Annotated in this window: 58 protein-coding genes, 2 tRNA genes and 1 pseudogene (1 of these 61 only partly in view); 32 read left to right on the top strand and 29 right to left on the bottom strand. The window is 70.2% G+C overall.

The genetic code is table 11. The features are described from left to right. Positions 1–598: the 3' portion of a glycosyltransferase gene (locus AMY39116_RS0324315; RefSeq protein WP_020420231.1), read on the top strand. The gene continues 548 nt to the left of window position 1, outside the view; only the last 598 of its 1,146 coding nucleotides appear in the window; its start codon lies beyond the left edge, outside the window; the stop codon is at positions 596–598. An 826-nt stretch (positions 599–1,424) separates the two neighbouring features. Then, on the top strand, positions 1,425–2,384 hold the full coding sequence (locus tag AMY39116_RS46270; protein WP_157358676.1) for a hypothetical protein: 960 nt from the start codon (positions 1,425–1,427) through the stop codon (positions 2,382–2,384). Between the two features lie 79 nt (positions 2,385–2,463). Here the strand turns inward: AMY39116_RS46270 and AMY39116_RS46265 are convergent, their stop codons facing one another. Beyond that, positions 2,464–2,832 carry a hypothetical protein gene (locus tag AMY39116_RS46265; protein ID WP_157358675.1) on the bottom strand — a complete coding sequence of 123 codons (369 nt, stop codon included), beginning with the start codon at positions 2,830–2,832 and terminating at the stop codon, positions 2,464–2,466. A gap of 373 nt (positions 2,833–3,205) precedes the next feature. After that, positions 3,206–3,463, bottom strand: coding sequence for a helix-turn-helix domain-containing protein (locus AMY39116_RS0324310; protein WP_020420230.1), 258 nt, complete (start codon positions 3,461–3,463; stop codon positions 3,206–3,208). Between the two features lie 244 nt (positions 3,464–3,707). On the opposite strand from AMY39116_RS0324310, the gene AMY39116_RS43525 reads away from it, so the two are divergent. From AMY39116_RS43525 to AMY39116_RS0324295, 3 genes are all read left to right on the top strand, one after another. Further along, positions 3,708–4,013, top strand: a complete 306-nt coding sequence (locus AMY39116_RS43525) for a winged helix-turn-helix domain-containing protein (protein ID WP_020420229.1) — start codon at positions 3,708–3,710, stop codon at positions 4,011–4,013. 76 nt (positions 4,014–4,089) lie between these two features. Beyond that, positions 4,090–4,719 carry a hypothetical protein gene (locus AMY39116_RS0324300; RefSeq protein WP_020420228.1) on the top strand — a complete coding sequence of 210 codons (630 nt, stop codon included), beginning with the start codon at positions 4,090–4,092 and terminating at the stop codon, positions 4,717–4,719. Positions 4,720–4,771: 52 nt separating this feature from the next. Then, positions 4,772–5,350 (top strand): HD domain-containing protein, encoded by a 579-nt coding sequence (locus AMY39116_RS0324295; RefSeq protein WP_020420227.1) that lies wholly within the window; start codon positions 4,772–4,774, stop codon positions 5,348–5,350. Here the strand turns inward: AMY39116_RS0324295 and AMY39116_RS0324290 are convergent. Both AMY39116_RS0324290 and AMY39116_RS0324285 read right to left on the bottom strand, forming a co-directional pair. Continuing rightward, positions 5,319–5,789 (bottom strand): NUDIX domain-containing protein, encoded by a 471-nt coding sequence (locus tag AMY39116_RS0324290; RefSeq protein WP_020420226.1) that lies wholly within the window; start codon positions 5,787–5,789, stop codon positions 5,319–5,321. The genes AMY39116_RS0324295 and AMY39116_RS0324290 overlap by 32 nt on opposite strands. Positions 5,790–5,794: 5 nt before the next feature. Further along, on the bottom strand, positions 5,795–6,544 hold the full coding sequence (locus AMY39116_RS0324285; protein WP_020420225.1) for a helix-turn-helix domain-containing protein: 750 nt from the start codon (positions 6,542–6,544) through the stop codon (positions 5,795–5,797). Between the two features lie 164 nt (positions 6,545–6,708). Here AMY39116_RS0324285 and AMY39116_RS0324280 point away from each other — a divergent pair, with 164 nt between their 5' ends. The 4 genes from AMY39116_RS0324280 (at position 6,709) to AMY39116_RS0324265 (ending at position 9,049) form a co-directional block, all read left to right on the top strand. Beyond that, the gene (locus AMY39116_RS0324280) at positions 6,709–7,044 is read left to right on the top strand and encodes a hypothetical protein (protein WP_020420224.1); all 336 of its coding nucleotides are present in this window, start codon (positions 6,709–6,711) and stop codon (positions 7,042–7,044) included. Positions 7,045–7,259: 215 nt separating this feature from the next. Beyond that, positions 7,260–7,940 carry a hypothetical protein gene (locus AMY39116_RS0324275; protein ID WP_020420223.1) on the top strand — a complete coding sequence of 227 codons (681 nt, stop codon included), beginning with the start codon at positions 7,260–7,262 and terminating at the stop codon, positions 7,938–7,940. Positions 7,941–7,950: 10 nt separating this feature from the next. Further along, a complete protein-coding gene (locus AMY39116_RS0324270) occupies positions 7,951–8,757 on the top strand; it encodes an FtsK/SpoIIIE domain-containing protein (RefSeq protein WP_027936193.1) in 807 nt (268 codons plus the stop codon). 40 nt (positions 8,758–8,797) lie between these two features. After that, on the top strand, positions 8,798–9,049 hold the full coding sequence (locus AMY39116_RS0324265) for a hypothetical protein (RefSeq protein ID WP_235716211.1): 252 nt from the start codon (positions 8,798–8,800) through the stop codon (positions 9,047–9,049). Positions 9,050–9,135: 86 nt separating this feature from the next. Here the strand turns inward: AMY39116_RS0324265 and AMY39116_RS0324260 are convergent, their stop codons facing one another. Next, positions 9,136–9,753 (bottom strand): DUF6000 family protein, encoded by a 618-nt coding sequence (locus tag AMY39116_RS0324260; RefSeq protein WP_020420220.1) that lies wholly within the window; start codon positions 9,751–9,753, stop codon positions 9,136–9,138. 56 nt (positions 9,754–9,809) lie between these two features. On the opposite strand from AMY39116_RS0324260, the gene AMY39116_RS0324255 reads away from it, so the two are divergent. From AMY39116_RS0324255 to xerC, 3 genes are read left to right on the top strand one after another with little or no spacing between them, the layout of a single operon-like run. After that, on the top strand, positions 9,810–11,258 hold the full coding sequence (locus tag AMY39116_RS0324255) for a replication initiator (protein WP_020420219.1): 1,449 nt from the start codon (positions 9,810–9,812) through the stop codon (positions 11,256–11,258). A 17-nt stretch (positions 11,259–11,275) separates the two neighbouring features. Continuing rightward, entirely contained in the window at positions 11,276–11,452 is a 177-nt protein-coding gene (locus AMY39116_RS0324250; RefSeq protein ID WP_020420218.1) for an AlpA family transcriptional regulator, read from the top strand. A 15-nt stretch (positions 11,453–11,467) separates the two neighbouring features. After that, positions 11,468–12,688, top strand: a complete 1,221-nt coding sequence (gene xerC, locus AMY39116_RS43520; protein ID WP_084506150.1) for a tyrosine recombinase XerC — start codon at positions 11,468–11,470, stop codon at positions 12,686–12,688. Positions 12,689–12,703: 15 nt separating this feature from the next. On the opposite strand, the gene AMY39116_RS0324240 is transcribed toward xerC, so the two are convergent. After that, positions 12,704–12,776, bottom strand: a tRNA-Lys gene (locus AMY39116_RS0324240). A gap of 173 nt (positions 12,777–12,949) precedes the next feature. On the opposite strand from AMY39116_RS0324240, the gene AMY39116_RS0324235 reads away from it, so the two are divergent. Continuing rightward, positions 12,950–14,140 carry an Ig-like domain-containing protein gene (locus AMY39116_RS0324235; RefSeq protein ID WP_020420216.1) on the top strand — a complete coding sequence of 397 codons (1,191 nt, stop codon included), beginning with the start codon at positions 12,950–12,952 and terminating at the stop codon, positions 14,138–14,140. A gap of 257 nt (positions 14,141–14,397) precedes the next feature. On the opposite strand, the gene AMY39116_RS0324230 is transcribed toward AMY39116_RS0324235, so the two are convergent. The 4 genes from AMY39116_RS0324230 to AMY39116_RS0324215 form a co-directional block, all read right to left on the bottom strand. After that, positions 14,398–14,473: transfer RNA gene (locus tag AMY39116_RS0324230), tRNA-His, on the bottom strand. A 72-nt stretch (positions 14,474–14,545) separates the two neighbouring features. Continuing rightward, positions 14,546–15,154 (bottom strand): oligoribonuclease, encoded by a 609-nt coding sequence (gene orn, locus AMY39116_RS0324225; RefSeq protein ID WP_084506149.1) that lies wholly within the window; start codon positions 15,152–15,154, stop codon positions 14,546–14,548. Positions 15,155–15,237: 83 nt separating this feature from the next. Further along, positions 15,238–16,158, bottom strand: coding sequence for a S1C family serine protease (locus AMY39116_RS0324220; RefSeq protein WP_369794336.1), 921 nt, complete (start codon positions 16,156–16,158; stop codon positions 15,238–15,240). 81 nt (positions 16,159–16,239) lie between these two features. Further along, positions 16,240–17,019, bottom strand: a complete 780-nt coding sequence (locus tag AMY39116_RS0324215; RefSeq protein ID WP_235716210.1) for an rRNA adenine dimethyltransferase family protein — start codon at positions 17,017–17,019, stop codon at positions 16,240–16,242. A gap of 247 nt (positions 17,020–17,266) precedes the next feature. Here AMY39116_RS0324215 and AMY39116_RS0324210 point away from each other — a divergent pair, with 247 nt between their 5' ends. The 4 genes from AMY39116_RS0324210 (at position 17,267) to AMY39116_RS0324195 (ending at position 21,043) form a co-directional block, all read left to right on the top strand. Next, entirely contained in the window at positions 17,267–18,211 is a 945-nt protein-coding gene (locus AMY39116_RS0324210; protein WP_020420212.1) for a DNA-3-methyladenine glycosylase, read from the top strand. 94 nt (positions 18,212–18,305) lie between these two features. Then, complete coding sequence (locus tag AMY39116_RS46260) at positions 18,306–18,719, top strand: hypothetical protein (RefSeq protein ID WP_063710181.1); 414 nt, start codon at positions 18,306–18,308, stop codon at positions 18,717–18,719. Between the two features lie 305 nt (positions 18,720–19,024). Continuing rightward, positions 19,025–19,753: a M50 family metallopeptidase gene (locus tag AMY39116_RS0324200; protein WP_020420210.1), complete on the top strand. Its 729-nt coding sequence runs from the start codon at positions 19,025–19,027 to the stop codon at positions 19,751–19,753. Between the two features lie 51 nt (positions 19,754–19,804). Further along, positions 19,805–21,043, top strand: coding sequence for an aldehyde dehydrogenase family protein (locus AMY39116_RS0324195; protein WP_020420209.1), 1,239 nt, complete (start codon positions 19,805–19,807; stop codon positions 21,041–21,043). Positions 21,044–21,103: 60 nt separating this feature from the next. Here the strand turns inward: AMY39116_RS0324195 and AMY39116_RS0324190 are convergent, their stop codons facing one another. The 4 genes from AMY39116_RS0324190 to ccrA form a co-directional block, all read right to left on the bottom strand. Beyond that, positions 21,104–22,060 (bottom strand): adenylate/guanylate cyclase domain-containing protein, encoded by a 957-nt coding sequence (locus tag AMY39116_RS0324190; protein WP_020420208.1) that lies wholly within the window; start codon positions 22,058–22,060, stop codon positions 21,104–21,106. Positions 22,061–22,063: 3 nt separating this feature from the next. Then, on the bottom strand, positions 22,064–22,513 hold the full coding sequence (locus tag AMY39116_RS0324185) for a universal stress protein (RefSeq protein WP_027936192.1): 450 nt from the start codon (positions 22,511–22,513) through the stop codon (positions 22,064–22,066). A 559-nt stretch (positions 22,514–23,072) separates the two neighbouring features. Continuing rightward, positions 23,073–24,134: a chromosome segregation protein gene (locus AMY39116_RS0324180; protein WP_020420206.1), complete on the bottom strand. Its 1,062-nt coding sequence runs from the start codon at positions 24,132–24,134 to the stop codon at positions 23,073–23,075. A gap of 14 nt (positions 24,135–24,148) precedes the next feature. Beyond that, complete coding sequence (gene ccrA, locus AMY39116_RS0324175) at positions 24,149–25,486, bottom strand: crotonyl-CoA carboxylase/reductase (RefSeq protein WP_020420205.1); 1,338 nt, start codon at positions 25,484–25,486, stop codon at positions 24,149–24,151. Between the two features lie 211 nt (positions 25,487–25,697). On the opposite strand from ccrA, the gene AMY39116_RS0324170 reads away from it, so the two are divergent. Both AMY39116_RS0324170 and AMY39116_RS0324165 read left to right on the top strand, forming a co-directional pair. After that, positions 25,698–26,072: an SPW repeat protein gene (locus tag AMY39116_RS0324170; protein WP_020420204.1), complete on the top strand. Its 375-nt coding sequence runs from the start codon at positions 25,698–25,700 to the stop codon at positions 26,070–26,072. An 81-nt stretch (positions 26,073–26,153) separates the two neighbouring features. Continuing rightward, positions 26,154–26,744 (top strand): TetR/AcrR family transcriptional regulator, encoded by a 591-nt coding sequence (locus AMY39116_RS0324165; RefSeq protein WP_020420203.1) that lies wholly within the window; start codon positions 26,154–26,156, stop codon positions 26,742–26,744. Here the strand turns inward: AMY39116_RS0324165 and mce are convergent. Next, the gene (gene mce / locus AMY39116_RS0324160) at positions 26,741–27,184 is read right to left on the bottom strand and encodes a methylmalonyl-CoA epimerase (RefSeq protein ID WP_020420202.1); all 444 of its coding nucleotides are present in this window, start codon (positions 27,182–27,184) and stop codon (positions 26,741–26,743) included. The genes AMY39116_RS0324165 and mce overlap by 4 nt on opposite strands. Positions 27,185–27,302: 118 nt before the next feature. Here mce and AMY39116_RS0324155 point away from each other — a divergent pair, with 118 nt between their 5' ends. Both AMY39116_RS0324155 and meaB read left to right on the top strand, forming a co-directional pair. Further along, positions 27,303–28,490: an acetyl-CoA C-acetyltransferase gene (locus AMY39116_RS0324155; protein WP_017984478.1), complete on the top strand. Its 1,188-nt coding sequence runs from the start codon at positions 27,303–27,305 to the stop codon at positions 28,488–28,490. Further along, positions 28,490–29,458 (top strand): methylmalonyl Co-A mutase-associated GTPase MeaB, encoded by a 969-nt coding sequence (meaB, locus tag AMY39116_RS0324150; RefSeq protein WP_020420201.1) that lies wholly within the window; start codon positions 28,490–28,492, stop codon positions 29,456–29,458. The genes AMY39116_RS0324155 and meaB overlap by 1 nt, the downstream gene beginning before the upstream one ends. 1 nt (position 29,459) lies before the next feature. Here meaB and AMY39116_RS0324145 read toward each other — a convergent pair whose 3' ends face one another. Further along, positions 29,460–30,809 (bottom strand): PLP-dependent aminotransferase family protein, encoded by a 1,350-nt coding sequence (locus AMY39116_RS0324145; protein ID WP_020420200.1) that lies wholly within the window; start codon positions 30,807–30,809, stop codon positions 29,460–29,462. 46 nt (positions 30,810–30,855) lie between these two features. Here AMY39116_RS0324145 and AMY39116_RS0324140 point away from each other — a divergent pair, with 46 nt between their 5' ends. Next, entirely contained in the window at positions 30,856–31,320 is a 465-nt protein-coding gene (locus tag AMY39116_RS0324140; RefSeq protein WP_027936191.1) for a carboxymuconolactone decarboxylase family protein, read from the top strand. Next, complete coding sequence (locus AMY39116_RS0324135) at positions 31,317–32,027, top strand: isocitrate lyase/phosphoenolpyruvate mutase family protein (RefSeq protein WP_020420198.1); 711 nt, start codon at positions 31,317–31,319, stop codon at positions 32,025–32,027. The genes AMY39116_RS0324140 and AMY39116_RS0324135 overlap by 4 nt, the downstream gene beginning before the upstream one ends. A gap of 45 nt (positions 32,028–32,072) precedes the next feature. On the opposite strand, the gene AMY39116_RS0324130 is transcribed toward AMY39116_RS0324135, so the two are convergent. The 6 genes from AMY39116_RS0324130 to AMY39116_RS0324105 form a co-directional block, all read right to left on the bottom strand. Next, entirely contained in the window at positions 32,073–33,047 is a 975-nt protein-coding gene (locus AMY39116_RS0324130) for an ABC transporter substrate-binding protein (RefSeq protein ID WP_020420197.1), read from the bottom strand. Positions 33,048–33,079: 32 nt separating this feature from the next. After that, complete coding sequence (locus AMY39116_RS0324125; RefSeq protein ID WP_020420196.1) at positions 33,080–34,114, bottom strand: ABC transporter permease; 1,035 nt, start codon at positions 34,112–34,114, stop codon at positions 33,080–33,082. Beyond that, complete coding sequence (locus tag AMY39116_RS0324120) at positions 34,111–34,878, bottom strand: ATP-binding cassette domain-containing protein (RefSeq protein ID WP_020420195.1); 768 nt, start codon at positions 34,876–34,878, stop codon at positions 34,111–34,113. The genes AMY39116_RS0324125 and AMY39116_RS0324120 overlap by 4 nt, the downstream gene beginning before the upstream one ends. Further along, complete coding sequence (locus tag AMY39116_RS0324115; RefSeq protein WP_020420194.1) at positions 34,878–35,903, bottom strand: class I mannose-6-phosphate isomerase; 1,026 nt, start codon at positions 35,901–35,903, stop codon at positions 34,878–34,880. The genes AMY39116_RS0324120 and AMY39116_RS0324115 overlap by 1 nt, the downstream gene beginning before the upstream one ends. After that, entirely contained in the window at positions 35,900–36,883 is a 984-nt protein-coding gene (locus tag AMY39116_RS0324110; RefSeq protein ID WP_020420193.1) for a LacI family DNA-binding transcriptional regulator, read from the bottom strand. The genes AMY39116_RS0324115 and AMY39116_RS0324110 overlap by 4 nt, the downstream gene beginning before the upstream one ends. Positions 36,884–36,985: 102 nt before the next feature. Further along, entirely contained in the window at positions 36,986–38,230 is a 1,245-nt protein-coding gene (locus tag AMY39116_RS0324105; protein WP_020420192.1) for an aspartyl protease family protein, read from the bottom strand. Between the two features lie 247 nt (positions 38,231–38,477). Here AMY39116_RS0324105 and AMY39116_RS0324100 point away from each other — a divergent pair, with 247 nt between their 5' ends. Continuing rightward, positions 38,478–38,840: a DUF3817 domain-containing protein gene (locus AMY39116_RS0324100; RefSeq protein WP_020420191.1), complete on the top strand. Its 363-nt coding sequence runs from the start codon at positions 38,478–38,480 to the stop codon at positions 38,838–38,840. Positions 38,841–38,893: 53 nt separating this feature from the next. Here the strand turns inward: AMY39116_RS0324100 and AMY39116_RS0324095 are convergent, their stop codons facing one another. Further along, a complete protein-coding gene (locus AMY39116_RS0324095; RefSeq protein WP_020420190.1) occupies positions 38,894–39,754 on the bottom strand; it encodes a LysR family transcriptional regulator in 861 nt (286 codons plus the stop codon). A gap of 85 nt (positions 39,755–39,839) precedes the next feature. Between AMY39116_RS0324095 and AMY39116_RS0324090 the strand changes: the two genes are divergently transcribed. Beyond that, entirely contained in the window at positions 39,840–40,565 is a 726-nt protein-coding gene (locus AMY39116_RS0324090) for an SDR family NAD(P)-dependent oxidoreductase (protein WP_020420189.1), read from the top strand. Between the two features lie 44 nt (positions 40,566–40,609). Here the strand turns inward: AMY39116_RS0324090 and AMY39116_RS0324085 are convergent, their stop codons facing one another. Both AMY39116_RS0324085 and AMY39116_RS0324080 read right to left on the bottom strand, forming a co-directional pair. Then, positions 40,610–41,566, bottom strand: a complete 957-nt coding sequence (locus AMY39116_RS0324085) for a tetratricopeptide repeat protein (RefSeq protein ID WP_039791728.1) — start codon at positions 41,564–41,566, stop codon at positions 40,610–40,612. Between the two features lie 31 nt (positions 41,567–41,597). After that, positions 41,598–41,897, bottom strand: a complete 300-nt coding sequence (locus tag AMY39116_RS0324080) for a thiamine-binding protein (protein ID WP_020420187.1) — start codon at positions 41,895–41,897, stop codon at positions 41,598–41,600. A gap of 77 nt (positions 41,898–41,974) precedes the next feature. On the opposite strand from AMY39116_RS0324080, the gene AMY39116_RS0324075 reads away from it, so the two are divergent. Beyond that, positions 41,975–42,475: a MarR family winged helix-turn-helix transcriptional regulator gene (locus AMY39116_RS0324075; protein WP_020420186.1), complete on the top strand. Its 501-nt coding sequence runs from the start codon at positions 41,975–41,977 to the stop codon at positions 42,473–42,475. A 1-nt stretch (position 42,476) separates the two neighbouring features. Here AMY39116_RS0324075 and AMY39116_RS0324070 read toward each other — a convergent pair whose 3' ends face one another. Further along, complete coding sequence (locus AMY39116_RS0324070) at positions 42,477–43,913, bottom strand: neutral zinc metallopeptidase (RefSeq protein ID WP_020420185.1); 1,437 nt, start codon at positions 43,911–43,913, stop codon at positions 42,477–42,479. Between the two features lie 38 nt (positions 43,914–43,951). Between AMY39116_RS0324070 and glgP the strand changes: the two genes are divergently transcribed. Together glgP and AMY39116_RS45655 are read left to right on the top strand one after the other, a co-directional pair. Further along, positions 43,952–46,492, top strand: coding sequence for an alpha-glucan family phosphorylase (gene glgP / locus AMY39116_RS0324065; RefSeq protein WP_020420184.1), 2,541 nt, complete (start codon positions 43,952–43,954; stop codon positions 46,490–46,492). A 202-nt stretch (positions 46,493–46,694) separates the two neighbouring features. After that, a pseudogene (locus AMY39116_RS45655) lies at positions 46,695–47,146 on the top strand (IS481 family transposase); the annotation flags it as partial. A 19-nt stretch (positions 47,147–47,165) separates the two neighbouring features. On the opposite strand, the gene AMY39116_RS0324055 reads toward AMY39116_RS45655, so the two are convergent. From AMY39116_RS0324055 to AMY39116_RS0324045, 3 genes are read right to left on the bottom strand one after another with little or no spacing between them, the layout of a single operon-like run. Next, positions 47,166–47,870, bottom strand: a complete 705-nt coding sequence (locus tag AMY39116_RS0324055; protein WP_202961458.1) for an SDR family NAD(P)-dependent oxidoreductase — start codon at positions 47,868–47,870, stop codon at positions 47,166–47,168. Continuing rightward, positions 47,867–48,754: a dihydrodipicolinate synthase family protein gene (locus tag AMY39116_RS0324050; RefSeq protein WP_020420181.1), complete on the bottom strand. Its 888-nt coding sequence runs from the start codon at positions 48,752–48,754 to the stop codon at positions 47,867–47,869. The genes AMY39116_RS0324055 and AMY39116_RS0324050 overlap by 4 nt, the downstream gene beginning before the upstream one ends. A 3-nt stretch (positions 48,755–48,757) precedes the next feature. Then, the gene (locus tag AMY39116_RS0324045) at positions 48,758–49,924 is read right to left on the bottom strand and encodes a mandelate racemase/muconate lactonizing enzyme family protein (RefSeq protein ID WP_020420180.1); all 1,167 of its coding nucleotides are present in this window, start codon (positions 49,922–49,924) and stop codon (positions 48,758–48,760) included. Positions 49,925–49,983: 59 nt separating this feature from the next. Here AMY39116_RS0324045 and AMY39116_RS0324040 point away from each other — a divergent pair, with 59 nt between their 5' ends. From AMY39116_RS0324040 to AMY39116_RS0324025, 4 genes are read left to right on the top strand one after another with little or no spacing between them, the layout of a single operon-like run. Then, positions 49,984–50,787: an IclR family transcriptional regulator gene (locus tag AMY39116_RS0324040; RefSeq protein ID WP_020420179.1), complete on the top strand. Its 804-nt coding sequence runs from the start codon at positions 49,984–49,986 to the stop codon at positions 50,785–50,787. Continuing rightward, positions 50,784–51,716, top strand: coding sequence for an NAD(P)-dependent oxidoreductase (locus AMY39116_RS0324035; protein ID WP_020420178.1), 933 nt, complete (start codon positions 50,784–50,786; stop codon positions 51,714–51,716). The genes AMY39116_RS0324040 and AMY39116_RS0324035 overlap by 4 nt, the downstream gene beginning before the upstream one ends. 31 nt (positions 51,717–51,747) lie before the next feature. Then, on the top strand, positions 51,748–53,064 hold the full coding sequence (locus tag AMY39116_RS0324030) for an MFS transporter (RefSeq protein ID WP_020420177.1): 1,317 nt from the start codon (positions 51,748–51,750) through the stop codon (positions 53,062–53,064). A 28-nt stretch (positions 53,065–53,092) separates the two neighbouring features. Next, positions 53,093–54,241 (top strand): glycoside hydrolase family 16 protein, encoded by a 1,149-nt coding sequence (locus AMY39116_RS0324025; protein WP_020420176.1) that lies wholly within the window; start codon positions 53,093–53,095, stop codon positions 54,239–54,241. Positions 54,242–54,510 lie beyond the last annotated feature (269 nt).

Here is a 54,510-nt window from a genome sequence, read left to right as displayed (position 1 = left end):
GGAGGAGCTGCGGGTGTCCTCGGCGCGCTACTACCGGCCGGATCCGCCCGCGGGCCCGCTCGACGCGTCGTTGTTGGATCTGCCCGACGACCGGCCACTGGTCGTCGCGGGGCTGGGCAGTGTGGCGCGGACCTTCGTGCGGGAGACGCCCGCGGTGCTGGAGACGATGGTCGCCGCGTTGGGTGATTTGCCGTGCACCGCGGTGGTCGCGCTGGGCGCCGAGCCCGGCGAGTGGACCGGTCCGAGGCCCGGCAACGTGCGGCTGATGTCGTTCGTGCCGCAACCGCTGCTGCTGGAGTCCGCGGATCTGATCGTTACGCACGGCGGTTTCGGCAGTGTCGCCGAGGCGATCCGCACCGGGACCCCGATGGTGCTCCTACCGATGTTCTCGGACCAGTCCCACAACGCGGAGCGCTCGGCGGCACTGGGCCTTGGCATCCGGCTCGACGTCGGTTCCCTCACCCCGGAGTCCTTGACCGAGAGTTGCGCGCAGGTTTTGAGAGCCCCGTACCCCCACCGCGCCGCGGCGATGTCCAGGCAGTCCCGCGCCTGCGCCGGCTTCGACCAACTAGCCGAGGACGTGGCGGCACTGGGGTGACTGTGCGCCATCGGCGGCACGGGGAGTGCACCGGTGCGGGCCTCGCCGTGCTCGTCGACACGCACGCGCTCCCGACGCGGGAAGCCGGCGATCTCCTCGGGCACTTGTGCGTGTCCCAACCACAGACGAGGTGAGGCCAAAAGGAACAGTAGAAACACAGGAAGATCAACAAAGAAAACCCCAGGCCCTAGGACCTGGGGTGACTGTGCGCCATCAGGGACTCGAACCCCGAACCCGCTGATCTTGGATCGACTGATCCCGGTGGTCCTGGTTACCCCTGGTTGATGCCGCTGACCTGGCACTTCTCTGAATGCGGCCTCTGGTCCGAGTCGACCAGGTCCGGTCGTCCACGAGCCATTAGCGGCAGTTAACGGGCACCTGAGCGGGCCACGCCCGCCAACCTGACGCCCGGGGCACCGACCACACGGCACCTTTCCCGCGATCCACAGCCGCCCACAGCCGGAACGGGTGCTGTCAACCCTGTAACCGATCACGCCCGACCAGCGACGTACGTCCCGTGACTGTGCGTGCACAAGCCGACCACCGCGGGCGTGATCGGCGCGAAGCGGGGTTGACAGCGCCCGGCCCGGCTTTGACCATGCGGCGATCGCGGGGAAGGTGCATCTTCCGCCAGCCGCCGACGCTGGGTACTTCCGACGTCCTCTGCGCCCCCGAGGCGTGCGCGCGCCGGCCGACGGCGTTCAGCGCGGCCGTGCAGAGCGGAGCGGCCCAGCTCGGCCGCGCGCCAGTTCGGCCCGCGCGCCCGCCCGGTAGGGCGGCTTGAAGACGTATAGAAAGTTCTCACCCGGAAAGGACCGACCCGAAGTTGAGCCGTCAAGACGAAGCGCTGCGCTTGGCAGAGGAGCTTCTCGCCGATGTTGAATTGTCGCGTGTGCCTGTCTCGAAGAGTGTTCTCAAGGCGATGCGACTGGCCCGATTGGTACGAGACTACGAGGCCCAGGAGTGGCTCAACTTCGAGATAAGCGGCGTGCCTTCCACTGATAAAGGGACAGAGTGGATGACGCGGGCCGGTCGTTGGTCCGACAGGTCTGAGGGAAAAGGGTATTGGCTGAGCCTTCTCGCCCTTGAGTCGCATAAGGAAAGCACCGAACTTGCGATTTCTGCCATGAGTAATGGAAACTTGTCGGGCGACATGGTCGTGATTGCAAGCCGGGAAAGAATGAAAAATATCACCCAGAGTGCCAACACTGCTGCAATGATTGGTCGAGTTCTAGCGCAAGTTGAATCGCACGTATATGATTTTGCTAGTCGAACCTACTATGAGTTGATGTTCAGTGAACTACAGGCATCGCTCTTCGAGGACGCGAGGACGGCGATTGACGGTCGGTTGAGTCCTTTGGCTGGGGAGGCCTTGAAAAAAATTGACAGTATCGCTGAGCGTCTACGTGACGGCGAAAGTGAAGCTGTCAGTCAGGCGATGTTGACGTGTCGGCGGCTGATCGACGGCGTAGCTGATGCGGTGCTTCCTCCCAGTGATCAACCGTTCAAGATCGGCGATCAGGAACTTGCCGTGAAGCAGGGTAATGTTCTGAATCGAATCAATGCGTATGTGTACGCGCGAGGTGTAGTTGGCGGTAGGGCTGCGAGGATTCGGCGAGCTATTGGCGATATTTACGCCCGCGTGTCGACTGGCGTTCATAAAGACGTCGACGAACACGAGGCTCGATATTTGTTCCTTTCGGTGTATGTTCTACTTGGTGAAATTTTGACCCTTCCGCAGCAGCTTGTCGAAAGTGAGGCGGGAACTACTCTTGGGCAGGATTGATTTGAGGATTTCGCTTGTAAGGTCACAGAATCAGAACGAGTAACGAGTGAACCGACGAGCGGTGGGTAGTGACGGGACGCTAGCCCCCTTGGGGGTCGATGAGTTTCATGCCGGGCCGAACAGTGAACGCGTAGCGGGCACGTAGCTCGGCTGCACCGCCGCTCAACGCGATCAACAGCCTTCCTTTCGTATGAAGGAAACACAGTTGCGAGTAGACCCGTTCCACCAGGTCGCCGAACCGTCGCAGGTTCACCCATGTTGCGGTGTGTACGCTACGCCGACTCAAGTCGCCCGACCAGCGGTCGGAAGGTATTCGAACGAGATCGTCGGTGCTGTCGTCGTCATCTAGGAAGAAATGGTGTATCAAATCGATATTTTTCTTGTTGCGCGGAATGTTGACGAGTGAATAGTCGTGGGCGAAGCTACAACGCAAGGCGTACAGTGCCATCCTGTTCTCGCTGCTGATTCCCGGAGCGAAGTAGGCGAGCGCAGTGACGAAGTCTGGGCCCGATGTGAGTTGGGCAACGCCAGCTGGTCGGTAACAGCTACCGACCTGGTCGAGGACCACCATGTAGCCTAGGGCGCCTAGCCAGGAACCTGCTTTTTTCGTCTGTCTGGCAAGCACCTTTCCGGAAGATAATGAACGCCCTGACGCCTGCCGGGCATCGCGTAATGCTGCCATCAAGGAGGAGACCCAATGTGGCCCGCTACGCCTGCGGCGGTATCTAAGGACGGCATCGATCGTCGTTAGGTCTGTCCATCCGGGATCTGTCATGCCTTTTATTCGCGGCAAGCATCGGGGCGTTACAAGGCGAGTTGAGTCAGCTCCGCGGGAAATTGCTCCAAGTCGGACCTAAGCGCCTGAGGAACTCTGCTAGCGACAAGCCGAGCACGTCCGCGACATGGTGCAACTCGACGATGTCGAGGCGCCTCTGGCCAGATTCGTAGCGACTGACGAAGGACTGTGGCACCCCGAGTGCCGCGGCTACCTGGACCTGAGTCAACCCTGCCTCGCGCCGGAGCTGGCGTAACAGGTCGCAGACCTGCTGGTACTCGGCCGAGTAGATCGACTTCTCCACGCAACCAGGTCACCCCAGCGCTTGCGAATATCTAAAATTCGCATATTCTGGCGGTGCGCCCTGGTGCGGCGGACCTCCGCTCCGCGAGTCGCACCGCGCCTCAACGTCCCGTGGGGGATGCGGCCGCACCGTGGCTCGCGTTCGGCTCCTGACTTGCTCGGCGACTGTTCGTGCCGACGTGATCGAGCTGGACCGACGGTTGGCGGCAGTTGATGTCCGACTGCAACCAAGCGGAGGTTCTTCAATGGCGTTCTCGTTCGCTCCCGACCCGGCCGGCTACCTGTACGACCAGGTGGCCGACCACATTGAGGCGCGGATTCGCGACGGTGAGCTACAGCCCGATCGGCCCCTACCGGCAGAGCGCCGGCTCGCGGAGGAGTACGGCGTCGCGGTCGGGACTACTCGTCACGCAATCCGGCTCTTGCAGCTCCGGGGCCTCGTCCGTGTGATCCCCAGTAAGGGCACCTTCGTTAATCCTCCGGAGGCTCGCCCCGTGCCAGGCACGGAGCCGCGGAAGCACCGCAAGCCGGCCTGGCCGACCGCCGAGTGAACAACACCCCGACACGCCAAAACCCCGGCCGCTTGAATCAGAGGCGAGCCGGGGTCTTCGTACATCATGGTACACGATGACCGACCTGAGTCACCTCGAAGCCTGGTTCTCCCATGATCGTCTCACGCCCTACCGGGCTTCGGTCAGCGACGACCGCAGCGCGGTAGCCCTTTACGAGTGGAACGCGGAGGTCTCGTCCGCTTTCTGGCGCACCCTCGCGCACGTCGAAGTTCTGGTCCGCAACGCGTTGCACCGGGAACTCACCGCCTGGTCGCGGCAGCGGCACCGGACCGACCGATGGTATGCGGTGATCGACCCGATCATCAGCGAGCAGACCCGCCGCGACATCCGCGAAGCCATCCGGCGCGGCACACGCAACGGCCGTCCTGAAACACCAGGTCGGGTCGTCGCCGAGCTGAACCTCGGGTTCTGGCGCTTCCTGCTCGCCCGACGCTATGACGGCACGCTCTGGCGCTACTGCATGTACCGCGCCTTCCCCGGCAAACGTCGCGCGGATGTGGAGCGGGCAGTGGCGGAGCTTCACGTACTGCGCAACCGCATCGGTCACCACGAGCCCATCCACAACCGGCCCCTGGAAGACCTGCTTGCGCTGGCGCTTGAGGTGGCAGGGTGGATCGACCCGGATGCCCGGTCCTGGATCGCGTCCGGTGACTCGACACCTGGCCTCCTTGGCCAGCGTCCCTGAACGGGATCATTGGCCTCGTGCGTCTGCTGAATCTTGACGTTACGGTGGGCGGATGTCGCTGATCTCGTGGGCATACGACCTCTCCGAGGCGAAGCTGCGTGACGCGCTGCCTCGACGATGGGCCCACGTCCAGGGCGTAGCCCGGCAGGCGCGCACCCTTGCGCCGATCGCCGGATCGGACGCTGAACTGCTGGAAGCCGCGGCCATCCTGCACGACATCGGGTATGCCCCCGACCTGGTCGACACCGGCTTTCACCCCATCGACGGCGCTACCTACCTCGCCAAGGTCGATGCCCCCGAACGGCTCGTGCACCTGGTCGCGCACCACTCCTACGCCGTCTATGAAGCCGAACTGCGGGGGCTGACCGACGAGCTGGCCGACTTCCACGACGAACGCGGCTCGATCCGCGACGCGCTCTGGTACTGCGACCTGACCACCTCGCCGGACGGCGAGACCATCGACGCCGAAGATCGCATTGCGGAGATCAAGCGGCGCTACGGCCCTGACCATCTCGTGACTCGGTTCATCACCGGTGCCACTCCTGAGCTGCTGGCAGCCGTCGAGCGCACGAAGGGCCGTCTGTCCGCCGTCTCGGCGGTTAACCCAAATGGACGTCCTGCGGGTTCTTGATCGCGTGATCGATGCGCAGCCGCATCGAGGGGTGGATGTCCAGCTCCTCCAGGCGCTCCGGCGCGACCCAGTGCACCTGTCGTGACTCCGAGCTGGGCCGCAACGTGCCTGCCAGTGGGCGGGCGTGGAAGCAGATCGAGAACTCCTGACGGACCTCGCCGTCGTCGTAGGCGATCACGTGCTTCGGGTCGGAGTAGATGCCGCTGATCCCGGTCACCTCGACCGTCAGCCCGGTCTCTTCCTCGACCTCGCGCCGTACGGCGTCCACCACCGACTCGCCGAGGTCCTGGGCCCCGCCGGGGAGTGCCCACAGGCCGTTGTCGGTGCGCTCGATCATCAGGATTTCGCCGGCCTCGTTGCGCACCACAGCGGCGACCGCGGGCACGATGCTGTTGGCGGCCGGGGCGTCGGGGTCGTCGTAGTAGTCCTTCTTCGGCACGAGCCTCAGTCCTCCCACTTGTGCGGTTGAGCGTGCTCCCACACGGCGGTGAAGCTGTCCGCGTAGGTGGTGAACAGGTCACCCGCCGACAACCGCCGCAGGTGCAGCGCGGGAGCGTGGGCGGCCATCTTGCCGTAGACGTGCGGGTTGACGATCATCTCGTCGTCGAACCGGAAGATGCTGTTGTACAGCACCGTTCCGTGGGTTCGGATCTCGATTCCGGGTACGCCGTCGAGCTTGCGGAAGTAGGCCAGGGCGTGGTCGATCTTGGCCGAGATCGTGTGCGGTCCGATGCCCTCGTCGGCGCTGCGCTGGATCACCGCCGGGGCGTCCCGGTCGCCGAACAGCAGCCGGATCCGCGCGCCCGCCTCGGCCTTGCCGCGCAGCAGTTCCAGCAGGCCCGGCTTCTCGGTCATGAACATGCCGACGTAGACCAGCATGTCCACGTACGTCGTGGCCTGTGCCAGGAGCTTGTCCCAGAGGTCGGCCGGCACCGAGTTGCGGTGGGCGTAGACCTTCACGATCTCGGAGTTACTGACCTCACTCGCCTTGGCCTCGGACAGCGCGCCCGGCCATAGGTAGCTCTCCCTCTCCTGCAAGATTGCGGCGATCTTGTGCCGCGACTTCGCGTAGGGCGTACGGCCCTTGGTGATCCAGCGCTCGACCGTCTTCGGGTCCACTGCGATACGCTCGGCGAGCTCGTCCGGTGTGAGGCCCCGTGTCAGCAGGGCGTCACGCAGACGCTCGTTGGTCATCGACCCTCCCCCAAGTACGCCTAGGGACGTCTTCACGCTACCAGAGACGTCCCTAGATGTCCCTCTGTGTGGTGAAGCCGTCCCCGTCCTCGGCGGCATCGTCAGGGACGCACCGAAGAGCGCTATGGAGCGGTGCGGAACTGATCACCCTTGGAGGACAGGTTATGCGTCTGCTCATCGACACTTCGCAGGTGACGTTCACGGTGGGCCGGGAGGCTCAGCCGAAGACGGATCAGAACGGGATTCAGCGGGTCGAGCGCAGCACGAACGTTCCGATGTGGACTGTGCAGCTGGTTGCCATGGACGGCTCGGGCGCGGAGGTGATCAGTGTGACCGTCGCGGCCCCGCAGGCCCCCAAGGTCACCACTGGCACCGTCGTGACGCCCGTTGAGCTGCAGGCGATTCCGTGGGCACAGAACGGCCGCAACGGCGTGGCTTTCCGTGCGATCGACATCAAGGCTGTCTCCGGTTCGAAGACGTCGGCGAGCTCCGCTTCCTGACCGTGACGAACGTCTGAAGTGCTCATCCGGCACAACAGCCGGGATCTGGCTGAGCGGAATGCCGCCGGCCGTTAGTCATTTCCCTCGAAGAGAAGCACGGGACCGGTCTGGTTCTTGGCGGTTCCTGTCCGGACCCGTGCCTCTTTCGTCTCCACCTTGGAGGAGTCGTGGCGAAGTCTATCCGCCGGGCGCGTGGAGCGCGCCGTGTCGATGTCATGGAGTTCTGGCACGCGCCGAAGCAGCACTGGTTCGTCGTGGGCCTGGGCGTGCTGCTGCGCTGGCGCGCAGAGATCTTTCTGACCGCCGTGTTCCTCGTGGGCATGGCGTGGCTGAATCACCAGGTCGGCGAGGGTTACGCCTGGCTGATCTTCAGCGGGACCGTGGTTGTCGTGGTGCTGGTGCCGCAGACCCGCTGGTTCGTGTTCTCCAGGTTCTGGTGCCTGGTCGACCGGCACCGGCTGCGGACCTGCCTGCGGCAGGCGCGTGCCCGCACGATGAACCTGGACGGCGCGCTGCCGTTCATGCTGTGGGCACGGCCTACGAAGACCGGGGAGCGGATCTGGTTGTGGAGCCGTGCGGGCTCCTCGGCCGGGGATCTGGAAGCGGTTCTCGAGTACATCGCGCCCGCCTGCTACGCCCGTGACGCGCGGGTGCACCGGGTGCGCAAGCTGTCCACCCTGTTCGCGGTCGAGGTCATCCGTCGTGACCCGCTGGACCGCTCGACGCCGATCGACTCGCCCCTGGCGAAGCTGGCGTCCCTCGTTCGCAAGTCCCGTAGTGAGGGGACGGAGCCCATCGCGGCTGCCACGGTCACGCCGCTGCCCGTGCAGGACAAGCCCGCGGCGAAGCCGGCCGCGGTGGTCCACGGCGAAGACCTCTCCGACTACATCGACTGAGAGGGCTGTCATGCGGAAGAACACAGTTCCGGTGGCTGGGCTGTCCATCTATGACCCCGTCCACCTTGGCATCTACGAAGACGGCTACGGCGTTGATATCGAGCTGATCTGGCGCAACATCCTGCTCGCCGGGGAACCCGGCGCGGGGAAGTCCGTGGGGCTCAACAACATCGTCGCGCACGGCGCGCTGTGCCCGGACCTGTCCTTGTGGCTCTTCGACGGCAAACAAGTCGAGCTGGGCCTGTGGCGCGAGGTGGCCGACCTGTTCGTCGGCCCCGACATCGAACGCGCTCTGACCGCGTTGGAGCGGCTGCAGGCGGAGATGGACCGCCGGTATGTCGAGCTGGACCGGGTGCGGCGGCGCAAGATCGACCGTCACGACCCGATCGACGTGATCATGGTCGTCATCGACGAACTGGCCCTGTTCTCGGCCACGATGGGCACCAAGGACCAGCAAGAGCAGTTCGTCCGTCTGCTGCGGGACCTCGTGGCACGGGGCCGGGCTGCCGGGATCATCGTCGTAGCCGCGACTCAGCGGCCTTCTGCCGACATCATCCCTACTTCGCTGCGGGACCTGTTCGGGTACCGCATGGCCTACCGCTGCACCACCGATTCCAGCTCCGACATCATCCTCGGTCGGGGCTGGGCCGCGCAGGGATTCGATGCCTCCAACATCGCGCCGGAGGAACGCGGCGTCGCCCTGCTGCTCGCCGAAGGCGGCATCCCACGCCGGATGAAGACCGCTTATTTGACCGACGCGCACATTCACTCGCTCGTCGAATACGCGCGCCAAATCCGCACCCGCAAGACCGCTTAATCCCCATTCGCAATTCGACTCGCAGGAGAGGACTGCCCTCATGCTGACCGCAACCAAACCCATGGCCCTCACCCCTGAGCAGCTGTGGGTCTTCGTCACCGGCGAGAACAACGCCGTCGACGTCGCCCGCCTCGCGCACGCGCCCGAGATCGGCGGCTTCATCGCTCTGCCGATTTCCGCATTCGACCCCTACGCGCTGCTGCCCGCCTACGCGCCGACTGGCGAACTCTTGGAGGGCTGGCGGTGGGCCACCACCCGCGACGTCGAGACCTACGCGCACCTGTTCGCCTAACCGGAGCATCCTTGACCGTCTCGACCATGACCCTCAGCCCCACCACCGAGACCGTGGTGGGGCTGGGAGCCGTTGCCGAGCCGGAGTCAGGAAGCCATCCATTCGTCGGCGAGGGCGCACAGTTCGCTGATGTCCCGGAGGAGGAGTGGCGGGGCTGCCAGTCTCGACTCCGGACGTGCCCAACGATGCCACAGCCCGCCCTCCTGGAGGAAACGGGCAGCGTAGTGGGTCCCGAGCTTCACATCTATGAATTGCAAGGCGCCCAGCGCCTCGGCCTGGTCATACGAGAGATCGGTCCGCGGAAGGTAGCGGTCGAGGTAGGCGACCAGCAGTTGGACATCCTTCTCAGTGCCGAAGCGCGCAAGTGCGAAGCAGTAGCCCTTGCCAGCAAGGCCCAGCTCACTGGCAAGCAACAGGTCGCCGAGTTGCTCGCGGAATCTGCTGCGGCGATCGAGCCCGATAAGCCAGGCGGCTGTCCTACGTGCGCGCCACTCGTAGTCGAGCAGGTTACGCAGCTCGTCATCGGTCACCAGTCGGGCGTCTTCAGCGAACGCCCGTCCGAAGCGGGAGCGATCTTCTGGTGCCATCCGCATGAGGTTTTGGTAGGACAGCTTTTTGTACCGACGGCCCGGCGTCACGTAGCGGTTGACCACCCTGCCCAGCTCGGGATCCTCAAGGTGGTTCCGCATGTAGCCCTCCCGCATGTGGTCATTGTGTCGTGGGCGAGCTTCCGGGGCGAAGTGTTTCGGGCGGTGTCCGTATGAGCGCTCGCGACCTGGCCCTTGATCTGCTTCGCCGCGCGACCAGGCCGGACTACCGCTGGTGGCTGGCGCACGTCATGCCTGCGGCTGCCTGCTCCCGGCCCGTTCGTCTTCGTGTGGAAGCGGACTGGGGCGGCGGTGAGGTCGAGCGGGTCACCGACGACATGCCGGACGGGCTGCTGTACGTCGCCTGCAAGAACCGCCGTGCTTCGGTCTGCCCGGCGTGTGCGGAGACCTACCGGGCCGATACCTACCAGCTCGTGAAAGCCGGTCTCGTCGGCGGGAAGGGCGTGCCGGAGACCGTCACCGAGCATCCGTGCTTCTTCGTCACGCTCACCGCGCCGGCCTTCGGGGCTGTGCACACGCGGGTGGTCAGCAACGGGCAGGTCAAGCCCTGTCGGCCCCGACGGTACGCGCCGCTCTGTCCGCACGGCCGCTCGACGGAGTGCCCGGTTCGGCACGGCGAGGATGACCCGTGCGTGGGGGAGCCGATCTGCCGGGACTGCTACGACTACGACGCCCAGGCCATCTGGAACTTCCACGCCGGGGAACTGTGGCGGCGCACCACGATCACGCTGAACCGGTACCTCAAGGCGGCCGCCAAGGACCGGGGCGTGCGGGTGCGGCTCTCGTACGCCAAGGTGGCCGAGTACCAGCGGCGCGGTGTCGTGCACTTCCACGCCCTGATCAGGCTCGATGGCCTCGACCCGAACGATCCGGATACCATCGTCGCGCCGGATCCGAGCATTACGCCGGAGCTGCTGAGCAGCCTCATCGACACCGCTGCGACCGTCACGCGCTTCACCACAGCACCCCACCCCCGGCGACGCACCGGCTGGACCATTAGCTGGGGCAAGCAGCGCGACATCCGCCCCGTCCACCTTCACGCGAGTGATCACGATGACCGTGGTTCGCTGACAACCACCGCGGTGGCCGCTTATCTCGCGAAGTACGCCACGAAGGCCACCGAGGAAGCCGGGCACGTCTCCCGGCGGCTCACGCAGCTCGACGCCAACATGCACGCGGAGCGCGACAACCACCAGTCCCGGCAGCTCGTCGCGTGCTGGCGGCTTGGGCAACGGCCCTTCTACTACACCAGCAAGCAGCAGCGCACCGACTGGGCCGAAGGTTGGGGCAAGCTCCAGAAGTGGGCGCACATGCTCGGCTTCGGCGGGCACTTCTCTACCAAGAGCCGCCGCTACTCCACGACGCTGACGGCGCTAAGGGCCGTTCGTAAGGCATTCCGGCGCGGCGAGTTCCCCGAAGCTGCAATGCCGGCCGACGCAGACCAGGACGGCGACGAGTCCGCGGTGACCCTGAATTGGATCTTCGATGGCGTCGGGTGGTTGACCATCGGCGACGCCGCGTTGGCAAACACCGCAGCCGCGAAGGCTCGGGAGCGGAAACGCATCGCATGCGAAGAGACGGAGGAAACCCTTGCCCTGTAAGTGAAAGGACACGAGACATGGAAAGGCTCTGGACGGTGGAAGACGTCGCCGAGTACCTCGGCGTCCCGGTCAACACGCTGTATGACTGGCGGACCCGTGGCTACGGCCCGAAGGGCAAGCGCGTCGGCAAGTACCTGCGCTACAAGGCTGCCGACGTCATCGCTTGGTTCGAATCGCTCGACGACGCTGCCTGAGGGGGAACAGACAGGATGGCGCGACCGCGGCTGCCGGTGGGGACGTACGGCAAGATCAGTGCCAAGAAGGACGGATCGAGCTTCATGGCCTCGTGCCAGTACCGGGACGTCGATGGACGTGTGCGGAAGGTGCGCTGCTGGGCAGCTACCAAAGCTGCTGCGGAGAACAAGCTCCGAGAACGGCTCCTTGATCGTCAGATCGGGTCAGGGCAGATCAAACCCGACACCAAAGCCGTGGTGGTGGGGGAGAAGTGGCTGGAGGAGTTCCGGGAGCAAGTCGATCTGGGCAATCGGAGCGGGACTTCACTTGACACCTACGAGCAGCGCTGGCGCACCCTCGTAAGGCCGCGGATCGAGGGCCTGTCGATCGCCGAACTCACTGTGGGGCGTGCCGACTCGATCGTTCAGGCGATCAACAAGGAGTACTCGGCCAGTACAGCGCGAACTGTCCGGGCGATCCTGTCCGGAGTGTGCGGGCTGGCCGTCCGGCACGAAGCACTCAAAGTGAACCCGGTTCGTGACGCGCGGCCGGTCGAAAATCGGAAGCGCAAGAAGCCGGCCAGGGCGCTCACGGCCGATGAAGTCCTGGACATCTTCGCGAAGGCGGACGCGGACGAGATCGCCCAACGGCAGGACCTGCCCGACATCATGCGGTTCTACGGCGGGACCGGGGAGCGGACCGGGGAAGGGATCGCCGTCCGCTGGGAGAACATCGACTTCGGCAAGAAGGTCGCTTGGGTCGAGGGCAACATGGTCCGCACGAAGGCGGACGGCGCCAAGATCAACGAGGGCAAGAGCGCCAACGCGCTTCGTGGCGTTCCGCTGGCCGACTGGCTCGTTGACATGCTGCTCGATCGTCGTGCCCGGGTGGCCGCCAGGCAGGGCATCAGGCCCGAAGAACTGACCGGCTGGGTCTTCCCAAACACGCTCGGCGGGCTCCGCGAGGCCAGCAACCTTCGACGTGACTGGCGGGCCTTCCGCAAGCGTCACGGCATCGGCGACTGGTTCACGCCTCGCACGTTCCGCCGGACGGTGGCGACACTGGTCACTGACGCGCTTCCGGCGCGGGAAGCGAGTGACCTTCTCGGCCACTCGCGTGTGTCGCAAACCACAGACACCTACGTCGGCCGCAACCTGCCGTCCCGGCGTCCGGCAGTAGTGCTCGGCGTGCTGGACGTCGCCAAAAACGGCAGTAAAACGGCACCAAGATCAGAAAGCAAAAACCCCAGGCCCTAGGACCTGGGGTGACTGTGCGCCATCAGGGACTCGAACCCCGAACCCGCTGATTAAGAGTCAGCTGCTCTGCCAGTTGAGCTAATGGCGCTTGCTCCGGCCGCCTGGTCTCCCTGGCGACGAAGAAAAGATTAGCACGCCTTCCAGGGTCCCTTCACGGAGGGTCCCCAATCACGTTTTGGCAGGTCTGGCCCCTGTGGGCGCGAAGATCGGGCAGACTGGGAGCAGGAGAACGAAGCGGGCGATCTTCACCTGATTGGGGGCATGATGCGGCGTTCGGTGGTGGCGGGCAGATGGGCTTGCCTGGTGCTGGCGGCTGGGCTGCTGGCCGGCTGCACGACGGAGCCGGGTGGTGGCGGGCAGGAGGCGCCTGCGTCGCAGTCGGCCGAAGCCGCCCGTCCGGCGTCGCTCGCGGTGTTGCCCTCGTCGGGGGCCGCTGACGTCGCGCCGGGCGAACCCGTTTCGGTGAAGGTGGCCGACGGCAAGTTGACCGAGGTCACGCTGCGCAACCCCGAGGGTGAGGCCGTGCCGGGCGCGCTGTCGGCGGATGGTTCGTCGTGGGAGTTCGCGGACGGGCTCGGGTACGGCAAGCAGTACACGTTGACCGCCGTGGCAGTGGGCGCCGATGGCAAGCAGGTGACGTCGACCTCGACGTTCACCACTGTCGCGAAGCCGCGGAAGACCATCTCCGTCTCGTTGAACATGCAGGACGGGGAGACGGTCGGGGTCGGGATGCCGTTGATCTTCACGTTCAACTCGAAGGTGGCGGACCGGGCGGCGGCGGAGCGGGCGGTGAAGGTGGTGACGGAGCCGGTCACCGAGGGCGCGTTCCGTTGGATGAGTGACAGCCAGCTGATCTGGCGGCCGAAGGACTACTGGGTGCCGGGCACGAAGATCTCGGTGGACGCCGCGATCTACGGGAAGTCGCTGGGTGGCGGGGCGTACGGGCTGGAGGACCGTGCGGCGAAGATCACGGTGGGCGACCGGGTGGAGGTGCTCGCCGACGGTGGTTCGCACCAGGCGAGGGTGTTGGTGAACGGCGCCGAGGTGCGGTCGATGCCGATCTCGATGGGCAAGCCGGGGAACACCACGCCGGTGGGGACGTACACGGTGATGAGCGAGCACGTGGGTTACACGATGGACTCGGGCACGTACGGCGTTCCCGCGGACACGCCTGGTGGTTACCGGACGTTCGTGCAGTACGCGGTGCGTTTGTCGAACAGCGGGATCTTCTACCACTCGGCGCCGTGGTCGGTGGGTTCGCAGGGGCGGCGGAACGTGAGCCACGGTTGCATCAACTTGTCGACCGACAACGCGAAGTGGCTGATGGACTTGTCGAAGAAGGGCGACCTGTTCACGGTCTCCAACAGCGGCGGCCAGCCCCTGGAGCCGACGGACGGCTGGTCGGTCTGGCAACTCCCCTGGTCAGCCTGGACAACCCCCACAACAAGCTGACAGCCACCCAACCCCACAAGCCACCCCACGGCAGGCGGGGCTGGGCGACCCCCACCCAAGGCGACCTAGCGAGACCAGCGGATCGGTCACCAAGCCCCACGAGGTCGCGCAGCGACCGAGTAGGGGCACGCTGGTCCCCGCCCTCGTGCCCAGCGCTCGCCAGGGTGAGGAGCTCGCACCGTGGGGGCTCGGCCCTCGGACGAAATGACGAACCCCACCCGGCGAGGCCGCGAAGCGACCGAGCAGGGTGGGGCCATTGGGGTGAGTGACGGGACTTGAACCCGCGACTTCCTGGACCACAACCAGGTGCTCTACCAGCTGAGCTACACCCACCACGTGGGGCGTCTTGCGATCGCCACCAGCCGGGATATCGTAGCGTGCCCGTCGCGGGGGCCTCGCGGGGGGTCAGTTGCTGTGTTTGCGCTGCACTTCGGCGGCCGCGGCGCGGGCGTCGTCGCTGCTGGGCCCTGGCATGGGCACGAACGCGGTGCGCCGGTAGTAGTCGAGTTCGCTGATGGATTCCTTGATGTCGGCGAGGGCCCGGTGGGCGAGGCCTTTCTCGGGCTTGGCGTAGTAGACGCGCGGGTACCAGCGGCGGACGAGTTCCTTGACCGAGGACACGTCGACCATGCGGTAGTGCAGGTGCGCGTCGAGGGCGGGCATGTCGCGGGCGATGAAGCCGCGGTCGGTGGCGATCGAGTTGCCTGCGAGCGGCGCGCTGTTGGGTTCGGGGACGTGGGCCCGGATGTAGTCGAGGACGCGTTGTTCGGCTTCCTCGAGGGTGGTGACGGAGCGGCGGACCTCGTCGGTGAGCCCGGATTTGGCGTGCATTTCGCGCACGACGTCGGGCATGCCGGCGAGGGTGTCGTCATCGGCATGGATGACGATGTCGAGGCCGTCGCCGAGGATGTTGAGGTCGGCGTCGGTCACCAGGGCGGCGATTTCGATCAGGGCGTCCTTCGCGAGGTCCAGCCCTGTCATTTCGCAGTCGATCCAGACAAGACGGTCGGTCACCGGGAAACCCTAACGCGGGCCGCGCGCGGGGACCGCCCGGCACAGCGGAACGGGCCGCCCCGACCGCGGCCCGTTCCGGTGTGTCAGTTGTTCTCGATCTGCTGGATGATCGTTTTGGCGTCGTTGATGGGGATGGCGAAGCCGATGCCGACCGATCCGGCGGAGGTCGACGAGGGGCTGTAGAGGGCGGAGTTGATGCCGATGACCTCGCCGTTCATGTCGACGAGCGGGCCGCCGGAGTTGCCCTGGTTGATGGACGCGTCGGTTTGGATGGCGGTGTAGCTGGGGCTGTCGCTGCTGGTGTCGGCGGTCTGCCCGAAGGGGGTGTCCGGTTCGCCGCTGGAGATGTCGGAGAGGTCGCGGTTGAGGGCGCTGACGATGCCCGAGGTGACGGTGTTCTGCAGGCCGCCGGGGGAGCCGATGGCGACGACTTCTTCGCCGACCTGCACCTTGCTGGAGTCGCCGAGGGTGGCGGCGGTGAGGCCGCTGGCGCCCTCGGCTTGCAGGACGGCGATGTCGGCCTTGGTGTCGGCGCCGACGACGCTGGCCTGGTACTTGGTGCCGTCGGACAGGGTGATGGTGACGTCGCCCACGGCGTCGGACACGACGTGCGCGTTGGTGAGGATCTTGCCGTCGGAGCTGAGGATGACCCCGGAGCCGATGGCCTCGCCCTGGCGGGTGGTGACGTTGACCTGCACGACGCTGGGCAGCACCTTCGCGGCGACGGCGCTGACGTCGGTGTTCGTGGTGCTGGACACCGTGGTGGCGGAGGCGGCCGAGCTGGTCGGCGATCCGCTGTCGAGGCCCACGATGGCGGCTCCGCTGGCGCCGCCGATGACCGCCGCGGCGAGGGTGCTGGCGGTGACGAGCGCGGCGACGCGCTTCTTCTTGGGCCGCGGGGGCGTGAGCACCGGCGCGGCCGCGACCGGCTGCTGGTAGTAGGGGTGGCTGTAGGTCGGCGGGACTCCGCCGGCCTGGCTCGCCCGGAACTCGTTCTCGTTCATGCCCATGAGGTTCGTCCCCGTTCTTGTGAGAATCCTGTGGAGCAACCCAGAAATCCCCTGAGAAGAATTTCCTGAGAGTTCTCAGTCGCGGATCCGTTTCGGCAGGGCGGGCCAGGCGCGGCCGGGGGACAGGTGGCGGGCGAGGCGCGCCCAGCGCTGCGGCGTGACGGTGCCCGCGGGCTCCGCCGGCTGGATTCCCACGTGGCGCAGGGCGCGCCGGTCGAACAGCAGCTGCGCCGGCGCGGTGGGGCGGCGGTAGGCGGTGGACAGGACCGTCCACAGTGCTCGTTCGGCCGATCGGGGGAAGTCGTTGCGGCGGATCGCCAGGTGCGCGGAGTCGACGCGGGGTGGCGGGGAGAAGTGCCGCGCGCCGACCCGGGACACCAGTTCGAGGTCGAAACGGGCGGCCCACCACGCTTGTTCGAGCCGGCTGGGCACGCTGGCGCAGACCCGTTTGGCGAAGCCCCATTCGACGAGCAGTGCCGCGCGGTGGAGCGTCGTGTGGCCGGTGAGGACGCGGCGGAGGATGGTGGTCGACAGCGCGTACGGGATGTTGGCCACGAGGTGGAACCGCCGTCGCGGCAAGGGAATGTCGCGGACGTCGGCGTGCACGACGCGAACGTTCGGCCGATCACCGAATCGGGTGGTCAAGCGGCGCACGAAGTGTTCATCTCGCTCGACGGCGAGAATGCGTGCGCCGGTGGCGGCGAGGTGGCGGGTGAGGGCGCCCTGGCCGGCGCCGATCTCCAGGACGAGATCGTCGCCGCCGATGGCGCAGGACTGGACGAGCTGTGCGGCGATCGCCGGTGTGGCAAGGAAATGCACGCCGGCGGACCGCCCGGCACGAGGTGCCGAGGGCATGGGTACTCCACGTCATGAGAGCGGGCAGGAGCTCATGACGCAGCGACTGGCGTTGTGGTGGCTGGAAAAGCCGAAGTGTGCGAGGCAGCCGCTGCGTTAGGCGCGCCGCAAGCGGGCGAACACCACGCAGGACTGCAACAAGGTACCCATGGCTCCACCGTAGCGGGGCCGGCAACTGCTTTTCCCGGAATTGTCGGTGGGTCCCGCTACCGTCGTCTCATCATCGTCCGACCGAAGGAGAGCAACGATGACGAGCAGTGTGACGGGCACCGTCGAGATCGCCGTGCCGGGGCCGTTCGACCTCACGGCGGCGGCCGGTTTCCTGGAGGGGTTCGCGCCCGCGTCGCGACCGGATGCGGCGGAGGAGCCGGGCACGCTCCGGTTCGCCTTCCCGTTGCCGGGCGGGTGGGTGCACACCGGGGTGCGGGTGCGGCAACGAGCGCCCGGATCGGTCGAAGTGTCAGTGGTGGCGGGGGAAGCCGATGTCGCCGAGGCCGCGCGGCACGTGGCGCGGATCCTGTCGCTCGACGTGGACGGCTCCGGTTTCGCCGCGGTCGGCGAGCGTGATCCGGTGGTGGGTGCGTTGCAGGCGCGGTATCCCGGGTTACGGCCGGTGTTGTTCACGTCGCCGTACGAGGCCGCCTGCTGGGCGATCATCGGGCAGCGGATCCGGTTCACGCAGGCGGCTCTGTTCAAGCAACGGATCGCCGAACTGCACGGCAGGCAGCTGGATGTGGATGGGCGTCCGTTGTGGTCGTTCCCGGCGCCGGCGGAGTTGCTGGAGATGCCCGCGCCGCCGTGGCTGCCGGAGATCAAAGTGGACCGTCTGCGCGTGGTCGCCGAGGCCGCGCTGACCGGCGTCCTCGACCCGGCTGCCCTGCGCGCCGCGGACCCCGCGGACGCCCTGGAGACGTTGCGGGCCCTGCCCGGCATCGGAGCGTTCTCGGCGCAGCTGATCCTGATCCGCGGTGCCGGGCACCCGGACGTCTTCCCCGCCGACGAGCGGTACCTGCTGGAGGAAATGCGCCACGCCTACACCCGCCCCGCCGCAACGCCTGCGGAACTAACGTCGATCGCCGACGCGTGGGCCCCGTACCGCAGCTGGGCGGCCCTGCTGTTCCGCGTGGCCCGCGACCGCCGCCCGAAACCCACAGCAGTGACGACGAAGGAGGCGCCGACGCAAGCCGCCTGAGCCCGGCCAGCTGCCCCGCGCCAGCCCTCACCCAGCCCCGCCCGACAGCGGGCGCCCGCTTCCGGCGGTCTGGGTGGGTCACTGAGCCTCGTCGTTGTCGTTGTCGTTGTCGTTGTCGTTGCCGCTGCCGCTGGTGCTGGCGCTGGCGCTGGCGGTGGCGCTGGCGGTGGCGCTGGTGCTGGCGGTGCCGCTGCCGCTGGTGCTGGCGGTGCCGCTGCCGCTGGTGCTGGTGCTGGCGGTGGCGCTGGCGCTGGCGGTGCCGCTGGTGCTGGCGCTGGCGCTGGCGGTGCCGCTGCTGCTGGTGCTGGCGCTGGCGCTGGCGGTGCCGCTGGCGCTGGCGCTGGCGCTGGCGCTGGCGCTGCCGCTGCGCTCGGTGCCCGGTGCCGGCACCGGGCACCGGCGCGGTGGCGACATCGATGGCTCCCGGTGCCGGCGCCCGCCCGCGTGCGGTGCAACCAAACCACCGCACCTCGCAGGGTGCGGTTCCCGCTCGCGGGCGCTCCGCTGAGCGGCCGGGTGTCGCCCAGTGCCCCAGGCCGGCCCCGTGCCCGCTCGGCAGCCCTCCGGCCACTCCGCCAACGGGAGGCCACCTGCGCGCGGCTTGGGGCGCGGCAGCGGTGCCGGGCTGCGGCATCGGTCGCCGGCTCAGCCGACGGTCTCGCTCAGCGCCGGGACCGCACCGGAGGGGCAGCGCCGGCGCCATCCCCACAACGGCACCACGCCGCCCCGCCCATCCCAACTACCAGTGAAGGAGCTGTGATCACGATGGGGGTGATAACAGGGAGCGCACTCCACATGTGGTGAGCTTCGCGCGTGAACGAGGCGACGGCAGAGCTCGACGTGCTGGCGGGTCTCTTCGGGGCGCAGCCGGATCCGTCCATCCCGGTGCCGCTGGTCACCGGTGGTGTGGCGCTCCTGCTGGTGTTGTCCGGCGCGCCCTGGCGGATGGCCCGCAACGTGATCACCATCGTCCACGAAGCGGGCCACGCGTTGATCGCGGTGCTGGCCGGGCGCCGGTTGCAGGGCATCAAGCTGCACTCGGACACCTCGGGCGTCACGGTTTCGCGGGGCAAGCCCGAGGGGCCGGGCATGGTCCTGACCGCGCTCGCGGGCTACCCGGCCCCCGGGATCCTCGGCCTGGCCTTCGCGAGCCTGCTGGCCGCGGGACGCATCACGGTGCTGCTCGCGCTGGCCGCGTTGCTGCTGCTCGGCGTGCTGGTCATGGTCCGCAACGCGTACGGCGTGCTGTCCGTGGTGCTCACGGCCGCCGGGCTGGCGGTGGTCGCGCTCGTCGCCGGGCCGCAGGTCCAGGCGTGGTTCATCTACCTGATCACCTGGTTCCTGCTGTTCGGCGGGCTCCGGCCGGTCATCGAGCTGCAGATCAAACGACGGCGCGGTGCGGCGCGGGACTCCGACGCCGACCAGCTCGCCCGGCTGACCGGTGTGCCGGCGGCGCTGTGGATGCTCATGCTCGGCGTGCTCGCGGTCACTTGTCTCTTCGTCGGCGGCGCGTGGCTGCTGGAACCCGCGCTGCAGCCCTGACCTGCCCGTGCGGCACACTGGAGGCTCCCAGTTCCCAGCGTGGAGGTAGCGGTGTCCGACGAGGTGGCGAAGGCTGTTGAGGAGTGCGCGCGGGCGGCCAAGGCGGCGTCCCCGTCGTTGGCCACCGCGTCCGACGAGGCCATCGACGCGGCCCTGACCGCCATGGCGAACCGCCTCCTCGACGCGCGTGAAAGCGTCCTGGAGGCCAACCGGGCCGACGTGGCGCGGGCGCAGCAGGAAGGCATGAGCGCCGGACTGCTCGACCGCCTCACGATCACCGAGGAGCGGCTCACCGGCATGGCCGAGCAGCTGCGCCTGCTGGCCGGCTCGCCCCACGGCGAGCGCGAGATCCCGGTGAAGGAGCTGTCCGACGGCCTGCGGCTCGTCGAGCGGCGTCGTCCGGTCGGTGTGATCGGCGCGAACTACGAGGCCCGGCCCAACGTGACGGTCGACGTGGCGTCGCAGCTCGTCAAGTCCCGCAACGGCGGGGTGCTGCGCACCGGCTCGGCCGCGCTCGGCTCGGCCCAGCGGCTCCTGGAGGTCGTCATCGCCTCGGCGCTGTCCGACGCGGGCATCGACCCCGCCGTCGTGCAGCTGGTGCCGCGCGTGGAACGGGAGGCCGCGGCCGCCCTGGTGCGGTTCCCGGACCTGGTGCCGCTGGTCATCCTGCGCGGCAGCGGCGAGAGCACCCGCGCGCTCGCGCTCGAGGCCGCCCAGCACGGCGTGCGCACGCTCGCCCACGCCGACGGCGGCGGCGTGCTGTACATCGACGAAGCCGCCGACGCCGGCAAGGTTCGCGACCTGGTGTTCAACAGCCTCGACCGGCTGGGCGTCTGCAACCGGCTCAACCTGCTGCTCATCCACTCCGCGGTGCACGACCAGCTGTGGCCGGTCATCTCCGAGGCGCTGGCCGAGCGGAAGGTGACGCCCTCGCTGCCGCCGCACGAGCACGCCATCGGCTACGAGTGGGCGCTCGACTCCGACCACGAGGCCACGGTGACCGTCGCGCAGGTCGCCGACGTGACCGAGGCCGTGTCGATCGCCAACGAGCAGACCTCCGGCCTGGCAGCGGGCATCGCCACCGAGGACGCCGGAACCGCCTCGGCCTTCCTCGACGGCTACACCGGCACCGGCGTGTTCTGGAACGCGCCCACCCGCCTGCTGGACGGCTTCAAGCTGCTGGCCGTGCCCGAGACCGGCATCAACCTGGACAAGGTGCCGGGCCCCCGCGGGCCGGTCACCTACACCGACCTGTACGTGCGCCAGTACGCGGTCCTGCCCGCGAACTGAGCCTGACGATCGATGCGGTCGCCGGGGCACCGGTGACCGCATCGATTTCCGCTCGGCCTGCTAATCCCGCCTGAGCACGTACGGGTGCAGCCGCGCGTAGCCGCGGACCGTCGCCGGGCGGCGGGATCGCACCGTGAAACCCGGCAGCTCCGCCAGCTCGCCCGCCAGTTCGCGGTCGATCAGCACCGTGCCTGGGCGCGCCACCGACGTGAGCCGTGCGGCCATGTTCACCACCGACCCGTACACGTCGCCGAAGCGGCTCAAGATCCTTCCCGCCGCCAGGCCCGCCCGGACTTCCGGCAGTTCGGCGTCCGCCGCTGTGCGTTCGGTCAGCGTCAGCGCTATCTCAGCGGCATCGGCCGGCGCGTCGGCGACGAACAGCACCTCGTCGCCGATCATCTTCACCACCCGGCCGTGGTGGTCGGCGATCACCTCGGTCGCGAGCAGCTCGAAGCCCTCCAGCACGGCGCTGAGCTCGCTCTCGTCGAGGCGGCGGGTCAGCCGCGTGTAGCCGACCATGTCGACGAACCCGACGACCTCCGTCCGCGCCTCCAGGTCCTCCTCCGGCGACGCCAGCGCCCGGCCCGCGAAGGCCGCCAGGTGCCGCCGCCACACGAAGTCCTGCACGCGCTGCAACTCCGGCAGCAGGCGCTCGACCAGCGTCACGACCTGCGAGTCGTCCTGGCCGAGGTGCTCGTTCTCGGTGATCAGCGTCCACAGCATCCGCACCTGCCACTCCGCCAGCCGGGACAGGTGCAGGCCCAGCGTGCGCGCCACCGGCGCCTCCAGGCCCTGGTCGAGCAGGCCGGAGGAGATCAGCTGGTCGGTGGTGCGGACGGCCTCGACGTCGGCGTCGGTGAAGACGACCTCGTCGTCGCCGACCGTGGCGAACCCCAGCGCCCGCCACAGGCGGGTGGCCCGTTCGATGGGCACACCCGCCTTCTCGGCCACCTCGAGCCGCGTGTAGCGGCGCTTGCCGCCGAGCAGGATGCTCTCGAGGCGCTCGGAGTCCACCACGGCCTACGTGGTGTGCACGATCAGGACGTCGACGCCCGACTTGCGCGCCGCCTCCGACGGCACCGACCCGAGCAGCCGCCCGGTGAGCGTGTTCAGGCCCCGGTTGCCGACGACCAGCAGGTCGGCCGACTTGTCGGAGACGACCTTGCGCAAGGCTTCGACCGGCTCCCCGACCACGGCGATCGTCTCGGTCGACCCCGCGCCGGCCTTGAGGGCGCGGTCGCGGGCGCTGCGGAGCGTGTCCTCGGCCGGCGCCGAGCCGACCACCTGGTAGGCCTCCTCGCCGAGGACGTCCTGGGCCTTCTCCACGTCCTGCTTGCTCGCCGGGTAGTAGGCGCACACGATGACGAGCGTGGCGCCGGAGTCCGCGGCCACGGCCGCCGCCCGGTCGACCGCGCGGAACGATGAATCAGACCCGTCCGTACCGACAACCACGGTCCGGTATGCAGCCATCCCAATACCTCCGGCAAGGGTGCGCGCCTGTGCGCTTTCGCAAGTGGCGCCCTAGGTTACTCGCCAGTCGGTTTCTGCGCAGCCCCACCACCGGGGACGGTTTCACGTTCTTCGGCGGGCCGTGACAGCTCACCCGGCACACCTCGTCTGGCGGGGACAACCGCGCAGGCCACAGTGGCTGCGAAGATCGCGGCGAGCTCGACCCTGCCTCCGGTGGCCGTGGAGGTCGAGCGGGATCGAGCCTGACCGACAGGAGTCCTGGGTCGGATTGACGCAGCTCTGCCCGCCCGGGATGTGCAGAGCGGGGGGCAGCTTGCCTGGTGGCAGGGCGTGCCTGGTGGGGGAAGCGCCTGGTGGAGGTGGTTCGGCTCTGCCGCCTTGGCGGTGTGCTCCGGGCGGGATGTGTGGTGGCGGGAGGGGCTGGCCAAAGTGGCTCAGCCCGCCCCGCCAGGCGTTACCTCCGTCCGGGAGCGCTGCCGCGCTGAGGTGTCACTTCCGTCCGGGAGCGCTGCCTCGCCGAGGTGTCACTCCGCTCGAGAGCGCTGCCCCGCCCGCGCCTCTACTGCCTCCCGGAGGGCTTCCCCGCAGGTGTGGCCTCGCGCTCCTCGGGTAGGGGCTCGATCACCGGTTCGGCTTCGCCGAGCACCGAATTGGCCTCTAGCAGCACTTCGCGCGCTGCCTTGACCTGTTCGGCGATTCCCGCGCGCAGCTTGCGCAGCGCCTCCACCCGGTCGGCGGCCGCGTTGATGCGGCGGTTCGACTCCTCCGTAGCTTCGCGCACGCGGCGCGCCGCCTCGTCGGACGCCTCCGCCACCCGGGCGTTCGCCTCGGTGATCGACTCCGTCTTGCGCCGGTTGGCGTCCTCGATGGACTCGCGGCGGCGGCGTTCGATCTCGGCCTTCGCGGCGGCCTCCTCCTCGGCGACCTTCTTGCGGATCGCCGCGGCCTCGTCCGTCGCTTCGCGGACGCGGCGTTCGGCTTCCGCCTTGCTGGTCGCCTCCTGCTCCGCCAGCACCCGCATCGCCTCGGTGCGCCGGGCCGCCATCGCGATCTCGAAGTCCTCTTCGACCTGCGTGCGGCGCTGCTCGGCCTCGCGGTCCAGCCGGTCCCGCTCCTCCTTGGCCTTGTTCGTGATCGACTCGGCCTCGGCGCGCGCGGTCTCCAGCACCTTGCGGTGCTCGGCCTCCATCTCCTTGCGCCGCGCGTCCAGCTCGGACAGCAGCTGCTCGTAGCGGGCGCGCATGGCGCTGGCGTCCGACTCGGCCTTCGCCCGGATGTGCCCGGCCTCGGCCTCCGCGCGGGCCCGCGTGTCGGCGGCCTCCTCCTGCGCCAGCCGCAGCATGCGCTGCAACCGCTCGGACAGGCCCTCGACCGTCGTCGGCGGCTGGCCCAGCCGCTCGACCTGGCCGCGCAGGTTCTCGATCTCGCCGCGAGCCTGCTCCAGCTGCCGGGCGAGGTCGCCGGCCTGCGAGATGGCGGCATCCCGGTCGGCGGCGAGCATTTTCAGGTCGCTGTCCAGCCGTTCGAGGTGCTCGTCGACCTGGTGGCGGTCGTAACCGCGCTTGGCCAGGTCGAAACCCGCGCCGAGCGGTACAAGCTCTCGTTCGTCGCCAAGGCTCATGCGGCCCAGACTACTTAGGCGCCGCGGAACAAATTGATCCGGTCGATGTGCTTGGACCGCTTCTCCACATCACGCACGCCCAAACCCTCCTCCGGGGCGAGACACAACACACCGACCTTGCCCTGGTGGGCGTTGCGGTGCACGTCCAGCGCCGCCTGCCCGGTTTCGGTCATCGGGTACGTCCGGGACAGCGTCGGGTGGATCAGGCCTTTCGCGATCAACCGGTTGGCCTCCCACGACTCGCGGTAATTCGCGAAATGCGAGCCGATGATCCGTTTCAGGTTCATCCACAGGTACCGGTTGTCGTACTGGTGCAGGTATCCGGAGGTGGACGCGCAGGTGACGATCGTGCCGCCCTTGCGCGCCGCGTAGACCGACGCGCCGAACGTTTCCCGGCCCGGGTGCTCGAACACGATGTCCGGGTCCTCACCGCCGGTCAACTCTCGGATGCGCGCGCCGAAGCGCTGCCACTCCTTCGGGTCCTGTGTGTTCTCGTCCTTCCAGAACCGGTAACCCTCCGCATTGCGGTCGATCACCAGTTCGGCGCCCATCCGGCGGACGATCTCCGCCTTCTCCGGGCTGGACACCACGCACACCGGGATCGCGCCGCCGTTGAGCGCGAACTGCGTGGCATACGACCCGAGCCCGCCGGAGGCGCCCCAGATCAACACCACGTCGCCCTGCTTCATGTTCGCCCCGTTGGGGGTCACCAGCTGCCGGTAGGCGGTGGAGTTGACCAGCCCGGGGCAGGCGGCCTCCTCCCAGGTCAGGTGGTCCGGCTTGGGCATCAGCTGGTTGGCCTTGACCAGCGCCAGCTCGGCGAGCCCGCCGAAGTTCGTCTCGAAGCCCCAGATCCGCTGGTCGGAGTCGAGCATCGTGTCGTTGTGCCCGTCCGGGCCCTCCAGCTCGACGTTGAGGCAGTGCGCGACGACCTGGTCGCCCGGCTGCCACCGGTGCACACCCGGCCCGGTGCGCAGCACGACGCCGGCCGCGTCCGAGCCGACCACGTGGTAGGGCTGGTCGTGGCGCTTGGCCAGCGGCGAGAGCTTCCCGTAGCGCTGCAGGAACTTGAACGTGGGGATCGGCTCGAAGATCGACGTCCACACGGTGTTGTAGTTGATCGCGCTGGCCATCACGGCGATCAGCGCCTCGCCCGGCCCAGGCTCGGGGGTGGGCACCTCGTCGACGTGCAGCGACTTGCGCGGGTCCTTGTCCCGGGAGGGGATGCCGTCGAACATGCCGGCCTCGTCGGCGTGGACCGTCACGCCGCGGTAGGCCTCCGGCACCGGCAGAGCGCCCACTTCGGCGGTCTCGCCGGTGAGGATCGCATCCCGGATGTCCGTGATCGTCATGTGGGCCTCCCTGCGCTGGGTTGGAGTGCCTGACATTACTGGCCAGTAACGTCATCCGCCACTGTCCGGGAGGAGGGCTACCTCACCCGTCCGTTGTGCCGGGTTCGCCGTAATCCAACCTTGATTGACCGGCCGGCCAATCAAGGCGCACCATGGCAGTGCGGAGACCGCGCCGCGTGGTCTCCCGGATCGGGTTCGGAGGTGATCACGAATGGCTGATCGTTCGAAGCGGGCGTGGACCCGTCCGCACGACTGGGCCGAGGTCGTGCTCGGGGTGGTGGCGGTACTGACGCCCCTGTGGGCCGACACCGACACCACCACCATGTGGACGATGATCGTGCTGGGCGCCCTCATCGCGCTGGACGGCCTGCTTTCGCTGTCCATGCCGGGCCTCGTCTACGGCGAGGGGGTCCAGGTCATCCTCGGGGCGCTGCTGTTCATCGCGCCGTGGGTGATGACCTACACGGCACTGGACGTGGCGGCGTGGTCCTCGTGGATCATCGGCGCCCTGACCGCGATCGCCGGGCTGGCGGCACTGCCGGTGGCGAACGCGGTGCACCGCGGTGGGATGACGACCGCGCACTGAGGCAGTCACCCCGGTCGGCCCACGACGAGCCGGTTTTCGGTTAGCGTTGTGGGCCGGCGAGCTGTACGAGAGGCGGGCGGAGTGGCGCGGACCGAACACGGCGACGACCTCCCGGCCAAGGAGCGGATCCTCCGTGCGGCCGAGGACCTCTTCGCGGAAAGCGGTTTCGACGCCACTCCGACCTCCCGGATCGCCGAGCGGGCCGGCGTGCCGAAGGGTCTCGTGCACTACTACTTCCGGCGGAAGGCCGACCTGCTCAGCGCCCTCATCAAGCGCCTGCCGGACGAGCAGATCGACGCCGCGCGGGTGGTCGTGCCCGGCGACATCGCGGAGAGCCTGCGGCGGCTGGTGTCCGAACTCGACGCGCGGCTCGCCCGGTCGCGGATGCTGTCCCACCTGCTGTGGCGGGAGGCCGACACCCACCGGGCGGTGCGGGACGCGCTGCACGACCGGTTCCAGCAGCTGGTCCGGCAGGTCCGCACGGTGATCATCGCGGCGGGGGACGGCGACCTCGCGGTGGCCGACGTGGACAGCGCGGCCGGGCTGCTGGCGCTCGCGGTGAGCTACCGGCACTCGGTGGCGCGGCACGGCGGGGACGACCCGCCGGACCTGATGGAGCGGGAGCTGAACTTCATCGCCGACGCGTTGATGGCCCGGCCCGCCCCGGGTTAGTGCGCGGCGGCGGGCTCGACCAGTTCGACGAGCACCCCGCCGGCGTCCTTCGGGTGCACGAAGTTCACCTTGCTGTTCGCGGTGCCGCGCTTGGCCTTGTCGTACAGCAGGCGCAGGCCCTTGGCCCGCAGCGCCTCGGCCGCGGCCTCGACGTCGGTGACCCGGTAGGCGACCTGCTGCAGGCCGGGGCCCTTGGTGTCGAGGAACTTCCCGATCGTCGAGTCCGGTCGCAGCGGCGCGAGCAGCTGGATGGCGGGGCCGGACTCGTCGCCCGGCGCGTGCAGCATCGCCTCGCGCACGCCCTGCTCCTCGTTCACCTCGGAGTGCGTGGCGATCATGCCGAAGTTCTCCGCGTAGAAGTCGATCGCGGCGTCGAGATCGGCGACGGCGATGCCGACGTGGTCGATGGTCGTCACGAACGGCTTCAGCGCGTCATTCATAGTGGTGAGGATAAAGCTTGGCACCTGGGTGCGTGGGTGCCACGGCTCACACCTGTACTGGACGGTTGCTCCGGGTATCGTCGGATCGACCGCCGTCGTTCGTCTGTTGGAGGCTGCTGTGTCCGGTTCCGTCATCCTGGGTGCCGCGCGTACCCCGATCGGGCGTCTGCTCGGTTCACTGAAGGACTTCACGGGCGCGCAACTCGGCGGGATCGCCATCAAGGCCGCGCTGGAGCAGGCCGGGGTGTCGCCGGACAAGGTGCAGTACACGATCATGGGTCAGGTGCTCACCGCGGGCGCGGGCCAGATCCCGGCCCGTCAGGCCGCGGTCGCCGCTGGCATCCCGATGGACGTGCCCGCGCTGACCATCAACAAGGTCTGCCTGTCCGGCCTGGACGCCATCGCGCTGGCCGACCAGCTCATCCGCGCCGGCGAATTCGACCTCGTGGTGGCGGGTGGCCAGGAGTCGATGACCCAGGCGCCGCACCTGCTGCCGAAGTCGCGGTCCGGCTTCAAGTACGGCGACACCGCGCTGCTCGACCACATGGCCTACGACGGCCTGTTCTGCGCCTTCGACCAGTGCGCGATGGGCGCGTCCACGGAGAAGTACAACTCCCGCTACGGCATCACGCGCGAGGACCAGGACGCCTTCTCGGCCCGGTCGCACCAGCGTGCGGTCGCGGCCGCCGAAGCCGGCCGGTTCAAGGCCGAGCTGGCGCCGGTGTCCATCCCGCAGCGCAAGGGCGACCCGGTCGTGTTCGACACCGACGAGGGCGTGCGCGCCGACACCACCGCGGAGAGCCTGGCCAAGCTGCGCCCGGCGTTCGCCTCGGACGGCACCATCACCGCGGGCTCGGCCTCGCAGATCTCCGACGGCGCCGCCGCGGTCGTCGTCGCCAGCCGGGCCAAGGCCGAGGAGCTGGGCCTGGAGCCGCTCGCCGAGATCGGCGCCCACGGTGTCGTCGCCGGCCCGGACGCGAGCCTGCACGAGCAGCCGTCCAACGCGATCAAGGCCGCGCTGGCGAAGGCGAAGCTGGACGCGAGCGCGCTGGACCTGGTCGAGATCAACGAGGCGTTCGCCGCGGTCGGCCTGGTGTCGACGAAGGCGCTGGGCATCGACCCGGAGATCGTGAACGTCGACGGCGGCGCCATCGCGCTGGGCCACCCGATCGGCGCGTCCGGTGCGCGGCTGGCCGTGCACCTGGTGCATGAGCTGCGCCGCCGCGGCGGTGGGCTCGGCGCGGCCGGGCTGTGCGGTGGTGGTGGCCAGGGCGACGCGCTGCTGATCAAGGTGCCCGCGCTGTAGTGCCACTGGACGTCGGGGAACTCGTCGACCGCGCGCGGGAGGGACAGCCGCGCGCGGTCGCCAGGCTGATCTCGCTGGTCGAGGACGCGCACCCGCGCCTGCGTGAGGTGGCCGCGGCGCTCACGCCGCACACCGGCCGGGCGCGGGTGATCGGCCTGACCGGGCCGCCCGGGGTCGGCAAGTCGACTTCGACGTCCATGCTGTTGTCCGCATTGCGTGCGGAGGGCAAGCGCGTCGGGGTGCTCGCGATCGACCCGTCGTCGCCGTTCTCCGGTGGGGCGCTGCTCGGCGACCGGATCCGGATGACCGAGCACGCCACCGATCCGGGCGTGTTCATCCGCTCGATGGCCACCCGCGGGCACCTGGGCGGCCTGTCCTGGGCGACGCCGCAGGCGGTGCGGGTGCTCGACGCCGCCGGGTTCGACGTCGTCCTGATCGAGACCGTCGGGGTCGGCCAGTCCGAAGTGGACGTCGTGAAGCTGGCCGACACCACGGTGGTGCTGCTCGCCCCCGGGCTCGGCGACGGGATCCAGGCGGCCAAGGCCGGGGTGCTGGAGATCGCCGACGTGTTCGTGGTGAACAAGGCCGACCGCGACGGCGCGGAGACCGTGGTGCGCGACCTCAAGCAGATGATCGCCTACGCGCGGCGGGAGATCCGCGGCGAGAGCTGGCGGCAGCCGATCGTCCGGACGGTCGCCGCGCGCGGCGAAGGCGCGCAGGACCTGGTCAAGGCGTTGTCCGAGCACCACGACTGGCTGGTCTCGCACGGGGAGCTGGAGCGCCGCCGCGCCGAGCGGGCCGCGGACGAGGTGGCGGCCATCGCGCTGCGCGAGCTGCAGGCGCGGCTGACCGACCTGCACGGCGGCGGGCACCTGCCCGCGGTGGCGAAGAAGGTCGTCGAGCGCGAGCTGGACCCGTACGCCGCGGCGGACGAGCTCCTCGCGGCGCTGCGCGCCGGCCGCGGGTGACTCAGGCGCGCAGGCCGTCCACCAGGGCCTCCACCGCCGGGCCGAACGCGTGCTCGGCCGGCGTCGCGTAGCCGATCACCAGTCCGCCGGGCCCGGTGCCCGTCCAGTAGCGGCTCAGGTAGTCCACCGCCACCGATCGCGCGCGCAGCGCCCGCAGCACGGCGGCTTCGTCCGGCACACGCAGCACCAGGTGAAGTCCCGCGGAGATGCCTTCCGGCACGAACCCCGGCGGCAGCGCGGCGATCAGCCGGTCCCGGCGGCGGCGGTAGGCGACGCGGCGCTGCCGGACGTGCCGGTCGTACGCGCCGGAGTTCAGCAGGTCCGCCAGTGCCAGGTGGTCGATCACCGGGGCCCGCCAGCCCAGTGCCGTCATCGTGTCCAGCGTCGGCCCGACCAGGCGCCGCGGCAGGACCAGCCAGCCGATCCGCAGTGACGGCGCGAGCGTCTTGCTGACGCCGCCCGCGTAGATGATCCGCTCCGGCGCGAGCGACTGCACCGCCCCGACCGGCTGGCGGTCGAACCGGAACTCGCCGTCGTAGTCGTCCTCGATCACGAGGCCGCCCGCGGCCGCCCAGCAGGCCAGCGCGGACCGGCGTTCCGGTGCGAGCGTGACCCCGAGCGGGTACTGGTGCGCGGCCGTCACGACCGCGACCGGACTGTCCAGTTCGGACACCCGGATGCCGCGTTCGTCCACCGGCACCGTGACGATCTTCGCGCCGCCCTTGGCCGCGCCGTCGCGGAACTCCGGCAGCGACGGGTCTTCGAAGGCGATCTCGTCGAACAGGTGCCCGAGCACGCTGATCGCGTGGGAGTAGCCGCCGCACACCACGATCCGGTCCGGGTCGGCCAGCACGCCGCGGCTGCGCGCGAGGTACCGGGCCAGGGCCTCGCGCAGCACGGCCGGCCCGGCCGGGTCGCCGTAGTCGAACGAACCGGCGGGCAGCGATTGCAGGACCCGGCGCATCGCGGACGCCCACGCCGTGCGCGGGAACGACGACAGGTCGGGCCGCCCGGGGAACAGATCCCAGCGCGCGTCCCGGCACCAGGCGGACGTGGGCGGCCCGGACTTCTCGCGGGGTTCCGCGGACGGGCGCGGGCCGGTGGCGACGCGGGTCGGCGCGCCTTGGCTGGTGCGCAGGTATCCCTCGGCGGTCAGGTCGCCGTAGACGCGGGTGACGGTGCCGCGGGCGATGCCGAGGTCGGCTGCCAGCGCTCGTGTCGAGGGCAGCGCCGTCCCGGGCGCGAGGCGGCCTTCGCGGATGGCACGGCGCAACGCGTCCGCCAGCCCGCGCCTGCCCGCGGACGGCGACCAGTCGAGGTGGAGGTCGGAACTGGACCACGAACGTGCCACAGAACTGGACCATACTCGTGTGCCAGCGGCGGATAGCGTGGTCGTCATGACCAAGCGAATCCAGTTGTCCGCCGCGCTGCCCGAGGCCTACAAGTCGATCCTCCACCTGCACACCGTCGTCGAGAAGGCGGCCGCGAACGCGGGGCTGGACCAGCGGCTGATCGAGCTGGTGAAGATCCGCGCGTCGATGCTCAACGGGTGCGCCTACTGCATCGACCTGCACTCGCGGGACGCCCGCAAGCTGGGGGAGAGCGAGCGGCGGATCATCATGCTCAGCGCCTGGTGGGAGACCGATCTCTACACCGAGCAGGAACGCGCGGCGCTCGCGCTGACCGACGCGATGACCCGGCTGCCGCAGAACCAGGACGTGCCCGACGACGTCTACCAGCAGGCGACCAGCGTGTTCACCGAAGAGCAGTACGTCGCGGTCGCGTGGGCGGCGACGGTGATCAACGCGTTCAACCGGCTCGGCGTCACCAGCCACAAGCCGCTCCCGGCGGACCCCCAGTGAGCGCCGAGGCGCTGCGGGCGCTGCACGTCCCGGGGAAGCCGTTGTTCCTGCCGAACGCGTGGGACGCCGACACCGCGCGGCTGGTCGAGGAGGCGGGCTTCCCGGTGGTGGCGACGTCGTCGGTCGCCGTCGCCGCCGCGCTGGGCTACCCGGACGGCGAGGCCGCACCCGCCGAGGAGATGTTCGCCGCCGCGGCCCGCATCGCCCGTGCGGTGTCGGTGCCGGTGACGGTCGACGCCGAGAGCGGCTACGGGCTGCCCGGACGGGAGTTCGCCGAACGGCTGCTGGCGACCGGCGCCGTGGGGTGCAACTACGAGGACACCGACCATGCGCGTGGCGCCCCGCGGCCGGTCGAGGAGCAGGCCGCCCGGCTGGCGGCGGTGCGCGCGGCCGCGGGGCGGGACCTGGTGATCAACGCCCGCATCGACGTGTTCCTCGGCGCGCCGGACCCGCGTGCCGTGCTGCCGGAGGCGGTCGAACGCGCGCGGGCGTACCTCGAAGCCGGGGCGGACTGCGTGTACCCGATCCTGCTGCGCGACCGCGAGGTCCTGGCCGAGTTCGTGCGTGCGGTGAGCCCGGCCGCGGTCAACGCCAACGGCCCCGTCGCCGAGCTGGCCGAGCTGGGCGTCGCGCGGATCTCGCTCGGCGCCGGGTTGTGGCGGGCCGCCCGCGGGTGGCTGGCCGAGCACCTGAAGACGCTGCGGTGAAACCGGGGAGGTGCGCACCCCCAGTGGCGCACCTCCCCGGCCCCCTCAGCAGGACTGCTTGTAGAAGTACTGGCTGTTGGCGTCCATGTTCGCCTTCGTGATGGAGTGCAGCGGCGCCGTCAGGTTGCGCGTCACCGGCTTGCCCTCCAGCGCGGCGACCGCCTGCTGCACGCCCTGCTGCCCGATCATCGCCGGGTCCTGCGCGATCAGCGCCTGGTACTCGCCGTTGCGCAGGCCCTCCACTTCGGACGGACTGGCGTCGAAGCCGACCAGCTGGACCTGGCCCACCTTGCCTGCGTTGCGCAGGCCGGTCGCCGCGCCCTCGCCGGTGTTCAGGTTCGTCGCGAAGATCCCCACCAGGTCCGGGGTCGACGCGAGCGCCGCGGTCACCTTCGACGCGGCCTGCTCCGGCTCGTTCTGCGTGAACTGGATGCCGACCGACTTGAGGTTCGGGTACTTCTTCAGCTGCTCCTCGAACCCGGCCGCGCGCGCGTTCGTGGTCGAGGTGCCCGCGATCGTGTCCAGCACCAGCACCGACCCGGACTTCCCGCCTGCCAGCTGCGCCAGCGTGTCCGCCGCGAGCTGCCCGCCCGCCGTGTTGTCCGAGGAGATCGACGACTGCGCCACGCTGGTGTCCTTCAGCGCCGTGTCGACCTCGACGATCTTCACGCCGCGCGAGGCGACCTGCTGGATCGGCGCGAGCATCGCCGTGTCGTCGGTCGGCGCGATGAGCAGCGCGGCGGGCGGGTTCGAGCCCAGCGCGTTGACCTTCTCCGTCTGCAGCGCCGCCTCGAACTTCTGCGGCGCCGAGGTGTCCAGGGTGTAGCCGAGTTTCTGCGCCTCGGCCTGCGCGCCGCACTGCATCGAGATGTAGAACGGCTCCGCCTGCACGCCCGGGATGAGCGTGAGCCGCTTGCTGTTCTCCGGTGCCGCGCCCCCGGAGCCGCCGACCTGACCCGATCCGCAAGCGGCCAGCAGCACCGCGGTCGCCGCCAGTCCGGCGATCTGCGCCAACTTCATCCGATCCCTCTCCCTACCTCGTTGTACGGATTTCAGCGGGAATTGCGCGCCCGGCGGCGCCGTTGGTCGAACCACACCGCGGCCACCAGCACCGCGCCGACCGCGATCATCTGCCAGAAGTCCTGGACGTGCGTGATGTTGAAGCCCTTCTTCAGCACCGCCGGGATGAACACCCCGATCACCGTGCCCAGCACCGACCCGACGCCGCCGAACAGGCTCGTCCCGCCCATCACGGTCGCCGCGATCGCGTTGAGGTTGTCGTTGGTGTGCGCGGTGATCGTGGTCGAGGCGTAGTAGGCCAGCGACAGGAAGCCCGCCACCCCGGCCAGGAACCCGGTCAGCAGGTACACCTTGAGCAGGTGCGCGGTCACGCCGATCCCGGCCCGGCGCGCGGCCTCGGCGTTCGAGCCGACGGCGTAGGTGTAGCGGCCGAAGCGGGTGGTGTGCAGCAGCCACGCGCCGATCAGGGTGATCACCGCGGCCACCAGCACCAGGTTCGGGACGCCGCCGAACGACGTGCCGTAGCCGAGCGTGCGGTTGAGGGTGGTCGGCACGCTGCGCACGTCGGAGCCGCCGTTGAGCAGGTACGCCGCACCCAGCGCGGCGCCCATCGAGCCGAGCGTGACGATCAGCGGCGGGATCTTCGCGACCGCGATGAGGAACCCGTTGATCAGCCCCCACGCCGTGCCGGCCAGCACCGCCGCGACCAGGCCGACGGTGATCACGCCCCACCCGGCCGTGCTCGCGTTGCCGCCGGAGAGCGCCTCCATCGTCTTGCCGCACACCATGCCGGCGAAGATCAGCACCGAGCCGACGGACAGGTCGATGCCGGAGGTGATGATCACGAACGTCATCCCGACCGACAGCACCAGCAGCACCGACGTCTCGATCAGCAGCGTCTGGAAGGTGAACACGGTGGCGAACTCGTTCGGCGCCAGCACCGTGAACACCGCGATCAACGCGAGCAGCACCAGCGCGATCCAGAACGTGTTGGCGCCGATCAACCGCTGTCCCAGGGACCGCTTGCCGATCCCGCCGCTCACCTCGGTCTGGACCGCCGTGCTCACGCCGCCTCCTCGTGGGTCAGTGCGCCGGTCATCGCCGCCACCAGGTCCTCGAGCTTGGTCTCCGCCGCCACGAACCGGGCCACGCGCGTGCCCAGCCGCAGCACCTCCACCCGGTCGGCCACCGACAGCACCTCGGGCATGTTGTGGCTGATCAGCACCACCGCGATGCCCTCGTCGCGGACCCGCCGGATGACGTCCAGCACCCGCTCGCGCTGCACCACGCCGAGCGCGGCGGTCGGCTCGTCCATGAACACGACCTTCGACGCCCAGACCACCGACCGCGCCACCGCGACGCTCTGCCGCTGCCCGCCGGACAGCGAGCCGATCGGCACGTCCGTGCTCTGCAGCGTCACGCCCAGCCGGTCGAACTCCTCGACCGCGCGCCGCCGCATCTCGGCCTTGTCGAGCATGCCGAGCCTGCCGAGGATGCCTTTGCGGCGGATTTCCCGCCCGAGGAACAGGTTCGCTGCCGGGTCGAGCTCCGGGGCGACCGCGAGGTCCTGGTACACCGTCTCGATGCCAAGGCGCCGCGCGGTCACCGGCGAGTCGAGCGACACCGTCCTGCCGTCCAGCCGGATCTCGCCGGAGGTCGGCTGCTCCGCGCCGGACAGGCACTTGACGAGGGTGGACTTCCCCGCGCCGTTGTCCCCGATCAGTGCGGTCACCTCACCCGCGCGGGCCTGGAAGGAGGCGCCGCGCAGGGCCTCCACCGAGCCGTAGTGCTTGACCAGGTTCCGCGCGTCGAGCAGGACGGTGTCGTTCATCAGCGCGCTCCGGGGGCCGGGGGACGGCAGCGGATGACGGTCAGGTCGCCTGCCAGTTCGAGCTGCCCGGCGGCGTGCGGGACGACCAGCGTCTCGCCCTTGGCCACGGCGATCTCGCCGCCGTGCTCGGTGCGCAGCGTGCCCTGCCCGTCGAGCGCCACGAACACGGCGAACGACGGGTCGAGCGCGAGCGCGGGGGACGGGCGGAGCTGGTCGGCCCGGAAGAACTCCGCCGATCCCGCCGCCAGCAGGTCCACAGTGGACCCCGGCTCGTCGGCGGTGTGCTTGACGATGCCCGCCAGCCGCTCGTCGTCCCAGCCGGAGGTGTCGAGCGCCTGCAGCGCGGTGTCGAAGCCGAGGCCGAGGTGCCCCTTGTCCGGGTCGTCCAGGAAGTTCCGCCACTCGATGGTCAGCGAGAAGTCGGTGGGCTGCTGCAGCTCGACGACGAACACGCCCGCGCCGATCGCGTGCGGCAGGCCGGCCGGGATGTAGACCGTGTCGCCGGGGCGGACCGGGACGCTGTTCAGCGCGCCGAGCATCGCCTCGGTGTCCTGCTCGCGCACCCAGCCGTCGACGGTGGCGGGGCTGACCGTCTCGCGGAAGCCGGGGTAGACGCGCGGGTCGTCGCCGCTGGTGCCGACCACGATCCAGGCCTCGGTCTTGCCGAAGTGCGAGTCGAAGTGCTTGCGCGCGAACGCGTCGGTGGGGTGGAAGTGCACCGGCAGCCGCTGGCCGGCGTCGAGCAGCTTGACCAGCAGCGCGGTGGAGTCGCGGAACGCGGCGACGTGCTCGGCGCCGAGCCAGGACTCCGGGTCGTCGCGGACGGCGTCGCGCAGCCAGCGGCCGTCGGGCAGCCGGGTCAGCCCGGACTCCTCCTGGCCGAAGCGCGTCGTGGTCGACGCGACCCAGTCCTCCGGGCCGAAGGCGGAGTCCTGTTCGGACACTCCGCGCAGCGCGGCGATCGCCGCGCCGCCGCGGTAGAACTGGGCGGGCTGGTTGGCCGGGAGCTTGATTGGGGCGGTCACGGGGCCACCTCACCGGAGCCGCGGGGAACGAGGTGCACGGGCAGGACAACCTTTCTCGGTGCGGAGGCATCGCCGTTGATGCGGGCGAACAACAGCTCGGCCGCCGCCGACCCGAGACGGCTCACGTCGTGCGCGACGACGGTCACCGGCGGGTCGAGCAGGTCGGCGAGTTCGAAGTCGTCGAAACCGACGACGGCGGGGCGCGGCGCGACATGGGCCAGCGCCCGCAGCAGGTGGACGGTGACGCGGTTGTTGCCCGCGATGATCGCGGTCGCCGGGTCCGGCCCGGCGAGCAGGCGGGCGACCGCGTCGGCGACGCTCTGCCTGGTCGGCGGGCGCAGGATGGCGAGGCGCTCGTCGAAGCGGACCCCGGCGCGGGCGCACCCCTCGCGGTAGCCGCGCAGGCGCTCGGCGGCGGTGTAGATGTCCGGCCGGTCGCCGACGAAGGCGATCCGGCGGTGCCCCTGCCGGGCCAGGTGGGCGACCGCTTCGACGGTGCCGCCCGCGTTGTCGACCAGCACGGTGTCGGCGGTGATGTCCCCGGCCGGGCGGTCCACGAACACCACCGGCGTGCCCGCCCGCATCTCCGGCAGCAGGTAGCCGTGCTGGGTGCCGGCCGGGACGATGAGCAGCCCGTCGACCCGGCGGGAGCAGAATTCCAGCGCCAGCTCGCGTTCACGGTCGGAGTCCTCCTCCGACGAGCCGGACAGCACGTGCCTGCCGAACGCGGTGGCGACCTTCTCGGCCGCGCGGGTGAGCTCGGAGTAGAACGGGTTGCCCACGTCCTCGACGACCAGGCCGATGGTGCCGGTGGTCGAGCCGCGGCGCAGGTTGCGCGCGCCGAGGTTGCGCCGGAACCCGAGCTCGTCGATGGCGGCCAGGACGCGTTCGGCCGTCTCCGGGTGCACCGCGGGCTCGTCGTTGACCACGCGCGAGACCGTCTTGATGCTCACCCCGGCCAGACGGGCGACGTCGTACATCGTGGCGCGCCGCGACGCCTTCCCCGGACCCGACGACAACGTTGTCATAGCGGGTGGATTTCACACCACCGGGCGGCGGTGTGTCAACCGCCGCCCGGCTGGTCAGGGTTCCAGGTAGCAGTTCATCCCGGTGTAGTCGAAGGTGACGGCGAACGGCTTGAAGAACTCGTGGGTGAAGTTGGCGATGATGTCGAACCCGAACATCGCCGACTGCCCGGGACCCGGCGTGCCTTCGACGGGACCGGCGCTCGCGGACCCGCGCACGTCGTGGCCGACGGCCCGGCCCAGCGAGATCCGCTCGGCGGTGATCGGGTAGACCGGCCTGCCGTTGATCTCGCCGGGGTTCGCGTAGTCCACCGGGATGCCTGCTCGCTCGGCCATCTCGACCGTGGTGTCCAGGCCGTGGGCGATGCCGCCGGTGTCCAGCGTGACGATCCCCGGCCCGTAGCCGTTGAGGCTGCCCAGCGAGCACGGGTAGTGGTCCCCGGCCAGCCACAGTGGCACTCGTGCGGCACGCGGCCCTGGCCGGAACGGGGTGTCCTTGCGCCGCAGCACCAGCGCGCGGCGGGCGTAGTCCATCGTGGTCAGCAGGCGGTAGAAGACCGTCGTGCCGAGCACGCCGGCGGGAATCGTGCCGTCCGGGAGCGCCGGTTTGGGCTGGTTCGTCCACTGCATGGGGATGTTGCGGATTTCGAGGTCGCCGAACCGGATCGAGTCCAGGATCCCGAGGTTGATGGTGACCGGCCGGTTGCCCGCGTAACCCGAAACCGTGGCGAGGGAGCGCAGGCCCAGTTCGTCGGCCACCGGCTGGTCCAGGTCGAGCGTGCCGTAGGTGTCGAGCACGAACCGGCGGGGCTCACCGCCGTTGAGGGACGCTTCGACGGTCGGCAGCGGATCGAGGTCGATGAAGGGGAGCCGGACCGCCGTCGCCCCCCGGATCTCCCACGGCTTGCCGCGCAACGCGGCGTACTGCGTTCCGAACGGCGTGCTCCCGAGCAACGGCACCGCGCGGTCGTGCCGGTCCTGCCGGACGAAGCACTCCGCCAGCTTGCGGGTCGTGTCGACGTCGCCGGGAACCAGTTCGAGCGCGCGGGAAAGAAACCGTTCCGCGTCGGGAAATCGGTTGTGCAGCAGGGCGATGTAGCCGCGCTGGGCGGCCGCGCGGGCGTTCGCCGGGTCCCGGCGCAGCAGCTTGGCGTAGCCGCGGTCGGCGGCGTCGAACGAGCCGGCCCGGAACAGCCGGTCCGGGTCGGCTTCGGTCGCGTTCGCGAGACCGGAGGTCACCAGCGGGACAGTGGCGGTGGCCAGGCCGGCCCGCCACAGGAAACCGCGTCGGCTGAGTGTCATGCCACAAGGCCTACCGGCGGGGGCCGATCGTCGGCCGATGACGGCGTCATACGCGATCCATATTCCGTGGGTGACCGTGTGGCTACGCGGATCCTCTGTGGACGACCGCTCGTGATGATGATCACGACCCCCGAAGTACCCGTGAGGACCATCACGCCTCACACTGGGTACCGAAGCGTCCGACAGCGTGGTTGACGTAGACCGGAGTCGGACGTTTTCTCATGTGCTTCTCACAAGGAGGAAAGCAGTGACCAGCAAGGCCGCTCTCGTGTTCCGCGTGGCCGCCGTCGCCGAGGCGCTGTCCTGGGCGGGTTTGCTGATCGGGATGTTCCTGAAGTACGTCGTCGACGCCCCGAACGAGGGCGGCGTGCCGGTGCTCGGCATGGTCCACGGCGTCGTCTTCGTCGTGTACCTGGTCGTCACCCTGGCCGTGTTCAAGCCGCTCGGCTGGCGCCCGAAGACCGTGATCACCGCGCTGCTGGCGAGCATCCCGCCGCTGTTCACCTGGTGGTTCGAGACCTGGGCCCTGCGCACCGGCAAGCTGGACGGCCCGGAGCGCCTCACCCACGGCGGCACCGGCCTGATCGTCCGGGACACCGTCTCCGCCTGATCTTCACCGCGAAGCGCCGCCGCCACGACCCGTGGCGGCGGCGCTTCGTGCTGTCACGCGGTCTCGTAGAGCGCGGCCGCCGAGCGAACGAGTGCGGCGACGGCGGTTGAGCGGCTGCTCGCCGGCCAGGCGAGCACGGTCGTGACCTCCGGCGCGTCGACGACGGGCACCGCCACGTGCTCCGGCCACTGCCAGGCCCGGCTGGACGCGGGGATGACGAGCAGCGTCCGCCCCAGTGCCACGAGCTGGGCCAGCTGCGACTGCGTGCGCACCTCCGGGCCGGGGCCGGGCGGGTAGGTGCCGTCGAGCCGGGGCCACCGCGCGATCGGCAGGTCCGGGACGTGGCTGACTTCGGCGAGCGTGAGCTGCGCGCGGGCCGCGAGCGGGTGCGCCGCGGGCAGGATCGCGACCTGCCCTTCGACGACGAGGTCTTCGGTGTCGAAGCCGGCGAGGTCGTCGAACGGCCGGTGCATGATCGCCACGTCGGCCCGCCCGTCGCGCAGCAACCCGGCCTGCTCGCCCACTTCGCACAGGAGGACCTCGACCGGCGGCACGTCCGGTTCGGCCGCGGCGGCGTCCAGGAGCCGCTGCAGGAGTTCATGTGACGCCCCGGCTTTCGTCACGAGCACCAGCGGCCGGTGCGGGTCGGCGGCGCGGCGGGTGCGGCGCGCGGCGGCCGTGACCGCGTCGAGCGCCACCCTGGCTTCGCGGAGCAGCACCCGCCCGGCGTCGGTCAGCGCCACCCCGCGGCGGTCGCGGTCGAGCAGCCGGGCGCCGAGCCGCTGTTCCAGCTGCCGGATGGCGCGGGAGAGCGGCGGCTGCGCGATCCCGAGCCGCTCCGCGGCGCGGCCGAAGTGCAGCTCCTCCGCGACGGTGACGAAGTACCGGAGCTCGCGGGTTTCCAGATCACGCACGGTTTCGAGCCTACGCGCGCTGATACCTGCCGAGTATCACAGGATAGCGAGCTGATCTTGGACAGCGCGTTCCCGCGCGCCGAGCATGGGCCGCGTGAACGACACGAAGATCGCGCTGGTCACCGGCGCGAACAAGGGAATCGGTTACGCCATCGCGCAGGGGCTCGGCGCGATCGGCCACACGGTCGCCGTCGGGGCGCGTGACGCCGCCCGCCGCGAGGAGGCCGTCGAGCGGCTGCGCGCCGCGGGCGCCGACGCGTTCGGGGTTGCCCTCGACGTCACCTCCGACGACAGCGTCGCGGCGGCCGCGGCGGCGATCGAGCGCAGAGCGGGACGGCTCGACGTCCTGGTCAACAACGCGGGCATCGGCGGCCGGACCGACGGCGGCGCGCAGGATCCGACCACACTGGACCTCGACGTCGTCCGGACCGTCCTCGACACCAACGTGTTCGGCGTCGTCCGGGTGACGAACGCGATGCTCCCGCTGCTGCGCCGCGCCGGCTCGCCGCGCATCGTCAACATGTCCAGCAACATGGGCTCGCTGGCACTGCGGACCGGCCCGGTGATGGCCGCCTACGCGCCGTCGAAGTCGATGCTCAACAGCATCACCGTGCAGTACGCCCGGGCGCTCGCCGACACGAACGTCATCGTCAACGCCGCGTGCCCCGGTTACGTCGCGACCGACTTCACCGGCTTCGCCGCGCCCCGGACTCCCGAGCAGGGCGCGGCCATCGCGATCCGGCTCGCCACCCTGCCCGACGACGGGCCGCGCGGCGGCTTCTTCGACGACGACGGCGTCATCCCCTGGTGAACCGCACTCCCCGCGCCACACCTCGCGGCGCGGGGAACGCCGTCTCAGAACAGGGCCGACGCCAGGTTCCGCCGGGCCGCCGCGACGCGCTCGTCGGCCGGGTCGAACAGGTCGAACAGGCCGACCAGGTGCTCGCGGACGCGGTTGCGGTCCGGGCCCGCCGTGCGGCGCACGGCCTCGATGAGCCGGGAGAACCCGTCCTCGACCTTGCCCGTCGCAACCTCGTAGTCGGCAGCGGCGAACTGGGCGTCCAGGTCGTCCGGGGACGCGTCGGCGCGCGTGACGGCCGACGGGTCGGCCTCGGCCGCGCGGGCGGCGAACCGGACCTGCGCCAGACCGGCCTTGGCCAGCTCGTTGGCCGGCTCGACGTCCAGGATCCGCTGGTAGGCGGCCTCGGCGGCGGCGAAGTCGCCGCGCTCGAACGCGGCCTCGGCCTCGGTGAAGCGCGGGTCCTCTGGCTCCTCGGCGCCGCCCGCCCCGGACGGCGGGATGCCCGGCAACTTGCCCTTCAGCGCCTCCAGCAGCTGGTCCAGCCACTGCCGGATCTCCGGCTCCGGCAGCGCGCCGGAGAACGCGTTGACCGGCTGCCCGCCCGCGATCGCCACGACCGTCGGGATCGACTGGACGCCGAAGACCTGCGCGATGCGCGGGTTGGCGTCGACGTCGACCTTCGCCAGCACCCAGGCGCCGCCGGACTGCTCGGCCAGCCGCTCCAGCACCGGGCTCAGCTGCTTGCACGGCCCGCACCAGTCGGCCCACAGGTCCACGACGACGAGCTGCTGCAGCGACCGCTCGACGACCTCGGCCTGGAACGTGGCCTCGGTGACGTCGATGACCGCGGCGCTCGCCGCGCCGCCGCCCCCGGCCGGTGCGCCGCTCGACGGCGGCGGGGCGTTGCGCTGCGCCTCGGCCCTGGCCTTGAGCGCGGACAGATCCACCGCGCCGGACAGCGCGGCGGACATGGCGGCTGACTTCGCTGCTGATGCGCGTGGATTTGTCACGCTTCCATCCTGGCATGTACTGTCCGGCGTTTCACCGGAGGTGCTCCTCCAGCCGCTCCACTTTCGCTTCCAGCTGACCGCTGTCGAAGCCCGGCCGGATGTCGGCCTTGAGCACGAGCGACACCCGGGCGGCGCCCTCGCCCGCCGCCTCCACCGCCCGCTTCACCACGTCCATGACCTCGTCCCAGGACCCCTCGACGTTGGTGAACATCGCGTTCGTCGAGTTCGGCAGGCCCGAGTCGCGGACGACCTTCACCGCCCTGGCGACCGCTTCGCTGACCCCGCCGTCCGGGTCGCCACCGGACGGGCTCACGCTGAAGGCGACGATCATCGGCTCTCCTCACACTTGCGACACTTTGCGCACTACCCTGCCCCCTCGGTCAAGAACCCGCTGGTAGCTTCCCTGCCATGAACCGCCCGCTGCCTTTCGACCCGATCGCCCGCGCCGCGCAGCTGTGGGAGGACCGGATCGGGCCGTCCGCGACGATGGCGGCGGTCACCGGCGTGATGCGCGTGCAGCAGATCGTCCAGTCGGCCGTCGACGGCGCGCTCAAACCGCACGGCCTCACCTTCGCGCGGTACGAGGCGCTCGTGCTGCTGTCGTTCGCGCGCCGCGGTGCGCTGCCGATGCGGGTCATGGGCGAGCGCCTCCAGCTGCACCCGACGAGCGTGACCAACATCGTCGACCGGCTGGAGAAGGACGGGCTGGTCAAGCGGGTGCCGCACCCGACCGACCGGCGCACCACGCTGGTGGAGATCACCGACGACGGTCACGCCCGCCTGGAGGAGGCGACGAAGGCGGTCACCTCGATCGACTTCGGGCTCGTCGGCCTCACGCCGAAGCAGACCGAGCAACTGTCCGAGCTGCTCACCAAGGTCCGCAAGGCGACCGGCGACTTCATCGGCTGACTCAGCCGTATTGGGTGCTGCAGGGCCCGGAGCCCTGCAGGTAGCCGGTGCGCATGGCCTCGACGCGGTTGAAGCCGCTGGCCGCGGGCTTGCCGTCGACGTCGGCCGCGACCAGCGAGTCCGGCCGCAGCAGGTCCGAGATCGCCTCGTCCAGGTCGCCTGCCGACAGCCGCATCTGCTGACCCTCCTGCGCGGCCACCGCAGCCCACGCGCCGACCAGGCACGCGGTCCGCAACCCGGCGTTCGCGTTGTCCAGCGAAGCGCCGACGCCCTTCTGGATGCCCATCGCGTACCGGGACGCGACCTCGGAGAACGCCGCGAAGTCGCCGTGCCCGCCGCTGCTGGAGCCGGTGAACTCGCCCTCCTGGTCCACCGGCTGTCCCAGCTCGGCCAGCGCGGTGAGGTCGATCCGCACCGTGTTGTCGCTCGTGCAGTAGGTGGCCGGCGGGGTGGCCGAGCCGTTCGGGCAGGACGCGCCGTCGTCGACGATCTCCGGCGCCTGCACCTTGGCGCCCGCGAACGCCTGGTCGAGGCTGTCCTTCAGCAGGCCGATCGCCTCCTGGTCGACCTCGATGTCGCCGTCCCGGTCGCCGGAGTCGAAGGGCCGCTCGGTGAGCCGCGGCCGGATGTTGTCCAGCGTCATCCCCGCGCACTCCGTCGGCCCCTGCTCGAACCCGATCTGGAAGGCGTAGGTCCGGTCGAACCCGGTGCCGTGCGCGGACCGGTCGGTCGCCGAGGTGCCCGCGCTGTCCCGCACCAGGAACAGCGACGACAGCGCGGAGTTCAGCCCGTCGGAGGTGGACACGGCGAAGTACTTGCTCTTGCCCTCGGCGACCCAGCGGTAGTAGGCGCCGGTGAAGCAGTCGGCCTGCTGCTCCTTCACGATCGTGGGCGTGTTGCGGCTGATGCCCGCCTTGTCGCCGAGCCGGTACTGCACGGCGTGGCCGAACTCGTGCGCCAGCACGGTCACCACCGACAGCGGGCCGAACTGGTCCATCATGGTCGGCAGCAGCACGCCGCGGTCCCACGCCACGGAGTCGTCGATGCTGCAGTAGAAGGCGTTCGCGTTGCCCTTCGTGTCGCCGCAGCCGTTCTCCTGGTTCTCGCCGTCGGAGTCGTAGGACAGCAGGGACTTCACCGGCTCGAACTTGACGTCGAAGTTGCCCGGCAGCGCGTCGGACCAGTAGTCCTCGACGTCGGCGATGGTGGCGACGGCCACCCGGTCCGCCTCGTCGCCGCTGACGTTGGTCACGTCGAGGTCCGGCTCGGGCGCGGTCGGCTTGAGACCGCTCTCGAAGTGGGTGATCGGCAGCCCGGCGACGTCACCCTCGGACACCGAGGCGGACTTCCCGTCGCTGCAACCGGCCAGTCCCAGCGCCAGCACCCCGCTCAGCGCCACCAGCGATCGCCGCACCCCGGCCCCCTCGATGTTCGTCACGCTTGTCGCAGCGCACCTTACCGATATCGTCGATCCCCATGAGAGCAATCCGCCGGTTCACCGTCCGCGCGAGCCTGCCCGAGCCGCTGGCCGGGTTGCGCGCGCTGGCCACCAACCTGCGCTGGACGTGGCACCCGCCGACCCGTGACCTGTTCGCGTCGATGGACGACGACCTGTTCCGGCGCGTGCGGGACCCGCTCCGGATGCTCACCGCGGTGTCGCCGGCGCGGTTGACGGAGCTGGCCGGTGACGAGGACTTCCTCGCCAGGGTCCACGCGATGAGCGACGACCTCGAGCGCTACCTGACCGAGGACCGGTGGTACCAGCAGCGCCCGCAGGGGGAGCGGGCGCCGGCCGCGATCGCGTACTTCTCGATGGAGTTCGGCGTGCACGAAGCGCTGCCGAACTACTCGGGCGGCCTCGGCGTGCTCGCCGGCGACCACCTCAAGGCGGCCTCCGACCTGGGGGTGCCGTTGATCGGGGTCGGGCCGCTCTACCGGTCGGGGTACTTCCGGCAGTCGTTGTCGCTGGACGGCTGGCAGGTCGAGCACTACCCGGTGATCGAGCCGAGCGCGCTGCCGCTGGAGCTGCTGACCGGTGAGGACTCCGAGCCGGTGCTGGTGCACGTCGCGATGCCCGGCGGGCGCGACCTGTACGCGCAGGTGTGGCAGGCGCAGGTCGGGCGCGTGCCGTTGCTGCTGCTGGACACCGACGTCGAGGCCAACGACGAGGACCTGCGCCGCGTCACCGACCGGCTCTACGGCGGCGACGCCGACCACCGCATCCGCCAGGAGATTCTGGCCGGAATCGGCGGCATGCGCGCGGTGCGGCGCTACTGCGAGCTGACCGGTCACCCGCAGCCGGAGGTGTTCCACACCAACGAGGGGCACGCCGGGTTCCTCGGCCTGGAGCGCGCCCGCGAGGTGATCGGCGAGCAGGGGCTGGCGTTCGACGAAGCGCTGTCCGCGGTGCGCGCGGGCACCGTGTTCACCACGCACACCCCGGTGCCCGCCGGCATCGACCGGTTCCCGGTGGACCTGGTGCAGCACTACTTCGGCGACGGGCGGCTGCTGCCGGGGCTGGAGCTGCAGCGGATCCTCGCACTGGGCGCCGAGGACAACCCGGGCATGTTCAACATGGCGCACATGGGCCTGCGGCTGGCGCAGCGGTCCAACGGTGTGTCCCAGTTGCACGGGCGCGTGTCGCGGCGCATGTTCGCGCGGCTGTGGCCGGGCTTCGACGACGCCGAGGTGCCGATCTCGTCGGTCACGAACGGCGTGCACGGGCCGACCTGGGTGGCGCGTGAGCTGACCGCGCTGCTCGGCGGCAAGCACAAGGCGTGGGGGCACGACGGCAAGCTGCCCAGTCAGATGGGCGTGTCCGACGAGGAACTGTGGGCGCTGCGGCGGGACCTGCGGCAGAAGCTCGTGCTCGAGGTGCGGCGGCGGGTGCGCAACGCGTGGCTGCAGCGCGGCGCGTCGGCGCTGGAGCTGGGCTGGGTGAACCAGGTGTTCGACCCGGACGTGCTGACCGTCGGGTTCGCCCGCCGGGTGCCGACGTACAAGCGGCTGACGCTGATGCTGCGCGACCCGGAACGGCTGCGCGCGCTGCTGCTGGACGAGGAACGTCCGATGCAGATCGTCGTCGCGGGCAAGTCGCACCCCGCCGACGAGGGTGGCAAGGCGCTGATCCAGCAGGTCGTGCGGTTCGTCGACGACCCCGCGGTGCGGCGGCGCATGGTGTTCCTGCCCGACTACGACATGTCGATGGCGCGCTACCTCTACCGCGGCTGCGACGTGTGGCTGAACAACCCGACGCGGCCGCTGGAGGCGTGCGGCACGTCGGGCATGAAGTCGGCGCTCAACGGCGGCCTCAACCTGTCCATCAAGGACGGTTGGTGGGACGAGTGCTACGACGGCAGCAACGGCTGGGCCATCCCGACCGCGGACGGCGTGACCGACCCGCTGCGCCGGGACGAGCTGGAGTCGGCCGCGTTGTACGACCTGCTGGGCCAGCAGGTGGCGCCGCTGTTCTACGAGCGGGACGACGCGGGCGTGCCGCGCGGGTGGATGTCGATGGTGTGGCACACGCTGGACGTGCTGGGGCCGCGGGTGCAGGCGTCGCGGATGGTGCGCGAGTACGTGGAGACGGCCTACCACCCGGCGGCGGTGACCAGCGCGGCGGCGACCGCGGACGGGTACGCGGGGGCGCGGTCGCTGGCGGAGTACCGCAGGCGGGTCGACGCGGTGTGGCGGCAGGTGCGGGTGCTGGACACGGAGCTGACGGTGGAGGCGCAGGAGCGCTTGGTGGTCGGCGACGAGGTGCGCGTGCGGGCGAAGGTGGACCTGGCCGGGCTGGCGCCGTCCGAAGTGGAGGTCCAGACGGTGGTCGGCCGCGTCGGTGACACGGACGAGCTGGCGGAGCCCATGACGGTGCGGATGGAGCCGTCCCAGGAGGGCGAGTACACCGCGACGCTGCGGCTGCCCCGGGCCGGCTCCCTCGGCTACACCGTGCGGATCCTGCCGAGGCACGACCTCCTGGCGACGCCCGCCGAGCTGGGCAAGGTGGTGCTGGCCTAGCTGTGATGTCCAAGGACGTTGTTCCGATTCGAGGTGACCGGTGACGGCCTGTCGTGCAGACAGGTGAAGGCCTCCGGATGTGAGGTGGAGCTGTCGTGGAACCACATCACCCACCGGAGGCCTTCGTGTCCCACCCTGATGCCAGGCACCCGGCTCCGGCTCGCGCGCCTGATTGTCGAACAGGGCTGGACCTGCACCGCAGCGCTGGCGCCACCGGCTGGGCCCGGTCCAGATCGCCGGCCTGCACGGCCTCCACCGTGCATGCGGTGCTGGTGCGCTGCCGGATCAACCGCCTCTCCCGGATCGACCGGGTCACCGGCGAGCCGCTACGAACACGATCACCCCAGCGCGCTGAGCCATGTTGATGTCACCAAGTTCGGCAACGTTCCCGGCGGCGGCGGGCACCGGTTCGTCGGCCGCGCCCAAGGCGCTCGCAACCGGGCCGCGACACCAGACAAGCCCCGCAACTCCTACCGCAACCCCAAGATCGGGACCGCGTTCGTGCACACCGCGCTCGACGACCACTCCCGCCTCGCCTACGCCGAGATCCACGCCGACGAAACCGCTGTCACCGCCACCGCGGTGCTGCGCCGCGCGGTGACCTGGTTCGCCACCCGCGGCGTCACCATCGAACGAGTGCTCTCACCACCCGGCTGACCAACCTCCCTGGACATCACACCTGGAGGAACCGGGCGCGCAGGTCCGGCCGCAGGAACGCGGCGGGCGAGGCGATCGACAGCCCGCCGTCGACGGGGAGCACCACGCCGGTGACGAACGACGCCCGCGCCGACGCCAGGAACGCCACGGCGTCGGCGACCTCGCGCGGCTCGCCGGTGCGGCGCAGCGGGTAGCCCTCCGCCACGGCGGGCAGATCGGCCGAGCCGATCATGCCCGGCGCGACCGCGTTGACCCGGATCCCGCGCGGGCCGTACTCCAGCGCCAGCTGCCGCACCAGCCCGTCCACCCCGGCTTTCGCCGCCGCGTAGCCGGGGAGGCCGGGCGCGGCCAGGAAGCCGTTCACCGACGTCACCGCGACGATGCTGCTCCCGGCCGTCATCACCCGCAGCGCCGCCCGCGCCGGGTAGAACGCCGCGTCCAACGTGTTCGCGATCGCCGCGCGCCACTGCTCGTCGGTCGCTTCCGCGGCGGCCGCCACCGGTTGGGACGCCGCCGCCAGCACCAGCACGTCCAGCCGGTCGAGCGCGCCGACGGCCGCTTCCGCGCCCGCCGGTGTAGCGCAGTCGGCGACCACGTACTCGCCGAACGCCGGGTCCGCCACCGGCTCCAGCCCGGCGCCGACCACGTGGTCGTCCGGGAACGCCGCGGCGATCGCCCGCCCGATGTCCGAGCCGCCGCCGACGACCAGGACGCCCCTCACCGGCGCCACGCCGGCAGCGCCAGCTCGTCCAGGACCTCGGTCAGCGCCTTCTCGGTGATCGGCTCCAGCGGCCGGGCGGGCAGCCGCACGGTGGCCGTCCGGATGATCCCGCGCCGCACCAGCACCTCCTTGTGCACGGCCCACGCCTGCCCCGGCCGGACCCCGAGGTGGATCAACGGCAGGAGCCGGGTGAACTCCGCCCGCGCCTCGGCCCGGCGTCCGCCCGCGAGATCGTCCAGAATGGACCGCAGCAAGTCGGTGAACTCGCACGCCGGCATGGTGCCGACCGCGCCGTTGTCGTACTCCTCGATCAGCGCCTGCGCGTTCTGCCCGCCGAGGACGGCCAATCCCGCGGCATCGCGCACCGCGGCCACTTTGGACGGTGTCGGCGGCGCCTCCACCTTGATCGAGGTGATGCCCTCGACCCCGGCGAGCGCGGCCACCGCGGCGACATCGACCGGCACGCCGGTCACGCCCGGCGCGTCCTGGATCATCACCGGCACCCCGGCGCCGGCGACCTCGGTGAAGAACTCGACGACCTGCGACGGCGACGGTTTGGCCAGGAACGGCGGCAGCACCATCACCTGGTCCGCCCCGCCGTCACCCGCGGCGCGGACCTGTTCCAGCGCGGTCACCGTGCTGGTGCCGTTGACCCCGGCGACGACCGGCAACGACGTCATCGCCCGCACCTCGCGCAGGATGACCTCCCGCTCGGCCGCGGTCAGCGCGAACCCCTCGCTGGCCATGCCGAACACGGCGAGCCCGTCGACGCCGCAGGAGAGCTGGAACTCCACCAGCGACCGCAGCGATGGCAGGTCCAGCTCGCCTTCCGCGGTGAACGGCGTGGCCAGGATGGGGATGAGACCGGTGGGTGTGTCCGGCACGGGTCAGTTCTCCTTCGCGAGTTCGGTGATCAGGTCGGCGTCGACGTCGATGCCCAGCCCCGGCCCGGTGGGCACGGCGAACCCCGTCGGCCCGGCGGTCAGCGGGGTGCGCAGGATGCTCTGCGCGACCGGGACGGTGTCCGGCTGGTACTCGAAGAACGGCGTGTCCGCGCCGGCCGCGGACACGTGGATCCCGGCGGCGAGCGCGATGCCGAGGCCGACCGAGTGGTGGCAGGCCACCGGCACGTGGTGGGCCGACGCGAGTTCCGCGATCGACATCGCCTCGGTGATGCCGGTGCGCGCCACGTCCGGCTGCGCCAGGCGCAGTGCGCGGCGGCCGAGCCAGTCGGCGAACTCGTAGCGGTTGCGCATGGCCTCGCCGACCGCGACCGGCGTGCGGATGCGCCCGGCCAGCTCGGCGTGCCCATCGACGTCCTCGGGCACCAGGGGCGCCTCGAAGAACAGCGCCTTGCGCCGGTCCAGCTCCTGGCCCAGTTCGACGGCCTCGCCGATCCGGTACGCCCAGTGCGCGTCGACCGCGATCCGCATCGACGGCGCGGCCTCGGCGACCGCGTCGAAGGTGGCGAGGTCCGCCTCGATCCCCTTGCCCAGGGCCAGTTTGACCAGGCCCGCCCCCTTGGTGACCCAGTCCGCGGCCAGCGCGGCGCGCTCGGCGTCGGTGGAGCGGGCGAGGCCGGAGATGTAGGCCGGGACGTGCGTGCGCACCGCGCCGCCGAGCAGGTCGGCCACCGAAAGCCCGGTCAGCTTGCCGTAGAGGTCCCACAGCGCGATGTCGACCGCGGCCAGCGCGTCGGCCTGGTGCCCGACCAGGTGCCCGCGCTCACGCATCAGGTCCCGCAGGCCGAGCCAGAGCGGGCGGACGCCGGTGATCTCGCGGCCGGTCAGCCACCCGGCGAGCATCCGGTCGACGATCGCCGCGGGAACCTCGGGGGCGACCGGCGCGAGCGCCTCGCCCCAGCCGGTGGTGCCGTCCTCGGCGGTGACGCGGACGAGCATCGTCTCGAACCGGCCGGAGTAGAGGCTGCGCCACGGCTCACGCACGACGTAGCCGCGGTCCTCGCTCAGCTCGCTGCCGTCCTCCAGCTTCCCCAGGTAGGCCTGTGGACCGGACAGCTTCAAGACGTAGGTCGTCACCTCGGCGATGCGCATGGTTGCCAATCTTTGCACGGGGCTTGCGGAATGTGCAAAGCCTCCGCATACTTCGTGCCATGGTTTCCGAAAGCGGTGGCAATCAGAGCGTGGAGCGGGCCTCGGCCGTGCTGAACGCCTTCACCCTCGGCCGGCCCGCGCTGCGGGTGTCGGACGTCGCGGCCGAGGTCGGGCTGGGCATCTCCACCACGTCCCGGCTGCTCGCGACGCTGGAGTCGGTCGACCTGGTCCGCCGCGACCCGGTGAGCCAGCTCTACGAGCTCGGCCCGGCGGTGCTGACGATGGCCGGCATCGCGCTCAACAACGACCCGATCTACCGGCAGGCGCGTCCGGTCGCGCAGCGGCTGGCGTGGGAACTGGGTCTCGGCGCGAACGTCGCGGTGCGCCGCGGCGCCGAGCTGTTCTACCTGCTCAACGTCGAAGGCCAGCTGGCGCAGAAGTCGTTTTCGCTGATGGGGCAGCGCAACCCGCTGCACGCCACGGCGATGGGCAAGAGCCTGCTGCTGGGCCTGTCGCCGGAACAGCGCCGGGAACTGCTGGGTCCGGAGCCGCTGCACGGCTTCACCGGGCACACCATCACGACGTTCGAGGCGCTGGACGCGGACCTCGCGCGGATCGCGAGCCGCGGCTACTCGACGGAGATCGAGGAGCTGGCGCTGGGCCGCGCGTGCATCGCCGCGCCGGTGCGGGACCACACCGGCGCGGTCGTCGCCGCGATCTCGCTGTCCGGGGCGCTGTCCGCGATCGCGCTCGACGAGCGGGAGGCCGACCTGGGGCGCACCATCGTCGAGGCGGCCGACAGCGTGAGCATCGGCCTCGGCTACCTCGGCCCGGTGCACACCCCGGTGCGGGAGGTCCGGTGAGGATCGCCGTCACCGGGGCCGTGGGACGGCTCGGCCGCACGCTGACCGGACGGCTCGAAGACCGCGGCCACACGGTGGTGCCGATCGACGTCGCGCCGCCGGTCGGCCTGCCACTGTCCGATCGGGACGGTCTGATCTCGGCCTGCGCCGGCGCGGACGTCGTGGTGCACCTGGCCGCCCGGATGTCCTGGCAGCGGTCCGACGACGCGGCGTTGTTCGAGACCAACGTGCTCGGCACCGCGAACGTGGCCGAAGCGGCGGCTCTGGCGGGCGCGAAGCTCGTGCTCGCCAGCACGGGCGAGGTCTACCCCGAGGGCAAACCCGTGTACCAGCCGCTCGACGAGGACCACCCGCGCGCGCCGACGAGCGCGTACGGGCTGACGAAGAAGCTCGCCGAGGACACTGTGGACTTCTACCGCCGCACTCGCGGGCTCGAGGCGGTGGTGCTGCGGTTCTCCCACTTCCAGGACGCCGCCGAGCTGCTGGACCGCGACAGCTTCTTCTCCGGGCCGCGGTTCTTCCTGCACCGCAAGATCGAGCAGCAGCGGGCGTTCGGCAACGCGGCCGCGGTCGCGGCGCTCGAACCACACGACGACGGCACGACCAAGCTCGTGCTCTCGCGCGGCGAGGACGGGACGCCGTTCCGGATGGGCATCCTGGACACCCGCGACCTGGCCGCCGGTGTGGTCGCCGCCGTGGAAACCCCCGGTCTCGACGGCGAGGTGATCGGTCTCGGCGCGGACGACTCGGTCGATTTCGACTGGCTGGTCCCGGAACTGGCGCGCCGCGCCGGACTGGACTATGTGGACGTGTCCCTGCCCGGTCCCGCGGTGCACTACACGACGTCCAACGCGAAGGCGCGCAAGCTGCTCGGCTTCACCGTCGAATTTCCCGTCTCCCGCATGATCGCGGAAGCGGAACTCCGCTGATCCCCACTCCGACACGGACAACGAGGTCGTCATGTCTGAACAGGTCGCTGTGCCCGAAACCGTGAGCACCGGCCAGGTGCCCCGCCGGAAAGTGCTGCTGGCGGCGGGTGCCGGCCACTTCGTGGAATGGTTCGACATGGGTATCTACGGCACCCTGTCGACTGTTATCGCCGCGAACTTCTTCGCCGCGGGCGACCCGACGGCCGCCCTGCTGTCGACGTTCGCGGTGTTCGCCGCCGGGTTCGTGATCCGGCCGCTGGGCGGGTTGTTCTTCGGGCCGCTGGCCGACCGGATCGGGCGCCAGCGGGTGCTCGCGATCGTCGTGCTCACCACGTCGCTGGCGACTTTCGCGATCGGTGTGCTGCCGACGTACGACGCGGTCGGCGCGCTCGCCCCGCTGCTGCTCGTCGTCGCCCGGCTGGTGCAGGGTTTCGCGGCGGGCGGCGAGACGTCCAGCGCGGTGACGGTGCTGTACGAGTACGCGCCGCCGAACCGGCGCGGGTTCTTCTCCAGCTTCGCCGACACCTTCGGGTTCGCCGCGTTCGTCTTCGGCTCGGGGCTGGCGTTGCTGCTGACCGCGTCGTTCGGGGACGCGACGATGACCTCGTGGGCGTGGCGGCTGCCGTTCCTGCTCGCGCTGCCGCTCGGCCTGGCCGGTCTCTACCTGCGGCTCAAGCTGCAGGACACGCCGGAGTTCCGCGAGCTGGAGGCCAGGGGCGAGGTCACCGAGAGCCCGGTGCGGGAGACCTTCCGCACCGGCGGCAAGGCGATGCTGGTGCTGGCCGGGCTGGTCGTGATCAAGGGTGTCGCGCACTGGACGCTGCAGACGTTCATGCCCAGCTACCTGCAGACCACGCTGCACTTCACGAAGGTGCAGTCGTTCGTCGCCTCCACGGTGTGCCTGGCGGTGGTCGCGGTGGCGGTGCCGTTCGCCGGCGCGCTGTCCGACCGGATCGGCCGCCGCCCGCTGCTGATCGCCGGCACCGCCGGGTTCATCCTGCTGACTTGGCCCTCCCTGCTGCTGATGTCGCTGGGCAACGAGTTCCTGGCGATCCTCGGGATGGTCGTGCTGGGCCTGCTGATCGCCGCCTACGACGGCGCGGTGTCGGCGACCATGGCCGAGTTGTTCCCGCCGCGCATCCGCTCCGGCGCGATCGCGATCCCGTACAACATCGCGGTGTCGCTGTTCGGCGGCACGGCACCCTACATCGCCACCTGGCTGATCTCGGCCAGCGGCTACCGGCTCTCGCCCGCCTTCTACGTGATGCTCACCGCCGCGATCACGCTGGTCACCGTCCTGCGGGTCGTGCGGGAGACGGCCGGGCCCAAGGCCCGCGCCGTGGCCTGAAGTCCCCACCGGTCAAGGAGAACCCTCAATGCCGAGGTACGCACTCGTCCCCGCCGTGCTGGTCGCGGCCGCGCTGGTGACCGCTCCGGCCGCGGTGGCGGCCGGCCCGGTCACCACCCCAGCCGGATCCGGCTACACACTGGTCTTCAGCGACGAGTTCAACGACTCCACAGTGGACACCGCTAAGTGGAACTACCGCACCGATCAGAAGGTGAAGAGCGCACAGCTGCCCGCGAACGTCACGGAGGGCGGCGGCGTGCTGACGCTGAACCTGCGCAAGGAGCAGGTCGGCAGCTACGCCTACACCGCGGGCGGTGTGGTGAGCAAGCAGTCCTTCCGCTACGGGTACTACGAGACGCGCGCGAAGACGCCCGTGGGATCCGGCTGGCACACGTCGTTCTGGGCGATGGCCGGTGACGGGAGCACGACGTTCAACCCCGACCGGCGCACCGAGATCGACCAGTTCGAGATCAATTCCAGCGCGCCGCGCAGCATCAGCCAGGGTGTCAACGCGTGGCGGCCGGACGGCACGAAGACCGACGTGGGTCGCAAGTGGACAAGTCCGGGCTTCGACACCTCGGCGGGCTGGCACACCTACGGCTTCGACTGGAACGAAAGCCGGGTGGCCTTCTACGTGGACGGGGTGCTGACGAACACCGCGACCTACCCGCCGAGCCTCGACACGCACGACTACGTGAACATCTGGCTGACGTCGATCGCGTACGAGACGGTCGACGAGAGCAAACTCCCGGCGACCGCGCAGTTCGACTACGTGCGGTACTACCAGCGCGAGTACTACGTCGACAACGACACACCGGCCGACTACGGCTACTCGGAGACCGGCACCTGGCTGGACAGCTCCCTGGCCGGCTTCACGGTCGGGAACAGCTCGCGGTACAGCCAGACCCCCGGCTCGACGGCGACGTGGCGACCGAACCTGCGCGCCGGTGGGACCTACGACGTGTGGATCTACCGGGTACCGTCGACTGATTCGGCGGCGCGCCTGACGGTGGTCCACAACGGACAGACAAGCACGGTGACAGCCGACTACACGACGGGCGGCTGGCTGAAGCTGGGCACGTGGGACTTCCCGGCAGGCACGTCCAGCGCGGTCACGCTGACCGCGGGAGCCGCGACCGCGAGGGCAGACGCGGTGAAGTTCCTCCCGGCGGGTTAGGCGAGCGGGCGCGTCCCGGTGGGGTAGGTGAGCGGGCGTGCCGGTCGTGGGGATCGGCACGCCCCGCTGCGGGGGATCGCGGAAGCTGCCGCACCCGCCTGCCGACCGCGGCCGCCGGCCGCTCCGCGGCGTAGCGCATCGCGGAGCGCAGTCCTGAGGGAACCGCCGGCGTGCCGGTGGCTGTACCCGCTGCGCCGCTCATCGCCGCGCCGCACTCGCTCGCCGCGGCCACCCGCCGCTCCGCGGCCACCCGCCGCTCCGCGGCGCAG

The organism is Amycolatopsis sp. ATCC 39116 (assembly GCF_000231075.2).
GTDB classification, from domain to species: domain Bacteria; phylum Actinomycetota; class Actinomycetes; order Mycobacteriales; family Pseudonocardiaceae; genus Amycolatopsis_E; species Amycolatopsis_E tucumanensis.
Note: the sequence above shows the minus strand (reverse complement) of the source record. Positions and strands in the feature narration are given on the sequence as shown.

Excerpts from the sequence above, each read along its gene's own strand:
- AMY39116_RS46265 (WP_157358675.1), bottom strand. The coding sequence starts at position 2,832 with ATGGCACTGTACGCCTTGCGTTGTAGCTTCGCCCACGACTATTCACTC.
- AMY39116_RS43525 (WP_020420229.1), top strand. The coding sequence starts at position 3,708 with ATGGCGTTCTCGTTCGCTCCCGACCCGGCCGGCTACCTGTACGACCAG.
- AMY39116_RS0324300 (WP_020420228.1), top strand. The coding sequence starts at position 4,090 with ATGACCGACCTGAGTCACCTCGAAGCCTGGTTCTCCCATGATCGTCTC.
- AMY39116_RS0324295 (WP_020420227.1), top strand. The coding sequence starts at position 4,772 with ATGTCGCTGATCTCGTGGGCATACGACCTCTCCGAGGCGAAGCTGCGT.
- AMY39116_RS0324285 (WP_020420225.1), bottom strand. The coding sequence starts at position 6,544 with ATGACCAACGAGCGTCTGCGTGACGCCCTGCTGACACGGGGCCTCACA.
- AMY39116_RS0324280 (WP_020420224.1), top strand. The coding sequence starts at position 6,709 with ATGCGTCTGCTCATCGACACTTCGCAGGTGACGTTCACGGTGGGCCGG.
- AMY39116_RS0324275 (WP_020420223.1), top strand. The coding sequence starts at position 7,260 with ATGGAGTTCTGGCACGCGCCGAAGCAGCACTGGTTCGTCGTGGGCCTG.
- AMY39116_RS0324270 (WP_027936193.1), top strand. The coding sequence starts at position 7,951 with ATGCGGAAGAACACAGTTCCGGTGGCTGGGCTGTCCATCTATGACCCC.
- AMY39116_RS0324265 (WP_235716211.1), top strand. The coding sequence starts at position 8,798 with ATGCTGACCGCAACCAAACCCATGGCCCTCACCCCTGAGCAGCTGTGG.
- AMY39116_RS0324260 (WP_020420220.1), bottom strand. The coding sequence starts at position 9,753 with ATGCGGGAGGGCTACATGCGGAACCACCTTGAGGATCCCGAGCTGGGC.
- AMY39116_RS0324255 (WP_020420219.1), top strand. The coding sequence starts at position 9,810 with ATGAGCGCTCGCGACCTGGCCCTTGATCTGCTTCGCCGCGCGACCAGG.
- AMY39116_RS0324250 (WP_020420218.1), top strand. The coding sequence starts at position 11,276 with ATGGAAAGGCTCTGGACGGTGGAAGACGTCGCCGAGTACCTCGGCGTC.
- xerC (WP_084506150.1), top strand. The coding sequence starts at position 11,468 with ATGGCGCGACCGCGGCTGCCGGTGGGGACGTACGGCAAGATCAGTGCC.
- AMY39116_RS0324235 (WP_020420216.1), top strand. The coding sequence starts at position 12,950 with ATGATGCGGCGTTCGGTGGTGGCGGGCAGATGGGCTTGCCTGGTGCTG.
- AMY39116_RS0324220 (WP_369794336.1), bottom strand. The coding sequence starts at position 16,158 with ATGAACGAGAACGAGTTCCGGGCGAGCCAGGCCGGCGGAGTCCCGCCG.
- AMY39116_RS0324215 (WP_235716210.1), bottom strand. The coding sequence starts at position 17,019 with ATGCCCTCGGCACCTCGTGCCGGGCGGTCCGCCGGCGTGCATTTCCTT.
- AMY39116_RS0324210 (WP_020420212.1), top strand. The coding sequence starts at position 17,267 with ATGACGAGCAGTGTGACGGGCACCGTCGAGATCGCCGTGCCGGGGCCG.
- AMY39116_RS0324185 (WP_027936192.1), bottom strand. The coding sequence starts at position 22,513 with ATGGCTGCATACCGGACCGTGGTTGTCGGTACGGACGGGTCTGATTCA.
- AMY39116_RS0324180 (WP_020420206.1), bottom strand. The coding sequence starts at position 24,134 with ATGAGCCTTGGCGACGAACGAGAGCTTGTACCGCTCGGCGCGGGTTTC.
- ccrA (WP_020420205.1), bottom strand. The coding sequence starts at position 25,486 with ATGACGATCACGGACATCCGGGATGCGATCCTCACCGGCGAGACCGCC.
- AMY39116_RS0324170 (WP_020420204.1), top strand. The coding sequence starts at position 25,698 with ATGGCTGATCGTTCGAAGCGGGCGTGGACCCGTCCGCACGACTGGGCC.
- mce (WP_020420202.1), bottom strand. The coding sequence starts at position 27,184 with ATGAATGACGCGCTGAAGCCGTTCGTGACGACCATCGACCACGTCGGC.
- AMY39116_RS0324140 (WP_027936191.1), top strand. The coding sequence starts at position 30,856 with ATGACCAAGCGAATCCAGTTGTCCGCCGCGCTGCCCGAGGCCTACAAG.
- AMY39116_RS0324130 (WP_020420197.1), bottom strand. The coding sequence starts at position 33,047 with ATGAAGTTGGCGCAGATCGCCGGACTGGCGGCGACCGCGGTGCTGCTG.
- AMY39116_RS0324120 (WP_020420195.1), bottom strand. The coding sequence starts at position 34,878 with ATGAACGACACCGTCCTGCTCGACGCGCGGAACCTGGTCAAGCACTAC.
- AMY39116_RS0324110 (WP_020420193.1), bottom strand. The coding sequence starts at position 36,883 with ATGTACGACGTCGCCCGTCTGGCCGGGGTGAGCATCAAGACGGTCTCG.
- AMY39116_RS0324105 (WP_020420192.1), bottom strand. The coding sequence starts at position 38,230 with ATGACACTCAGCCGACGCGGTTTCCTGTGGCGGGCCGGCCTGGCCACC.
- AMY39116_RS0324090 (WP_020420189.1), top strand. The coding sequence starts at position 39,840 with ATGGGCCGCGTGAACGACACGAAGATCGCGCTGGTCACCGGCGCGAAC.
- AMY39116_RS0324080 (WP_020420187.1), bottom strand. The coding sequence starts at position 41,897 with ATGATCGTCGCCTTCAGCGTGAGCCCGTCCGGTGGCGACCCGGACGGC.
- AMY39116_RS0324075 (WP_020420186.1), top strand. The coding sequence starts at position 41,975 with ATGAACCGCCCGCTGCCTTTCGACCCGATCGCCCGCGCCGCGCAGCTG.
- glgP (WP_020420184.1), top strand. The coding sequence starts at position 43,952 with ATGAGAGCAATCCGCCGGTTCACCGTCCGCGCGAGCCTGCCCGAGCCG.
- AMY39116_RS0324045 (WP_020420180.1), bottom strand. The coding sequence starts at position 49,924 with ATGCGCATCGCCGAGGTGACGACCTACGTCTTGAAGCTGTCCGGTCCA.
- AMY39116_RS0324040 (WP_020420179.1), top strand. The coding sequence starts at position 49,984 with ATGGTTTCCGAAAGCGGTGGCAATCAGAGCGTGGAGCGGGCCTCGGCC.
- AMY39116_RS0324030 (WP_020420177.1), top strand. The coding sequence starts at position 51,748 with ATGTCTGAACAGGTCGCTGTGCCCGAAACCGTGAGCACCGGCCAGGTG.
- AMY39116_RS0324025 (WP_020420176.1), top strand. The coding sequence starts at position 53,093 with ATGCCGAGGTACGCACTCGTCCCCGCCGTGCTGGTCGCGGCCGCGCTG.